This is a genomic window from Bradyrhizobium sp. T-12 (genome assembly GCF_058314695.1).
Genome location: NZ_CM177756.1, coordinates 5,740,796 through 5,797,914 on the forward strand (window position 1 = coordinate 5,740,796; position 57,119 = coordinate 5,797,914).

General features: G+C 65.5%; 48 protein-coding genes (2 of these 48 running past the window's edge). 23 read left to right on the top strand and 25 right to left on the bottom strand.

The genetic code is table 11. The annotated features are described in order from the left end of the window. The 3 genes from AC0WRY_RS27415 to AC0WRY_RS27425 form a co-directional block, all read right to left on the bottom strand. On the bottom strand, window positions 1-1,696 hold the 5' portion of the coding sequence (locus AC0WRY_RS27415) for an EAL domain-containing protein (RefSeq protein WP_194403881.1). 890 nt of this gene lie to the left of the window's left edge; only the first 1,696 of its 2,586 coding nucleotides appear in the window; its start codon is at window positions 1,694-1,696; its stop codon lies beyond the left edge, outside the window. Between the two features lie 155 nt (window positions 1,697-1,851). After that, window positions 1,852-3,150: an MFS transporter gene (locus tag AC0WRY_RS27420; RefSeq protein WP_194403882.1), complete on the bottom strand. Its 1,299-nt coding sequence runs from the start codon at window positions 3,148-3,150 to the stop codon at window positions 1,852-1,854. Between the two features lie 248 nt (window positions 3,151-3,398). Next, the gene (locus AC0WRY_RS27425; protein ID WP_246776343.1) at window positions 3,399-5,789 is read right to left on the bottom strand and encodes a bifunctional diguanylate cyclase/phosphodiesterase; all 2,391 of its coding nucleotides are present in this window, start codon (window positions 5,787-5,789) and stop codon (window positions 3,399-3,401) included. 328 nt (window positions 5,790-6,117) lie between these two features. On the opposite strand from AC0WRY_RS27425, the gene AC0WRY_RS27430 reads away from it, so the two are divergent. Continuing rightward, window positions 6,118-7,284, top strand: coding sequence for an ABC transporter substrate-binding protein (locus AC0WRY_RS27430; RefSeq protein WP_491121735.1), 1,167 nt, complete (start codon window positions 6,118-6,120; stop codon window positions 7,282-7,284). A 7-nt stretch (window positions 7,285-7,291) separates the two neighbouring features. On the opposite strand, the gene AC0WRY_RS27435 is transcribed toward AC0WRY_RS27430, so the two are convergent. From AC0WRY_RS27435 to AC0WRY_RS27445, 3 genes are read right to left on the bottom strand one after another with little or no spacing between them, the layout of a single operon-like run. Further along, window positions 7,292-8,269 (bottom strand): hydroxyacid dehydrogenase, encoded by a 978-nt coding sequence (locus AC0WRY_RS27435; RefSeq protein WP_491121737.1) that lies wholly within the window; start codon window positions 8,267-8,269, stop codon window positions 7,292-7,294. A gap of 12 nt (window positions 8,270-8,281) precedes the next feature. Beyond that, complete coding sequence (locus tag AC0WRY_RS27440) at window positions 8,282-10,135, bottom strand: TRAP transporter large permease (protein ID WP_194408427.1); 1,854 nt, start codon at window positions 10,133-10,135, stop codon at window positions 8,282-8,284. Between the two features lie 5 nt (window positions 10,136-10,140). Next, complete coding sequence (locus AC0WRY_RS27445) at window positions 10,141-11,172, bottom strand: TRAP transporter substrate-binding protein (RefSeq protein WP_491121739.1); 1,032 nt, start codon at window positions 11,170-11,172, stop codon at window positions 10,141-10,143. A gap of 424 nt (window positions 11,173-11,596) precedes the next feature. Here AC0WRY_RS27445 and AC0WRY_RS27450 point away from each other — a divergent pair, with 424 nt between their 5' ends. Further along, window positions 11,597-13,069: a caspase family protein gene (locus AC0WRY_RS27450; RefSeq protein WP_491121741.1), complete on the top strand. Its 1,473-nt coding sequence runs from the start codon at window positions 11,597-11,599 to the stop codon at window positions 13,067-13,069. A 58-nt stretch (window positions 13,070-13,127) separates the two neighbouring features. Here the strand turns inward: AC0WRY_RS27450 and AC0WRY_RS27455 are convergent, their stop codons facing one another. From AC0WRY_RS27455 to AC0WRY_RS27465, 3 genes are all read right to left on the bottom strand, one after another. Further along, window positions 13,128-13,496, bottom strand: coding sequence for a hypothetical protein (locus AC0WRY_RS27455; protein ID WP_491121743.1), 369 nt, complete (start codon window positions 13,494-13,496; stop codon window positions 13,128-13,130). A gap of 34 nt (window positions 13,497-13,530) precedes the next feature. Next, on the bottom strand, window positions 13,531-14,841 hold the full coding sequence (locus AC0WRY_RS27460) for a Spy/CpxP family protein refolding chaperone (protein WP_491121745.1): 1,311 nt from the start codon (window positions 14,839-14,841) through the stop codon (window positions 13,531-13,533). A gap of 83 nt (window positions 14,842-14,924) precedes the next feature. Further along, entirely contained in the window at window positions 14,925-16,349 is a 1,425-nt protein-coding gene (locus AC0WRY_RS27465; RefSeq protein WP_194403890.1) for an FAD-binding oxidoreductase, read from the bottom strand. Window positions 16,350-16,434: 85 nt separating this feature from the next. On the opposite strand from AC0WRY_RS27465, the gene AC0WRY_RS27470 reads away from it, so the two are divergent. Further along, window positions 16,435-16,941 (top strand): thioesterase family protein, encoded by a 507-nt coding sequence (locus tag AC0WRY_RS27470; protein WP_194403891.1) that lies wholly within the window; start codon window positions 16,435-16,437, stop codon window positions 16,939-16,941. A 3-nt stretch (window positions 16,942-16,944) separates the two neighbouring features. On the opposite strand, the gene AC0WRY_RS27475 is transcribed toward AC0WRY_RS27470, so the two are convergent. After that, a complete protein-coding gene (locus AC0WRY_RS27475; RefSeq protein ID WP_028138034.1) occupies window positions 16,945-17,118 on the bottom strand; it encodes a DUF1328 domain-containing protein in 174 nt (57 codons plus the stop codon). Between the two features lie 235 nt (window positions 17,119-17,353). Here AC0WRY_RS27475 and AC0WRY_RS27480 point away from each other — a divergent pair, with 235 nt between their 5' ends. The 9 genes from AC0WRY_RS27480 to AC0WRY_RS27520 all read left to right on the top strand — a co-directional run bounded on the left by AC0WRY_RS27480 (window position 17,354) and on the right by AC0WRY_RS27520 (window position 25,635). After that, window positions 17,354-19,948 (top strand): ATP-dependent helicase, encoded by a 2,595-nt coding sequence (locus tag AC0WRY_RS27480; protein WP_491121748.1) that lies wholly within the window; start codon window positions 17,354-17,356, stop codon window positions 19,946-19,948. Between the two features lie 10 nt (window positions 19,949-19,958). Next, window positions 19,959-20,243: a type II toxin-antitoxin system HicB family antitoxin gene (locus AC0WRY_RS27485; protein WP_194403893.1), complete on the top strand. Its 285-nt coding sequence runs from the start codon at window positions 19,959-19,961 to the stop codon at window positions 20,241-20,243. An 88-nt stretch (window positions 20,244-20,331) separates the two neighbouring features. Next, entirely contained in the window at window positions 20,332-20,748 is a 417-nt protein-coding gene (locus AC0WRY_RS27490; RefSeq protein ID WP_194403894.1) for a hypothetical protein, read from the top strand. Then, window positions 20,748-21,419, top strand: coding sequence for an OmpA family protein (locus AC0WRY_RS27495; protein WP_491121751.1), 672 nt, complete (start codon window positions 20,748-20,750; stop codon window positions 21,417-21,419). Before AC0WRY_RS27490 ends, AC0WRY_RS27495 begins: the two co-directional genes overlap by 1 nt. 170 nt (window positions 21,420-21,589) lie before the next feature. Continuing rightward, window positions 21,590-22,108 (top strand): Mpo1 family 2-hydroxy fatty acid dioxygenase, encoded by a 519-nt coding sequence (locus AC0WRY_RS27500; RefSeq protein WP_491121753.1) that lies wholly within the window; start codon window positions 21,590-21,592, stop codon window positions 22,106-22,108. A gap of 28 nt (window positions 22,109-22,136) precedes the next feature. Then, complete coding sequence (locus AC0WRY_RS27505; RefSeq protein ID WP_491121754.1) at window positions 22,137-23,168, top strand: NAD-dependent epimerase/dehydratase family protein; 1,032 nt, start codon at window positions 22,137-22,139, stop codon at window positions 23,166-23,168. A gap of 27 nt (window positions 23,169-23,195) precedes the next feature. Beyond that, window positions 23,196-23,822: a methyltransferase family protein gene (locus tag AC0WRY_RS27510; RefSeq protein WP_018319663.1), complete on the top strand. Its 627-nt coding sequence runs from the start codon at window positions 23,196-23,198 to the stop codon at window positions 23,820-23,822. A 156-nt stretch (window positions 23,823-23,978) separates the two neighbouring features. Continuing rightward, window positions 23,979-24,188 carry a hypothetical protein gene (locus tag AC0WRY_RS27515; protein WP_194403898.1) on the top strand — a complete coding sequence of 70 codons (210 nt, stop codon included), beginning with the start codon at window positions 23,979-23,981 and terminating at the stop codon, window positions 24,186-24,188. Window positions 24,189-24,330: 142 nt separating this feature from the next. After that, entirely contained in the window at window positions 24,331-25,635 is a 1,305-nt protein-coding gene (locus tag AC0WRY_RS27520; protein ID WP_491121757.1) for a PQQ-dependent sugar dehydrogenase, read from the top strand. 4 nt (window positions 25,636-25,639) lie between these two features. Here AC0WRY_RS27520 and AC0WRY_RS27525 read toward each other — a convergent pair whose 3' ends face one another. Together AC0WRY_RS27525 and AC0WRY_RS27530 are read right to left on the bottom strand one after the other, a co-directional pair. Next, on the bottom strand, window positions 25,640-26,464 hold the full coding sequence (locus AC0WRY_RS27525) for an aspartate dehydrogenase (RefSeq protein ID WP_491121759.1): 825 nt from the start codon (window positions 26,462-26,464) through the stop codon (window positions 25,640-25,642). A gap of 38 nt (window positions 26,465-26,502) precedes the next feature. Then, window positions 26,503-27,420 (bottom strand): LysR substrate-binding domain-containing protein, encoded by a 918-nt coding sequence (locus tag AC0WRY_RS27530; RefSeq protein ID WP_491121761.1) that lies wholly within the window; start codon window positions 27,418-27,420, stop codon window positions 26,503-26,505. A gap of 153 nt (window positions 27,421-27,573) precedes the next feature. Between AC0WRY_RS27530 and AC0WRY_RS27535 the strand changes: the two genes are divergently transcribed. Beyond that, the gene (locus AC0WRY_RS27535) at window positions 27,574-28,647 is read left to right on the top strand and encodes a tartrate dehydrogenase (protein WP_194403902.1); all 1,074 of its coding nucleotides are present in this window, start codon (window positions 27,574-27,576) and stop codon (window positions 28,645-28,647) included. A gap of 27 nt (window positions 28,648-28,674) precedes the next feature. On the opposite strand, the gene AC0WRY_RS27540 is transcribed toward AC0WRY_RS27535, so the two are convergent. Both AC0WRY_RS27540 and AC0WRY_RS27545 read right to left on the bottom strand, forming a co-directional pair. Next, window positions 28,675-29,619, bottom strand: coding sequence for a LysM peptidoglycan-binding domain-containing protein (locus AC0WRY_RS27540; protein WP_491121763.1), 945 nt, complete (start codon window positions 29,617-29,619; stop codon window positions 28,675-28,677). A gap of 143 nt (window positions 29,620-29,762) precedes the next feature. Further along, on the bottom strand, window positions 29,763-30,380 hold the full coding sequence (locus AC0WRY_RS27545; RefSeq protein WP_491121765.1) for a CGNR zinc finger domain-containing protein: 618 nt from the start codon (window positions 30,378-30,380) through the stop codon (window positions 29,763-29,765). 118 nt (window positions 30,381-30,498) lie between these two features. Here AC0WRY_RS27545 and AC0WRY_RS27550 point away from each other — a divergent pair, with 118 nt between their 5' ends. Next, on the top strand, window positions 30,499-31,350 hold the full coding sequence (locus AC0WRY_RS27550; protein WP_491121767.1) for an alpha/beta fold hydrolase: 852 nt from the start codon (window positions 30,499-30,501) through the stop codon (window positions 31,348-31,350). Between the two features lie 88 nt (window positions 31,351-31,438). Here the strand turns inward: AC0WRY_RS27550 and AC0WRY_RS27555 are convergent, their stop codons facing one another. Then, window positions 31,439-32,158 carry a hypothetical protein gene (locus AC0WRY_RS27555; protein WP_491121769.1) on the bottom strand — a complete coding sequence of 240 codons (720 nt, stop codon included), beginning with the start codon at window positions 32,156-32,158 and terminating at the stop codon, window positions 31,439-31,441. Window positions 32,159-32,446: 288 nt separating this feature from the next. Here AC0WRY_RS27555 and AC0WRY_RS27560 point away from each other — a divergent pair, with 288 nt between their 5' ends. Continuing rightward, entirely contained in the window at window positions 32,447-33,370 is a 924-nt protein-coding gene (locus tag AC0WRY_RS27560) for an ABC transporter ATP-binding protein (RefSeq protein ID WP_211416313.1), read from the top strand. Continuing rightward, a complete protein-coding gene (locus AC0WRY_RS27565) occupies window positions 33,367-34,128 on the top strand; it encodes an ABC transporter permease (RefSeq protein ID WP_194403908.1) in 762 nt (253 codons plus the stop codon). The genes AC0WRY_RS27560 and AC0WRY_RS27565 overlap by 4 nt, the downstream gene beginning before the upstream one ends. A gap of 53 nt (window positions 34,129-34,181) precedes the next feature. Here the strand turns inward: AC0WRY_RS27565 and AC0WRY_RS27570 are convergent, their stop codons facing one another. Beyond that, entirely contained in the window at window positions 34,182-34,505 is a 324-nt protein-coding gene (locus AC0WRY_RS27570) for a hypothetical protein (protein ID WP_194403909.1), read from the bottom strand. Window positions 34,506-34,819: 314 nt separating this feature from the next. Between AC0WRY_RS27570 and AC0WRY_RS27575 the strand changes: the two genes are divergently transcribed. Both AC0WRY_RS27575 and AC0WRY_RS27580 read left to right on the top strand, forming a co-directional pair. Then, window positions 34,820-35,617, top strand: coding sequence for a L,D-transpeptidase (locus AC0WRY_RS27575; RefSeq protein WP_194403910.1), 798 nt, complete (start codon window positions 34,820-34,822; stop codon window positions 35,615-35,617). 62 nt (window positions 35,618-35,679) lie between these two features. After that, window positions 35,680-36,663 carry a glycerophosphodiester phosphodiesterase gene (locus AC0WRY_RS27580; RefSeq protein ID WP_194403911.1) on the top strand — a complete coding sequence of 328 codons (984 nt, stop codon included), beginning with the start codon at window positions 35,680-35,682 and terminating at the stop codon, window positions 36,661-36,663. 119 nt (window positions 36,664-36,782) lie between these two features. Here the strand turns inward: AC0WRY_RS27580 and AC0WRY_RS27585 are convergent, their stop codons facing one another. Further along, entirely contained in the window at window positions 36,783-39,062 is a 2,280-nt protein-coding gene (locus AC0WRY_RS27585) for a fused MFS/spermidine synthase (protein ID WP_491121773.1), read from the bottom strand. A 178-nt stretch (window positions 39,063-39,240) separates the two neighbouring features. Here AC0WRY_RS27585 and AC0WRY_RS27590 point away from each other — a divergent pair, with 178 nt between their 5' ends. Beyond that, a complete protein-coding gene (locus tag AC0WRY_RS27590; RefSeq protein WP_491121775.1) occupies window positions 39,241-40,851 on the top strand; it encodes a phytoene desaturase family protein in 1,611 nt (536 codons plus the stop codon). Window positions 40,852-41,137: 286 nt separating this feature from the next. Here AC0WRY_RS27590 and AC0WRY_RS27595 read toward each other — a convergent pair whose 3' ends face one another. Beyond that, entirely contained in the window at window positions 41,138-41,293 is a 156-nt protein-coding gene (locus tag AC0WRY_RS27595) for a Flp family type IVb pilin (RefSeq protein ID WP_491123504.1), read from the bottom strand. A 163-nt stretch (window positions 41,294-41,456) separates the two neighbouring features. Here AC0WRY_RS27595 and AC0WRY_RS27600 point away from each other — a divergent pair, with 163 nt between their 5' ends. Together AC0WRY_RS27600 and AC0WRY_RS27605 are read left to right on the top strand one after the other, a co-directional pair. After that, window positions 41,457-42,350, top strand: a complete 894-nt coding sequence (locus AC0WRY_RS27600; protein ID WP_491121777.1) for a 50S ribosomal protein L11 methyltransferase — start codon at window positions 41,457-41,459, stop codon at window positions 42,348-42,350. A 102-nt stretch (window positions 42,351-42,452) separates the two neighbouring features. Next, complete coding sequence (locus tag AC0WRY_RS27605) at window positions 42,453-43,634, top strand: hypothetical protein (RefSeq protein ID WP_194403916.1); 1,182 nt, start codon at window positions 42,453-42,455, stop codon at window positions 43,632-43,634. A 17-nt stretch (window positions 43,635-43,651) separates the two neighbouring features. Here AC0WRY_RS27605 and AC0WRY_RS27610 read toward each other — a convergent pair whose 3' ends face one another. Then, the gene (locus tag AC0WRY_RS27610) at window positions 43,652-43,834 is read right to left on the bottom strand and encodes a hypothetical protein (RefSeq protein WP_194403917.1); all 183 of its coding nucleotides are present in this window, start codon (window positions 43,832-43,834) and stop codon (window positions 43,652-43,654) included. Between the two features lie 185 nt (window positions 43,835-44,019). On the opposite strand from AC0WRY_RS27610, the gene AC0WRY_RS27615 reads away from it, so the two are divergent. Both AC0WRY_RS27615 and AC0WRY_RS27620 read left to right on the top strand, forming a co-directional pair. Then, window positions 44,020-45,849, top strand: a complete 1,830-nt coding sequence (locus AC0WRY_RS27615) for an aminopeptidase P family protein (protein WP_194403918.1) — start codon at window positions 44,020-44,022, stop codon at window positions 45,847-45,849. A gap of 301 nt (window positions 45,850-46,150) precedes the next feature. Continuing rightward, window positions 46,151-47,425, top strand: coding sequence for a multidrug effflux MFS transporter (locus AC0WRY_RS27620; protein ID WP_491121780.1), 1,275 nt, complete (start codon window positions 46,151-46,153; stop codon window positions 47,423-47,425). Window positions 47,426-47,466: 41 nt separating this feature from the next. Here the strand turns inward: AC0WRY_RS27620 and ligA are convergent, their stop codons facing one another. The 6 genes from ligA to ftsA form a co-directional block, all read right to left on the bottom strand. Next, the gene (ligA, locus tag AC0WRY_RS27625) at window positions 47,467-49,620 is read right to left on the bottom strand and encodes an NAD-dependent DNA ligase LigA (RefSeq protein WP_194403920.1); all 2,154 of its coding nucleotides are present in this window, start codon (window positions 49,618-49,620) and stop codon (window positions 47,467-47,469) included. Window positions 49,621-49,816: 196 nt separating this feature from the next. Then, entirely contained in the window at window positions 49,817-51,487 is a 1,671-nt protein-coding gene (gene recN / locus AC0WRY_RS27630; RefSeq protein ID WP_491121783.1) for a DNA repair protein RecN, read from the bottom strand. A gap of 13 nt (window positions 51,488-51,500) precedes the next feature. Next, window positions 51,501-52,391, bottom strand: coding sequence for an outer membrane protein assembly factor BamD (locus tag AC0WRY_RS27635; protein WP_491121785.1), 891 nt, complete (start codon window positions 52,389-52,391; stop codon window positions 51,501-51,503). Between the two features lie 245 nt (window positions 52,392-52,636). Next, window positions 52,637-53,599: a UDP-3-O-acyl-N-acetylglucosamine deacetylase gene (gene lpxC, locus AC0WRY_RS27640; protein WP_211416301.1), complete on the bottom strand. Its 963-nt coding sequence runs from the start codon at window positions 53,597-53,599 to the stop codon at window positions 52,637-52,639. Between the two features lie 364 nt (window positions 53,600-53,963). Continuing rightward, the gene (gene ftsZ / locus AC0WRY_RS27645; RefSeq protein ID WP_491121787.1) at window positions 53,964-55,766 is read right to left on the bottom strand and encodes a cell division protein FtsZ; all 1,803 of its coding nucleotides are present in this window, start codon (window positions 55,764-55,766) and stop codon (window positions 53,964-53,966) included. Between the two features lie 90 nt (window positions 55,767-55,856). Beyond that, window positions 55,857-57,119: the 3' portion of a cell division protein FtsA gene (ftsA, locus tag AC0WRY_RS27650; protein ID WP_491121789.1), read on the bottom strand. The gene runs 60 nt beyond the window's last position; 1,263 of the gene's 1,323 nt are visible here — the last part of the coding sequence; the start codon falls outside the window, past its right edge; the stop codon is at window positions 55,857-55,859.

Genomic DNA, 57,119 nt, shown 5'->3' on the forward strand with positions numbered 1-57,119 from the left:
AGCGCCCGGCCTGTTTGGCCATGTACATGGCGGCGTCGGCCTGCTGCATCAGCGTGTCGATGTCGGTCGCATGGTCGGGATAGAGGCTGATGCCGATGCTGGCCGACATCGGCATCAGCTTCGATCCCAGCCTCAAGGGCGCGGCGAGCGCCTCGGTGATCCCGGCCGCGACGCGCTCGGCGTCTTGCGCGTTGCGCTGCGGCAGCAGGATGACGAATTCGTCGCCGCCGAGCCGTCCCAGCATGTCTTCGGGGCCGATCTGCTCGCGCAGACGCTGGGCCAGCTGGATCAGCAGCTCGTCACCGGCGGCGTGACCAAGCGTGTCGTTGACGTCCTTGAAATGATCGACGTCGAGGAAGGCCAGCGCGATATGGCTGCCGGTCGGGCAGGCATCGATCGCGGTGGTGATCAGATTCCGCAGCTGCGCGCGGTTCGGCAGGCCGGTGAGGATGTCGTGATAGGCGAGCCGCGCGATCTCGGCGCGTGCCTCCTTGCGCTCGATCGCGAAGGCTCCGAGATTGACGCAAGCCTCGACGATGCGCCGGTGCCAGTTGCTCGGCGCGCGAGGCTCCCGATAGTAGAAGGCGAAGGTCGCGATGACTCGGCCGTCCTTGGCCTTGACCGGGGTCGACCAGCAGGCGCGCAGGCCGATCGCAAGCGGCATCGCCTTGTAGGGTTGCCAGCGGTGATCGGTCTCGAGGTCGGTCGCCAGCACCGGCTTGCCGTAGAAGGCGGCAGTGCCGCAGGAGCCGACATTCGGGCCGATCGCAATCCCGTCCAGCGCGCGTGAATAATCCTCCGGCAGCGAGGGACCGCCGAGCGGGTGGATCAGGCCGGCGGCATCGACGTGGAGCAGCGAACAGACGACGTCCGGCGCGATCTCCTCGACGCGGCGGCATAGCCGGTCGGCGATGTCGGTAATCGGAACTTCGTCCGCGAGCGAGCCCATGATGAGCTGCTGCAGCGAGCGCAACTGCTTGGTCTCGGTGATGTCCTCGAGCAGCGCGAAGATGTGCCTGACCTGGCCCTTCTTGTCGCGGAAAGCATCGATCCGGGCGCAGACCCAGATCTCCTCGCCATCCTTGTCGTAGGCGAGCACTTCGGCTTCGCCGCGGCGACCGCCATGCATCAGTCGCTTGACGAGCCTCTCGACCGCCCTGCGGTCGGTGTGACAGCCGGCGATCAGCTCGCCTGCGCGGCGGCCCTCGGCCTCATCGCTGGCGTAGCCGAACAGCGCCGTGAAAGCCGAGTTGACGTAGACGATGTTCTGCTCGGTATCGGTGATGATCACCGCCCGGTTGGTCTGATCGGAGACGGCGTGGAGAAGTCCGATCCTGACGCGGCGCTCGGCATCCGCGGTGACGTCGCGCGCGAACACGACGCGATGGGTCGCGCCGTCATGCGCAATCGACGACAGCGATATCGCGGCACGGATCCGGCTGCCATCGTTCCGCACGAGGCTGATCTCGTCGCGGAATTCCGCGACCGGATCGGCCTGAAGGCATTTCAGGGTGAGAATTCCGGCATCGCGGCCGAGCGCGTCGGTGCGCGCGAGCTTCCAGATCCGCTCCGCACTGGCGTTGAAATGCGTGATGCGATGCGCGCTGTCGACGATGACGACGCCATCGTCGGCGCGCTCCAGCGCAGCAAGCAGCACGTCCGAAGTTTCTGTCACAACACCATCGCAAGCAGACATCGGTGGACCGGGCATAGGGAAGAAGCGGCAATCGGCCCGAGGCTAACGCTCCGATGGTGTCCAAGACGTTTTTGCAATCCTCCCTCGCATTTGCCAAGCCGCGACATGCTTAACATTCCGCGAAGGAAGCGCAGGTAATGCGGTGTGCCCGGAACTCACTCCGCGGTTCGGCCCTGGAGTTCGTGCAGCCGGCCGGCGACGGCCCGCACCTTTCCCGGCGATGCCCGCCAGATCGACAGCGCCGACAATCCACTCACGATCATCGCGATGCCGAAGGCGAGCGTGTAGTCGCCGGCGCGATCATAGAGCAGGCCGGTCACCCACGGTCCGGCCGCACCGCCCGCCAGCGCCGCCAGCATGATCGTACCGAAGATGCTGCCCTGGTGCTTGCCCTGGAATATCTCGAACACCACCGCGCCCATGATCGAGGTGAGGCCGTAGCCGAGCGCACCTTGCGCGAACACCATGACGTAAACAAGCCAGAGCGAGGGTTGATACTTCAAGGCGATCAGCGCGGCGAAGCAGATCACGAAGCCCGCACAGCTGATCGCCCAGACCCACTCCCGTCCGATGCGATCGGAGACATGGCCCAGCACGATCTGGCCGGGAATGCCGAGCACGCTGACGATACCGAGCGCCCACACCGCGACACCGGGACTGAAGCCGATGTCGAGCAGGAATTTTGTCTGATGCACCTGCACCGCGTACCAGATGTACAGGCCGGAGAAATAGCCGATCGCGATCCACCAGAAGCGCGCGGTCGCAACGGCGCGTTTCAGCGTCCAGTCGGTGTTGACCCAAACGGGATCGACGATGTTGGAGATCGGTTGGGCATCGCCCGCAGCCGGGGCGGCATCGCCGTCCGGCTCGAGGCCGATGTCCTGCGGGCGCTTGTGCAGCAGCAAGTTGACCGGCGCCAGCACCACCAGGATGAGCAGGCCCATCGCGGTGCAGGCGGTGCGCCAGCCGGTCTGTTCGATCATGTGCTGCACCCATGGCAGCAGCGTCACCGAGCCGATGCCGACGCCGGCGAAGGCGATGCCGATGGCAAACCCGCGCTTGCGGATGAACCAGTTCGGCAGGAACAGCGACTGGCCGGAATAACCGAGACACACCGAGCCGGCGCCGACCATGACGCCGATGGTGACATAGAGATGCCAGGGCGCGCTGGTGAGCGGCGCGAGCAGCAAGCCGCCCCCCATCAGCACGACCCCGAGTTCCATCACCGCGCGCGGGCCGGCGCGGTCCATCAAGCGGCCGATCAGCGGGCTGACCACGCCCGACACGACGAAGCCGAAAGAGAACGCGCCGGCGGTCACGCCACGCTCCCAGCCGAATTCGGAGATGATCGGCGGAAAGAACAATGAGAAGGCGGTACGCGCGTTGACGCCGATGGCCATGGTGACGAAGGTCACGGCGACCACGACCCAGCCGTAGAAGAACGGAAGCCGCATGATGTGATTGTTTCACCCCTAGATGGTGCTACCGACCATCCGGAGCGGTCCGGGTCAAGCGCTTTTCGCTTGTACGCTCGAGCCGCGGGGCTCGCATGATGCCAGAGCCTGGGCATGATGCTTCCGCATCGTCATGGCCGGGCGTGTCCCGGCCATGCACGCCCTTGTCAACGAGACATAGAACGTGGATGCCCGGGACAAGGCCCGGCATGGCGGCTTCTTGTTCAAGGACCTTAGAGGCGGTGCGCTCAGGCGGCGTCGCGGCGCGACGGTTTGGCGGGGGCGTCGAACAGGATCCGCTCGATCGGCTGCGGGCGGCCGAACAGATAGCCTTGCGCGAAATTGACGCCGAGCGCCTTCAGCCGCTCGTACTCCTCGCGGGTCTCGACGCCCTCGGCCGTCACCGACATGTCGAGCCCGCGCGCCAGCGTCACGATCGAGGAGATGATGGCGGAGCTGCGCGGCTGCTGCGTGAGATTGCGGATGAACGACTTGTCGATCTTGATCTTGTCGAACGGGAACGCGGTCAGGTAGCTCAGCGAGGAATAGCCGGTCCCGAAATCGTCGAGCGCGAGCTCGATGCCGAGCTGCTTGAGCCGCTGCATGAAGGCGTGGTTCTCGCCGCCGCGTTCCAGCAGGACGGATTCGGTGATCTCGATCTCCAGTCGGTGCGGCGGCAGGCCGGAATCCGCGAGCGCCGCGCAGATCACCTCGAACAGCTCGGCTTCCTTGAACTGGATCGGCGACAAATTGACGGCGACCGCGAGATTGGAAGGCCAGCCGGCCGCATCAGCGCAGGCGCGCCGCAGCACGAATTCGCCGAGCGGCACGATCAGCCCGGTCTCCTCCGCAAGCTGGATGAACTGGTCCGGCGGGATCAGGCCGCGGGTCGGATGCCGCCAGCGCACCAGCGCCTCGAAGCCGCGCCGCGCGCCGCTGAGGGCGTCGATGAACGGCTGGTAATGCACCTCCAACTGGCACCGCGCGATGGCGTCGCGCAGGTCCCCCTCCAGCGTATTGCGGGCCTCCAGCTCGGCCGACATCGCCTCGTCGTAGATGGTGAAGCAGTTGCGGCCCGCCGATTTCGACCGATAGAGCGCAAGGTCCGCCTTCTTCAGCAATTGCTCCTGATCGCTGCCGTGATCCGGCGCGATGGCAATGCCGATGCTGGTGCCGATCTCGACGCGGTGGCCGGGCAGGAGGAACGGTTCGGTCAAGAGCTTGGCGATCCGCGCCGCCAGCTCGGTCGAGCAGGCGCGCTGATCCGCGCCGGCTTCCTGGATGACGGCGAACTCGTCGCCGCCGAGCCGCGCCAGCACGTCGTTGGCGCGCACGGCGGATTTCAGCCGCTGTGCCACCTGGCGCAGCAGCGCATCGCCGGCGCCGTGACCGAGGGAATCGTTGACGTTCTTGAAGCGATCGAGGTCGAGCATCAGGATCGAGAACGGCAGGCCGCGCACGCCCAGTTGGCTGTTCATCTCGTCGAGCCGGGTCAGGAAGAAGGCGCGGTTCGGCAATCCGGTCAGGATGTCGGTCTGAGCGAGCTCGAGCACCCGCCGGTTGGCCAATGACAGCCGCCGTGAATTGCGGCTCGCGAGCATGAGATAGGTCGACAACGACAGCGTCAGCAGCAAGCCGACGATCAGCACCGCGCCCGCGCGATCATAGGTCGTCTCCAGCGCACCGCCGGCGGTCGGAACCGCACGCACCTGCCAATCGGTATCCCCGATCTTCAGGCTGCCCGACCAGTGCAGCGCCCGCGCGACGTCGCGCATGGACTGCGGCGCCGTGGCCGCCGACGAATAGTCCGGCAGCATCTGCTCCAGGCCGACGATCTGCGCCGTGAACGGCGGATAGACGTTCATGCTGACCGCGGGGCTTGCGCCTGTGGTCACGCGAATGGTCTGAATCAACAGCGGCAGGTCGAAGATGCCGACCACGAAGCCGGCGAGATTGCGACGCCGGTCCGCAACCGTCTCGCGCGACGTCCCCTTGGCATAGACGGGAACGGCAACGAGGACGTCGGGCAGCCGGCCCCCCTCCTTCGGTTCGAACAGGCGCGTGCGGATGGCCGCGACCTTGTCGTTGTCGCGCGCGCGCTCCAGAACCGCGCGGCGCTCCGGAACGGTGGCGTAGTCCATGCCGTAGACCAACGAGGTCTTCGGCTGGGTCGAGTAGAACACCGGAAAGTACTCGTCGCCCTGCGGCGCAGTCACGAATTTCTCGCCTTGAAGCGCCTTGATGCGATAGCCGGACACACCGTCCGTGATCGCCGCAGTCTCGTACTCGACGCGTTCCTTGCGGTTGACGCGCGGCAGCCAGGCAATGCGCAGCATGCCGGGATGGCGCTCGAACAGGCGGGCGCTGAAGGTCTCGAACTCGCTGCGGGTGACTTCGTCGTTGGTCGATTCGAACAGCGTGCGCAGCGCGACCAGCCTCGAGATGTACTCGCCCATGCCGTTCTGCATGACGATCGCTTCGGTCTCGGCCGCGTTCTCGAACTCGATCCTGTTGACGCGATCTTCCCACCGCGCCACGGCGGCCGCACCCACGACCGAGAACAGAAGGCCGACGCCGACCGCGACGAGCGCAGGGCGATAGAGCCCGAGCAGCGGCGCAGCACGCCACCATCCGGTCATCCGCCTTCGATCCTGATCGTTCTGATCGCGATCGCCCATCTTGAAAGCCGCCGTCCCCTATCCCGCGACAGCCGGAACCTCTGGTTGAGGCTGCGGCCCGGCTATCGGAACAAGACCGCGGTTAAGAACTGCACAATTTCGGAACCGGATCGTTCCGCACTGCATGGATTAGTTAACGAAGTGCGCGAATGACTGGGCATAGTGGAAACAACTTGCCGGTTTTGCCCGGAGTACTACGGCCCTTCGATACCGTGCCGCTTAGCGAGCTATTCAGGCTCGCAGGGATATGTTGCGGAAGGTTTCTTCCAGCATCCGGCAAGACCTTCCGATGTATCGATTTCGATCAACGAGATCCGTTGTCCTGACCTTCCTGCTCCTGTCAGCGACCGCGCTCGCCGCCAGAGGCGATGAGACCGGCGTCAGCGAGGATGCGATCCTGTTCGGCCAGGCCGCCGCGCTGGAAGGCCCCTCCTCCGCGCTTGGACAGCGCATGCGGCAAGGCATCGTCGCAGCCTTCACCGAGATCAACGCCAAAGGCGGCGTGCACGGCCGCAAGCTCCAGCTCGTCAGCCGCGACGACGGCTACGACCCCGATCGTTCTGTGGCCGAGACGTTGCACCTGATCGAGGACGACAAGGTGTTCGCGCTGATCGGCGCGGTGGGCACGCCGACCGCGATGGCGACAATTCCGATCACCAGCGCCAGGAACGTTCCCTTCATCGGCCCGTTCAGCGGCGCCGAATTCCTGCGCGACCTCGAGCTCACGAATGTCGTCAACATCCGCGCGAGCTATGGTGCGGAAGCCGAAGCCTGGGTCAAGCACCTCACCGAGGATCGCCACTTCACCCGCATCGGCATCTTCTACCAGGACGATTCCTTCGGCCGCGACGGGCTGAGCGGTGTGAAGCGCGCACTCGCCAAGCGCGGCCTCGAGCTTGCCGCCGAAGGCACCTTCGAGCGCAACACCCGGGCGGTGACGGCCGCCTGGCGAACGATCAAGCGTGCCGAGCCCGAGGCCATCGTGATGGTCGGGACCTATGGGCCCTGCGCGGAGTTCATCAAGCTCGCACACCGCAGCGGTTTCTATCCGACCTTCGTCAACATCTCCTTCGTCGGCGCCACCGCGCTTGCCAGGGAGCTTGGCCCCGAGGGCGAAGGCGTCATCGTCTCGCAGGTCGTGCCGTTTCCGTGGGACCGCTCGCTCGAGCTCGTCGCCGACTACCAGGCGGCGCAGAAGGCGTTCGATCCGACGCTGACGCCGGACTTCGTGTCGCTGGAAGGCTATCTCTCCGGCCGCCTCGCGGCCGCGGCGCTGGAAATCGCCGGGCCGAAACCGACCCGCGCGAGCCTGCTCCGCGCCATCAACAATGTCGGCTGTTTCGACATCAGCGGCAGCACCGTCACCGTCGGCGTGCGCACATTCGACACACCGCCGAAGGTGTTTCTGACGGTGATCCAGAAGGACGGGACGTTCAAGGCTGTGGACCGGCTGTAGGGCCGCTTCACGGCCGCCGCGTCCAGCGGTCGGCGTTCACCGCGCCCGGCGGCACTTCGCCCTTCACAATCGCTTCCACCTGCCGCACGGTTTCCAGCGACTGATATTCGATCGCCTGCGGCGTCAGCCCGCCGACATGGGGCGTCGCGATGACGTTCGGCAATCTCGCCAGCTCCGGCGTCGGCATCTGGTCCGGCGCGCGGCCGACGTCCAGCGCGGCGCCGGCGATGCGGCCCTCGCGCAACGCCCGCGCCAGCGCCGGCTCGTCGGCGAGATTCCCGCGCGAGAGGTTGATGAAGACGGCATGCCTCTGCATGCGCGCCAGCGCCGCTTCGCCGATCAGATTTTCGGTCTGCTCGTTGGCGATCGCGAGGCAGACGACATAGTCCGACGCGGCGAGCAGCTCGTCGAGGCCGAGTTGCCGGATCGCGGCATCGCTGACGTCAGCGAACGGATCGCAGACCAGCACCTCCATGCGCAGTACCTTTGCCACTTCGGCAAGGTATCGCCCGATGCTGCCATAGCCGATGATGCCGAGCCTGCTGCCGGCGAGCTGGCGGCCCATCCGCGCCTCCGGCTTGCGGCCGGCCTGGTAGTCCGCCGTCGTCCGCGAGACGCCGCGGGAGAGATCGACCATGAAGCCGAGCGCGAGCTCGGCGACCGCCTGCACGAAGCCGGGGCCAGCGCGGGTGACGAGCACGCCGGCCGCCGAGGCCGCCTCCACATCGACGTTGCGGATATCGACGGCGCAGCGGACGAAGGCCCGCAGACGCGGCAATTGCGCAAAGATTTCGCCGCGCCCTTCCGTCATGCGGTCGGCGACGATGATGTCGGCGTCCTTCGCGGCACGCACGAGGCCGGCGGCGTCCAGGATTTCGTCGCTCTCGTGCAGGATAACCTCGGCAGCCGCCCGCAGCCCGTTGAGGCTACGGTCGCCGTAATAGTTGCGCCGCATCTCCGGCGTGTGCGCGAGCAGGACCTTCACGACATCTCTCCTTCAGTAACCGAACGCCCGCGGCAGCGCGGTGCTCAGCCACGGCACGAAGGCGATGACGAGCAGGCAGAGGAACAACAGGCCGAGATAGCCCATGATCGGCTTCACCGTCTGCTCGATCGGCACGTTGCCGATCAGGCAGGCGCCGTAAAGGCCGAGCCCGAGCGGCGGCGCGAACAGGCCGATGCCCATGGCGATGACCAGCACGACGCCGAAATGCAGGGGGTCGACGCCGAGCTGCACCGCGACCGGCAACAGCAGCGGCCCGAAGATGATCAGCGCGGCTGCGCCCTCCAGCACCGAGCCCATCACGATCAGCACGGCGATCGCCAGCAGGATGAACAGCCAGACGCCCGAGGTCTTGGAGAGCCCGAGCATGAAATCGCCGACCGCATGCGGCACCTGCTGCAGGGTCAGCGTGAACGCCAGCGATTGCGCGGCGGCGACGATGAACAGGACGAGACCCGCGCGCGTCGCGGCCTGCACGAAGCTGTGCGCGGCCGATTTGAAGCTGAGCTCCCGGAACACCACGCTGCCGACGACCAGCGCATAAGCCACCGCGAAGGCCGAGATTTCGGTCGCGGTGGCAAAGCCGCTCTTGAAGCCGAAGAAGATCATGAAGATCAGGCCGAACGAGGCGATCGCACCGCTCCACAGCCCCGACACCGGCATCTGCGGCTCGACCTCCTCGATCCGCTCCGGCCGCTTGCCGAAGATGATGGAGACCGCAATCAGCACAGAAGCCATCAGCGCCGACGGCAGCAGGCCGGCGACGAACAGGCCACCGATCGACAGATTGGCCACGAAGCCCAGAATGATCAGATTGATGCAGGGTGGAATGGTCTCCGCCATCACGGCGGAGGCCGCGAGCAGCGCCACCGCGCCGCCCGGATTTTGCCTGGAACGACGCGCGGCCGGGATCAGCACGGAGCCGACCGCTGCGACATCGGCCATCTTCGAGCCCGAGATGCCCGAGAATAGCACCATGGAAGCGACCATGACGACGTTGAGGCCGCCGCGCATGCGCCCGACCGCGCGCTGCAACAGCTCGATCAGCCGCACCGACATGCCGTTGGCTTCCATGAGATAGCCGACGAGGATGAAGAAGGGGATCGCCAGCAGCACGAAATTGTCGATGCCGCGCGCCATCTGCTGGGCGAAGATCACGCCGGGCAACGCGCCTTCGACCCAGATGAAGATCAGCGCGGCGAGCGCCAGCGCAAAACCGATCGGCAGGCCGCCGAACAGGGTTGCGAAGAAGCCGATCAGCATCAAGGTGCCTGCCGACGGCACCGAGGACGGCGACAGATAGTCCCAGACCAGATAAAGGCCGGTGACGACGATGATCGCGATGAGCCCCCTGACGATCTCTGGCAGCGGCCTTGCGCAGAGATGGTCGATCGCGAACACCGTCATGAACAGCGCGCCGACCCCCATGGGATAGAAGGTCAATTCCAGCGGCAGGCCTGAGCCGGTGGTCTGGCCTGCGGTCAGCGAACCCAGCTTGATCGCGTTGTAGGCGACGTAGCCGGAAATCAGCACGATCAACAGCGCGCTGGCGGCATCGACCAGCGCGCGCAGCCGCACCGGCAAGAGGTCGCGGAAGAAGGAAACACCGACATTCTCGCCGCGCGCGAGCGCGCTCGCCGCGCCGAAAAAGGCCGAGCCGACCATCAGCCCGCGCGCAACATCGTCGGACCATTCAACCGGCGCGTTGAAGAAGAACCGCAGCAGGACGGAGACGCAGACCACCACGAGATCGGCGGCGAGCAGGATCGCCGCGATCGCATCGCTGACGCGGAGCAGCAGGGCGATGCTGCCGCGGCGGCCGCCCGAAACGGACACGGCGGCTGTCATCGTCATCAGGCTTGCGTCGCGCGGATGATGTCGATGACGGCCTTGGACTCCGGCCGCGCCTTCATGAAGTTCTCGGTCTGCGGCGCGACGCGCTTCTTGAACGCCTCGCGGTCGCATTCGGCCACCGTCACGCCCTTCTCGGTCAGGGCCGCAAGCGCCTCCTTCTCGACGGCGAGCCCATGGGCCCGGGTGTCGGCCGCGGCCTTCTTCGCAGCATCGAGGAAGCCTTCGCGCAGCTTCGGGTCCATGCGGTTATAGGTCATGTCGCTGAAATAGATCGCAAGCGGCGAGAAATTATGCTGGGTCAGCGCGTAGAATTTCGACGTTTCGAAGAATTTGCTGGCCAGGATCGTCGGCGGATCGTGCTCCAGACCGTCAAGCACGCCGGCCTGCAGGGCCGTGTAGATTTCGCCGAACGCCAGGGGCGTCGCAGCGGCGCCCATCAGGCGCAGGCATTCGGTGATGACGGGGTTGGGCAGCGTCCTGATCTTGAGGCCGGCGAGGTCCTCCGGCGTCTTCACCGGCTTCTTCGCCAGCACGCTGCGCGAGCCGAAATTATAGGCCCAGGCGATGATGCGGATGTTGCCGCCCTTGAGCAGCGCGTCCTCGATCGGCTTGGCCGCGCCGGCGTCGAACGCCTTGGTCTGCTGCGGGAAGCTCGAGAACAGGAAACCGAGATCGTACGTGCCGACCAGCGGCACCAGATTGGCCGAGATCGACGAGCCCGACACCATGAGGTCGATGACACCGAGCTTCACCGAATTGATGACGTCGATCTCCTGGCCGAGCTGGTTGTCGGGGAAAAAGGCGACCTCGACCTGCTCGCCGAGGCCATTCCCTTTCAGGTTCTTGACGAGATTGTCGTAGTAGACCCGGCCGTTGGCGAATTTGGGATCGTTCGGCAGCGAGGAGGAGCATTTCAGCTTCAGCGTCGCAGCTTCGGCGCGGCCGATGATGGCGGGAGAGAGCACGAGGCCGGCGGTGACCGCCGCCGATGACTTGATGAACGCGCGACGGTTCACGGGCACGATGGTCATGGTGCGGCTTCTCCCACATTGTTTTTGTTCGCCGCAGTCGTCGCTGGCGGCCTGTTGCGTGAACTCTATGGCCAAAGCGACGGCACAGGCAAGCGGGCGGCCGGCAAGCGCAGAGCGGCAGGGAGCGCGTACGGCAGGCGACCAGCGCGGCTGAGCGACCACAATTCCCCGGGATTCGCGACGTGGATCGGCCTGCAGCCACATCCGCGCAGCGGGCGCGGTCGCGCCGGGCCGGCATCGATCCAATTGGAGCATGGATCAATGCGCAACTGACATGGATGGGCCGAGAACGATGCCCTCCGGCCCGGCAGGCGCCCTGCCCCATTTTGCCGCACGCCGAACGTGATCCAGTGCACAGACGGACGCATGGCGGCACCTTAGAAAAAGTGACATCATCGCGCGCATTGCCGATGGAGGTGACACCATGCGCCGTCCAGTCTTTTCCAATTTGCTTCTTGCATCCGGCCTTCTTGCGCTCGCTCAGTTGATGATTCCGACGGAGGCCGCGGCCGAAGCGCGGCTCGCGCTGGTGATCGGCCAATCCGCCTATCGCACCGTGCCCGAGCTGCCCAACGCCGCCAACGACGCCAAGGGCATGACAGAACTGCTCGGCAATGCCGGCTTCACCGTCACCACCGCGGCCAATCTGGCGCAGAACGAGATGCGCGCCGCGATCTCGGATTTCGCCGGCAAGGTCAGCGCCAGCGGCGCCGACACCGTCGCGCTGGTGTTCTATGCCGGCCACGGTCTGCAGATCGACGGCGAGAACTATCTCGTTCCTGTCGATCTCGATCCCAAGCGCGAGGCCGACATCCCGCTCCAGGGCGTCCGCCTCAACGACCTGCTCAACACGCTCGGCGCCCTGCCGACGCGGGCACGCATCTTCATGCTCGATGCCTGCCGCAACAATCCGTTCCCGGCGCTGAGCGGCGCCGGCCACGGCCTTGCGATCGTCGACACCAAGGCCGGCGCGCCCGGCTCGTTCATTTCCTATTCGACCTCGCCCGGCGCGGAGGCCGAGGACGGCAGTGGCATCGACAGCCCCTACACCACGGCGGCGCTGACCATCGCCAAGCAGCCCAACCTGCCGATCGAGGAAGTGTTCAAGCGCATCCGTGTCGCCGTCGCACAATCGACCGACGGCCGGCAGATTCCCTGGGAAAGCTCCTCGCTGACCACCGACTTCAAGTTCTTCGGCGAGAGCAGCGGTCAACCGTCCCTTCCGGGCGCAAATTCGATGGCGCTTGCCAGTGGCACGCGTAGCCTCGAGGACTGGCGCAAGGAATTGCAGGGCAAGCCTGCCATGGTCGCCTATGAACTCGTCATCACCGACGACACGGTGCCGGCGTATCAGGCCTATATCGAGCTGTACGCGCAGGATACCCGCACGCCGCGCGTGCGCACCGTGCTGGAACGGCGGCGCCAGATGCTGGCCTGGGAGCGCGCGACCGCGATCAACACCCGCGCTTCGTTCGAGGCTTATCTGGCCAATTGGGACAACAGCGACCTCGCCGCGACCGCGCGCCGGCTGCTGCTGCGCGTGCAGAACCGCAATTACGGCGTGCCCGTCGCCGCCGCGGCGACCCCGGTCGCCGTCGCAATGGCTCCGACCTGCCCGTGCTCGGCGCCGACACCGCCGGCAACGCCCGCCAATCCGAGCGTCGCGCCCATCATCAAGAAGCGCGTCGACGTCACTCCGCCCAAGCGCAAGGTGGTCGAGACGCCGCCGAAGCGCCGGCCGCCGCCCGACGAAGTGGTCTACGAGCGCGCGCCGCCTCCCGGACCGCCGCCCGGCGCCGTGATGCAGGGCATCGGCGTCGGGATAGGCATCGGCATCGGAATGGGCGGTCGCGGCGGCGGCGGCGACCATTACCGCGGCGACTACCGCAGATACTGAGACGGTCCAGCTTCGACATCGCCCCGGCTCGCGCCCAATCGCGCGCGAGCCGGATTTATTACGTCAGCGCCGGATAATCGCGCTGGATGCCCTCCCGGATCCATCCGGCCTGGATCGCGCGAAACAGGATCTGGGCCGTCTTGAGATCATTGGCCTTCATGCAGAGGTCGACGATGCGGCGGACCGCATCGTCGCGCATCAGATCGTCTGCAATCTTCATCGCGATTTCCATCGCGACGCGGGCCGCACGCTCATAGCGCTCACGTTCGCGCGTGGCAGTCTGCGCGGAGCCTCCGACGGCCTCCGCGCCCGCTCTCGCGGCATCGCAGATGTTGCGGATTCGCTCCGCCGCGTCGATATCGCCGAGCGGCCCCGGGATCGGCTCATCCCAGATGTCGGCCGGCTGCCGCCTTGCGAACCACTTCATTGCCCCCACCAATGGTCGTCGTTGCTTGCACCTTTCAGGACATGCGGCGCGGCCCGATCGCCTCGAACTGCGCCTTCTGCTCGTCGTTGAGCGTGGCGTAGAAATCATCGAGCGCCGCGCGCACCGACTTGATGCCGTCCAGCATCGCATCCAGCCGCTTGCGGATCGTGGCCATGCGGGCCGGCGGTGTCATGACCTCATTGGGCTCGCAGGTCGCTTTCAGCGATGCGCTGGCCTTGACGCTGGTGTCCTGCAGCACCTGAAGCGCCGCGCGCTGGGTGTCGCTCGGACGAAGTCTTTCCTCGATCGTGGCGCCGGGCCAATCGAACGCGGCGGGCACGCTGCAAGTCTGCACCGGCGATCCGCCCGCATTGTTCGATGCGCTGGCGCGCCGCTGATCGTCAGCGAGGGCATTGAAGCGCGCCTTCTGTTCGTCGTTGAGCGAACCATAGAACTGGTCGAGGGCGGGCTGGACCAGATCGACGGCCTTCTGCATCGCCTCGATGCGTTGCTGCATGGCCGCGAGCCGGCCGGGGGCCGTCGCTGCGGCCTGCGTCGGACAGGATGTGCGGATCAGTGCTGCCGCGTCGACCGAGGCGTTGCCGAGCGCATCGAGAGCTGAGCCCTGCGCATCCGTCGGCTGCACCGCGGATGCGATCTGATCGATGGGCAGCCCGGCGATGGCGCGGTGGTCACTGCCGCAGAGCTGATCGAGCGGTGCGCTGCGCGCCCGCCGTCGTCCCTGCGGTTGCTGCGGCAGATAGGCCGACAGGCGATCAAAACCGTAGGGGCCGAATATTCCGGCATAGATGTCCGGGTAGCCATAACCCCAGAAGCCGAGCCCGTCGCCCCAGATCGTGTAGTCGTAGAGGTCGTTATAGGCGAACGGCCAGAACAGCGGACCAACCCAGCCATAGCCGCCACCCGCATGTTGCCACCAGCCGCTGCTCGCGCCGCTCCAGCCGGCGAGTGCGGCCGCGGCGGCGAGCTGCGCACGCGCCGCCGGATTGCTGATCAGCCGGCCGTTGCGGAATGCGCTGGAGTTGAGGGCATTGCGGAAGCTCGCGGGACGGATCGCCGCGTTGCGGATCTGACCAAAATTGGGCCCGCCGCGCCGGGCACCCGTGGTGAACCGCATGCCGCGATGATGTCCGCCGCCATGCACATGCCCGCCGCCATGACCGCGGAAATGTCCGGCGCCGTGATGGCCACCGCCGTGTCCGCCTCCGTGGCCGCCGCCATGACCCCCGCCATGACCCCCGCCATGTCCGCCCTTCGCCAGGGCCGCGCCCGCCAGCATGCAGGCAAACGCCATTGCGGCAATTCCAATGACCGGTCGCACCATCGCATCCTCCCGCAGAGCCGCGCCATTGAGGCACCGGAACTTGGCGGGAATTGGAACCGGCAGGATTGCCGAAAGTTCCCGGTCTACGCCTCGGGCACAATCTTGCCGGGATTGAAGATGTTGAGCGGATCGAGGGCCTTCTTCAGGGCCCGCATCGCATCCAGTGCCTCGGGGCCGAGCTCCGCCTTCAGATATTTCTGCTTGCCCTGGCCGATGCCGTGCTCGCCGGTGCAGGTGCCGTCCATGGCCTGCGCGCGCTCGACCAGGCGATGCATGAACTCTTCGCCGCGCGCCATCTCGGCGGCGTCGTTGGTGTCGCAGACCAGGGAGCAATGGAAATTGCCATCGCCGACATGGCCGACGATCGGCGACAGCAGGTTGAGCCGCTTGAGATCCTCCTCGGTCTCGCTGACGCACTCGGCAAGGCGAGAGATCGGCACGCAGACGTCGGTCGCGACCACGCCGATGCTGTCGCCGGGCCGCAGCGCCTTCACGGACCAATAGGCGTCGTGCCGCGCCTGCCACAGTTTGGTGCGGTCCTCCGGCTTGGTGGTCCAGGAGAAATCGCCGCCGCCGCAATCTTTCGCGATCTCGCCGAAGGCCTTGGACTGTTCGGCGACCTCGATCTCGCTACCGTGGAATTCCATCAGAAGCAGCGGCGTCTCCGGCAGCGTCAGCTTCGAATAGGCGTTGCAGGCTTGCACCTGCGCGGCGTTGAGCAGCTCGATACGCGCCACGGGAATGCCGGTCTGGATCGCCAGGATGACGGCCTGACAGGCCCCGTGCACAGTCTCGAACGACACCGCGCCGGCCGCGATCGTCTCGGGAATGCCGCGCAGGCGGATGGTCAATTCCGAGATGATGCCGAGCGTGCCTTCCGCACCGACGAACAGATGGGTGAGGTCGTAGCCCGCCGATGACTTCTTGGCGCGCGTGCCCGTGGTGATGATCTCGCCGTCGCCGCGTACCACCTTCAACGCCAGCACGCTGTCGCGCATGGTGCCGTAGCGCACCGCATTGGTGCCGGAGGCGCGGGTCGAGGCCATGCCGCCGAGCGAGGCATCCGCGCCGGGATCGATCGGGAAGAACAGGCCCTGGTCGCGCAGGTGCTCGTTGAGCGCCTTGCGGGTCACGCCGGGCTGGATCACGCAGTCGAGGTCCTCGGCATGCACCGCGAGCACCTTGTTCATGTCGCGCAGGTCGATCGAGATACCGCCGGCGGGCGCGTTGACCTGGCCCTCCAGCGAGGTGCCGGTGCCGAAGGGAATGACCGGGACGCCGTTCTTGGCGCAGATCCGCACCACGTCCTGGATGTCGGCGGTCTCCTGCGCCATCACCACGCCATCCGGCGGCTGGTTGGGGATCCAGGTGGTGGTATGGCCGTGCTGCTCGCGCACGGCCTGCGAGGTGATGAGGCGGTTGCCAAAGCGTGCGGCGAGTTGCTCCAGCGCGCTCGCGAGGGCTTTCGGCTCCGGCCGCGGCGGATTATTGGTGATGGTCGTACCCACGGAATTCCTCCCGACAGAAGAACCGTGGCAAAGGACATAAAGCCGGTCAAGTCAAGCGACCGGACGCATAGCTTGGGAAGGAAACATGCCGGAGACTGCCGCCTCGACGCCCAAAGCAGAGCCGTTCCGCGCCGCGATCATGCAGATCGAGCCGCAATGGATCGACTACAACGGCCATCTCAACATGGCCTATTACAACGTGATGTTCGACCGCGCGATCGACCAGCTCTGGAGCGAGCTCGGGATCGGGCCCACCTATATGAAGGAGCGCGGCGGCTCGACCTTCACGGCCGAATGCCATGTGCGCTATCTGCGCGAAATCCACCTCGGCGATCCCGTGCAGATCCTGGTGTGGTTGCTGGAGGCTGACGACAAGCGGCTGCATACATTCGAGGAGATGCGGCACGCGACCGAGGGCTGGCTGTCGGCGACGTCCGAGAACATGTCGCTGCACATGGACATGAATGCGCGGCGCGTTGCGCCGTTTCCGCCCGATATCAGCGAGCGCATCGCTGCGGTCACGAAGGCCCACAGCGCGGTCCCGCGCCCCGAGGGCATCGGCCGGAACGTGGCGATGCCCTCGAAGCGCTAAGCGCTATACCCTGTTGCGGCCGCGGGCCAGGCCGACCACGGCCGAGACCAGGAACAGAACGACCGCGATGAAGAAGATGATCTTGGCGATCTCGATCGAAGCGCCGGCGACGCCGCCGAAGCCCAGGATGCCGGCGATCAGTGCGATAACCAGAAACGTCACAACCCAGCCTAGCATGGTCAAACCCTCGTCTTGATGTTGTCTGCGTCGACGCGGCTCGCCGCGCCACTTGCCCAGACAATCTCGAGGCGGGAACGATGGTTCCGGGTCCTGCAACAGCGAAATTCGCGGCTCGCGAAGGAACAAATTGACCTGCCGCGCACGTGGAAAACCTGTTTTCGCCGCCCCATATAGCCACCATCCCTGTTAGAAGGCTCCCTCCCGTCACCCCGCGGTGTCATCGTGGGGCCAAATGATTCGCATGACCGAGCCGAGCAAGATCACTGGCGTACCCGACCACCAGCCCGCAGCCGGCGGCATCGCCGCGCGTGCGCGCGCCTCGGTGGGCCCGAAATACCTGTCCGGGCTCAATCCGGAGCAGCGCGAAGCGGTGGAGACGCTGGACGGCCCGGTCCTGGTGCTGGCCGGCGCCGGCACCGGCAAGACCCGCGTGCTGACGACGCGTATCGCCCATATCCTGAGCCAGGGCCGCGCCCGCCCCGCCGAGATCCTGTCGGTGACCTTCACCAACAAGGCCGCGCGCGAGATGAAGCACCGGCTCGGCCAGATGCTCGGCCATGCGGTGGAGGGCATGCCGTGGCTCGGCACCTTCCACTCCATCGGCGGCCGCATCCTGCGCGTCCATGCCGAGCTGGCGCAGCTCAAGTCGAACTTCACCGTGCTCGACGTCGACGATCAGGTCCGGCTCTTGAAGCAACTGCTTCAAGCCGAGAGCATCGACGACAAGCGCTGGCCGGCGCGCATGCTGGCCGGCCTGATCGACGGCTGGAAGAACCGCGGCCTGATGCCCTCGCAGGTGCCCTCGGGCGAAGCCGCCATGTTCGCCAACGGCAAGGGCGGCAAGCTCTATGCGAGCTATCAGGAGCGGCTGAAGATCCTGAACGCGGCCGATTTCGGCGATCTCCTGCTGGAGAATATCCGCATCTTCCGCGAGCACCCGGATATTTTGCGGCAGTACCAGCAGCGCTTCAAATTCATTCTGGTCGACGAGTACCAGGATACGAACGTCGCACAATATCTGTGGCTGCGGCTGCTGTCGCAGGCGCCGTCGGATTCGTCGTTCACCTCTCCCCGCGCGCGGGGAGAGGTCGCATCGCCCGGCAGCGCAATTGCGCGCCTGAGCGATGCGGGTGAGGAGGACTCTCCGCAAGCTGAACCCGTGAAGACAACCCCTCTCCCCGTGCAGGACGGGGAAAGAGAGCAGAAGCCTCACGTCAAGAACATCTGCTGCGTCGGCGACGACGACCAGTCGATCTATGGCTGGCGCGGCGCCGAGGTGGACAACATCCTGCGCTTCGACCACGATTTCCCGGGCGCAAAGGTCATTCGCCTGGAGCGCAACTACCGCTCGACCGGGCACATCCTCGCCGCCGCCTCGCATCTGATCGCGCACAACGAAGGCCGGCTCGGCAAGACGCTGCGCACCGAGGACCAGGACGGCGAGAAGGTCACGGTCACAGGCTCGTGGGATTCCGAAGAGGAAGCCCGCGGCATCGGCGAGGAGATCGAGCAGATCCAGCGCAAGGGCGAGAAGCTCAACGAGATCGCGATCCTGGTGCGCGCGTCCTACCAGATGCGCGAGTTCGAAGACCGCTTCGTCACGCTCGGCCTGCCCTATCGCGTCATCGGCGGCCCGCGCTTCTACGAGCGCGCCGAAATCCGCGACGCGCTGGCCTATTTGCGCGTCATCAACTCCCCGGCCGACGACCTCGCCTTCGAGCGTATCGTCAACGTCCCGAAGCGCGGCCTCGGCGATGCCACCGTGCAGATGCTGCACGACCACGCCCGCAAGCGCCGCATTCCCCTGTTCGAGGCGGCCCGCGCGGTGGTCGAGACCGACGAGCTGAAGCCCAAGGCGCGCGGCTCGCTTCGCGACGTCGTCGCGCAGTTCGACCGCTGGCGCGCCCAGCGCGAGGTCACCGCCCACACCGATCTCGCCCAGATCGTGCTCGACGAGAGCGGCTACACCGAGATGTGGCAGAAGGACCGTTCGGCCGACGCCGCGGGCCGGCTGGAGAATTTGAAAGAACTCGTGCGCTCGATGGAAGAGTTCGAGAACCTGCAAGGGTTCCTGGAGCACATCTCGCTGGTGATGGACCGCGACAGCGGTGCCGACGAGGACGCGGTGTCGCTGATGACGCTGCATTCGGCCAAAGGGCTCGAATTCGACAACGTGTTCCTGCCCGGCTGGGAGGAAGGCCTGTTCCCGAGCCAGCGCACGCTGGACGAACAGGGCCGCGCGGGCCTCGAAGAGGAGCGCCGGCTCGGCCATGTCGGCCTGACCCGCGCCCGCCGCCGCGCCATGATCTATTTCGCGACCAACCGGCGCATCCATGGCACCTGGTCGACCACGATCCCCTCGCGCTTCCTCGACGAATTGCCGGCGGCCAATGTCGAGATCACGGAGTCCAAAGGCGGTTCGGCCTGGGGCGGCACCGGCGGCTACGGCGCCTCGCGCTTCGACGACATGGAGGCGTTCGGCTCGACCTATTCGACGCCGGGCTGGCAGCGCGCCCAGGCCAACCGCAACCGCGGCGGCGGACGCAATGGCGGCGGCTTCGAGGAAGAAGCCGCGACGTTCTCCTCCTCGTCATCCGGACCGGATTTCGGCAGCTTCTCCTCCCGCCGTCGCGCTCCCCTGACGATCGAGGGCGAGCTGGTCGCCAAATCAACCGGCACGACGTCCGAATTCTCGCTGGCAGACCGCGTCTTCCACCAGAAATTCGGCTACGGTCGCGTCACCAAGATCGACGGCAACAAGCTCACCATCGCCTTCGACAAGGCCGGCGAGAAGAAGGTCGTGGACAGTTTTGTGCAGCGGGCGTGAGGCCTGCGATATGGCCCAATACGTTGCTGTCATTGAGGACACCGATCCCGAAGCCGTCAGCTTGTGGTTTCCGGACCTGCCCGGCTGCATTTCCGGCGGCGACGACGTCGACGAGGCCCTGGAGAATGCTCCAGAGGCCCTCGCATTCTATGCACAGGAGCTTGGCGCCGACGGCCGCCGGCTTCCTCCGCCGCGGACGCTGGACGAGCTCAGGGCCGATCCGGAGTTCGCCGACGACCTGGGAAACCACACCGTCGTCCTGATCGAATGGCCACCCCTCGACACCGCCGAGTGAGGACTGTTCGCCGCACTCCCCTGGGCTTCGACGGTTCTCCTCCGAACAGGTCTTGACCATCGCGAACTTCCCCGTATCAGATAAAGCCATGGTCCGGGGCTCCATCACACTGATCTTGCTGACATTGGGGATGCCGTCGCTCAGCGCGGCGGAGACCATGAGCTTTGGCGATTCGATCGGAAAGCTGGCGGCGAGCTGCGGCGCGGAAATCGTCGCCAATTGCCGTGGTGTCAACCCGGACTCGACCCGCCTGAAGGAGTGCCTGTCGCGCAACCGCGACGTGCTGTCCCCGCAGTGCCAGAGCGACTATCTCGGCGCCTTCGACGCCATCCAGAAGCGCGTTGCCGCGCGCGTCACCGTGGCGAATGCCTGCCAGCGCGAGATCGTCAAGGTCTGCGGCGGCTCGACCAAGGAGACCAGCAAGTCGATCCCCTGCCTGGTTTCGACCCCCAAGGGCATCAGCAACAACTGCCTGAAGGCCGTCGACGACGCGGGGTATCGCTGATGCGCGCGACGAGGCTCTACATTGCCGGACCGGCCCTCGCGTTTGGCCTCGCTTGGCTCGCGGGCACAGCCGTCGCGCAGACGGCGGCGCCGACCCGCGACGACATCGTCGGCAAGCTCAACCATCTCGAAGAGCCCGGCGAGGTCGATCTCCCCGCGCTGAAGACGCAGGTGATGGAGCGCGCCAAGGCCAGGATCAAGAATGATCCCGGTCCGGTGAACCGGCCGCCGATCGCGCCTGATCTCGCAAAGCTGCCCGCCTTCAACGCGCAGATCCAGTTCGATGCCGACACGCCGATCATCCAGCCGGCATCCTACCAGACCGTCGGCCGCATCGCGGACGCGCTGGTTCATTCCTCGCTGCTGCCTTACACGTTCCTGATCGTCGGCCACGTCGAATCCAATTCGAAGACGCGCGAGGCCAATGCGATCCTGAGCCAGCGCCGCGCGGACGCGATCCGCGACGTGCTGGTGAACACCTTCAAGATCTCGACCAAGCGGCTGCATCCGATCGGCCTCGGCGAGGAGCAGTTTCTCGACCGCGCCAAGCCGACGTCGGCCGTCAACGGCCAGTTGCAAATCCTGACCTATGCCAAGGTGCCCGAGGAGGCGCCTGCGCGTCCGGCCGCAGCGCCCGCGCCTGCGGCGAAAAAGCCCGCCAAGAAGCGCTGAGCACACGCGCTTCGCACCCGGTGGAACCCTTTGAAGTCCTGATCGTTTTGTAACCTGTCCGGGGCGCACCCATACGGCTTTGCGCGACAAAAGCGCCGGTTTGTGCACCGCCCTGTCCAGTGCTATAGCCACTGTTCGCCCTTCCCGATCCCGTGCTGCATGAGACCAAAATGGGTGGCATTTTTCAGCGCCAACTTGCCGTTTACGTCGAGTACCATCGCGATCCCCGGAATACGGCGATGCATGTGATCGGTATTCTTCTGTTGTTCACCGGCGCGGTGATGCCGCTGACGCTGGTCCGGCTTCCGCTGTTCGGTTTCGATGTCAGCCTGGCGGTGATCCTGGCCTTGCCGGTGCTGATCTATTGGCTGCTGCTGGATGTGGCGCTCGGGATCGGCATTCTGGCTGTTTCCATCGTGCTGTTTTCGGTGGCGACGACGATTGCGGCGCAGGTCAGCACTGCGACGATGTGGGCGATTTTCGCCGCGCTGGTGGCGCTCGGCCTCGCCGCGCAGACCATCGGTCACAAGGTTTTTGAGGGCCGCGAAGCCTCGCTGTTCACTTTTCCTTCGCATCTTTTGCTTGGACCGATGTTCGTCATGGCAAAATTATTCATTGCATTGGGCTTCCGTCGCGACCTTGCCGCGATTCTGGCGCCTCTTCCGGCGAATTCTCTTTCAACCCGATAGTTCTAGAAGCGAAATAGCAACCTTCTGCATGGCTCTCGTCCTGGTTACCGGTGGCAGTGGCTTCATCGGACATCATCTCGTCGAAGCGCTCCGCGCCTGTGGGCAGCGGGTGCGCGTGCTCGATGTCCGCGCGCCGGCCGCGGGGAACACTGACGTCGAACACGTGCAGGGTTCGGTGCTTGACGGCGCCGCGGTCGATGCTGCGATCGCCGGGGTCGATCAGGTCTATCACCTTGCCGGTCTGCCCGGCATGTGGGTCGCCAACAAGCAGGACTTTCACGAGGTCAATTGCCGCGGCACCGAGATCGTGCTTGCGGCCGCGATGAAGCGCGGCGTGTCGCGCTTCCTGCACTGTTCGACCGAATCGATCCTATTCCCCTATTCCGACCTGAACGGCGTCCCCGCGGAAGAAGCGTTGCAGCCAGCCGATGCCATGCCGGGCGCCTATACACGCTCGAAGTCGCTCGCCGAGCACTGCGCCGCAAAGGCCGCGGCCGATGGCTTTCCGCTCGTGATCGGCACGCCGACCATGCCGATCGGTGCCGCCGACCACAATCTTACGCCGCCGACCGCGATGCTCTGGTACTTCCTGCAGAAGAAGGTGCAGCCGCATCTCAACTTCCTGGTCAACCTCGTCGACGTTCGCGACGTTGCCATGGGCCTGGTGCTGACCATGGAGCGCGGCCGCCTCGGCCAGCGCTACATTCTCGGCGGGGACTGCGTCCCGCTCGGACGCATCCTGCGGATGATGTCGGCGATGAGCGGCCGCCGGCAGTTTCCGGTCGTCGTCCCCGGCAAGATCGCCGAGCTCTCCGCGATCATGCTGGAATACATCTCCGATCAATTCACGCGCCGGCCACCCAACGGCACCGCTGAGGGCGTGCGCATCGCGCTCGCCGCGAGCGATCTTTCGATCGGCAAAGCCCGTAACGAGCTCGGCTATTCGCCGCGTCCGATCGAGCCGGTGCTGCGCGAAACCATCACCCATCTGCTTGCCCGCAACGGCCAGCAGCCCACCGGCGCCATCGAGCATCGCGCGCTCTCCTCGCGCGCTGGCTGAAGCCGCCGCCCAACGCAAAGAACCTTCATGTCCTTCGATTTCAGCAAGCTTCTCTCCGTCGCCTGGGGTGGCTGGACCACGGCCTGGCCGACCGAACTCCTGGCCCTGGTCTGGCTCGCCTTTCTCGCCAGCTGGGTTGGTGCCTCGTTCTGGCAGGGGCGGACCAAGAAGCAGGTCATGACGCTTGAGTCGCAGCGCTATCGCCTGCCGATCCTGGTCGGCGGCATCCTGTACACGCCATGGGTTGCACAGCTCCTGGGCTGGAAGCCGCTTTGGGTGCTCGGCAATACCGGCATCTACATCGCTGCGGTCCTCTCCGCGGCCGGCATCGCCTTCGCCTGGTGGGGCCGGCTGCATCTCGGAAAATTCTGGTCGAACACCATCACCCACAAGGAAGATCACCGCGTGATCGACACCGGCCCCTACGGCATCGTGCGTCACCCGATCTACACCGGCTTGATCTTCGGCATGCTCGTCACCGGCATCGCAATCGGCCTCGTAACGACGATCCTTGGCGCGATCCTGATCTCGCTCGGCATGTGGCAGAAGGGCCGGATGGAAGAGGTGTTCCTCTCCAAGGAGCTCGGCGAAGACGCCTACGGCGCCTATTGCCGCCGCGTGCCGATGATCATTCCGTTCCTGTCGCCGCGTTAAGGGCGTAGCAACTGGCCCTCACTCTCGTGTCCCGGACGCGCTGCGCTGCGTCCGGGGCACGAGCGCACGCTTTTACGCACCAAGGAACTGCTCCTCCCCTTGCCCGTTAGCTCCGCGACATCTGCACCACGCAGAGCATCGAGCCGAGCCCAAGCCATGTCGGACGCCTACGATTATTTCCGCGAGCACGCGATCGCCGCCTTGCGCAAGGCGCGGGCGCTGCCGCCTGGGCGTACCAAGCAGAAGCAGCGTACGGTCGCGCGGGTCTATCATCTGCTATCCAGGGAAGCCGCGCTCGCACCCAACGTCCATCACCTCGACGATTTTCGCGCGGCACGGCAGCTCGAGCGGCAGATCGGCCGTTGATCTCCGGGCACCACCCGTCGGCGCTCGTCCCATGCAAATTCGATCGGCTGCCATTCCCAGGGAATAGGCCCCAGCGGCATGCCGCATAGGTTGACGCCGGCCCCGTCAGCCAGTTGGATGCGCGCGCAAACAGGGGCACCTCATGACCTTCTCCAGCATCTTCGCGCAGTTCGTCGCGATCCTCGGCGGCATCGCGCTGCAATGGCGCAAGATGACGGGCACCGAGCCAGCGCCGGCCTGGGGCCAGAGCCCCGCCATTCCCGAAGCGAAGCCGCAAGGCGCGATCCCGACCTTGAAGATGCCGACCGCGCGCGGCTGGAGCGAGGGCCAGAAACCGACGGTCGCGCCGGGCCTTGAGGTCAACGCGTTCGCCACCGGCCTCGACCATCCGCGCTGGATCGAGGTACTGCCGAATGGCGACGTGCTGATCGCGGAGGCGACGCAGATCGCGGGCGCGCCGAGGAGCGTGTTTCACTATGCGATGCAGGCGACGATGCGCCGCGCCGCCGCGCTCGGCGTGTCCGCCAACCGCATCACGCTGCTGCGCGACAGAGACGGCGACGGCGTCGCCGAAGTTCGCGGCGCCTTCATGGAGAACCTCAATCAGCCCTTCGGCATGGCGCTGGTCGGCGACACCTTCTATGTCGGCAACACCGACGGCGTGATGGCGTTTCCCTATGTCGCGGGGGCCGACCGCATCACCGCGCCGGGCAAGCGCCTCACGACTTTCAAGCCAGGCGGCCACTGGACGCGCAGCCTGCTCGCAAGCCCAGACGGCAAGAAGCTCTATGCCGGCGTCGGCTCGCTCAGCAACATCGCCGAGATGGGCATGGAGGTCGAGGAAGGCCGTGCCGCGGTGTACGAGCTCGACCTCGTCGCTGGCACGCATCGCATTTTCGGCGCCGGCTTGCGCAATCCCGTAGGCCTGGCCTGGGAGCCGAAAACGAACGTGCTCTGGACCGTCGTCAACGAGCGCGACGGGCTCGGCGACGAGACGCCGCCCGATTATCTCACCTCGGTGCGTGACGGCGGCTTCTACGGCTGGCCCTATTGCTATTGGGGCAAGACGGTTGACGACCGCGTGCCGCAGGATCCGGCGATGGTCGCCAAGGCGCTGCAGCCGGACTACGCGCTCGGCGGCCACACCGCTTCGCTCGGCCTGTGCTGGATGCCCGCGGGCACCCTGCCCGGCTTCGGCGACGGCATGGTGATCGGCCAGCACGGCTCGTGGAATCGCAGCAAGCTGTCCGGCTACAAGCTGGTGTTCATCCCGTTCGAGAACGGCAAGCCGTCCGGTCCGGGTCGCGACATCCTGTCGGGCTTCCTGTCCCCCGACGAGAAGGAATCCTACGGCCGCCCGGTGGGCGTGACGATCGGCCCCGACAAGAAATCGCTGCTGATGGCCGACGACGTCGGCAACGTGATCTGGCGCGTCACGGGAGCGTAGAGCCTCACGTCCCCACGCACAGGGTGGCGCGCTGCTTCTTGAGCAGCGCGATCACGGACAGTGCGGTGATCAACCCGGTCTTGGGATTCTCCGACGGGATGTTCTCGATGCCCATCGAGAACCTAGCCGAATCCGCGTCGACCTCGATGCGATGAACGTTGCGAGTCACGGTCGGGTCGGCCCAGACCTGGATCTGAGTGCGATCAGGCCCGATGCCCGCCAGCGACAGCGCAACGGCGACATTGACGTTCGCCGGAAAGCCTTTTGCGGCTTCGCGCGCGCTGCCCTCGAACAATTTCAGCGGCTCGCGCAGATTGTCGATATCGATGTTGTTCTGCACGATGAACGGCGCCCCCTTCAGCCCGTCGATCGGCTTGCGCGTCACCATCTTCACGGAATGAATGGTGCCGATGGCGGCGGCGTTGACGGCGTCGAGCCCGATCAGTGCGCCTGTCGGCACGATGATGCGGCCGCCATTGGCGCGGGCGAGATCGACGAGATCGAAATTATCGAGCAGGCCGCCGACGCTGACCACGACCGCGGCCTTGCCGCGCCTCACCGCGGGCTCGACGATGGAGCGCAGATGATGGCTCGGCGCGCATTCGACCACGATGTCGGCGGCCTCGCCGAGCTGCTCGAGCGGCAGGATTCGCGGCGGGCGGCGCAGGCTATCGAGGAATGCCTGATGCTTTGCGGGATCGCGCACCGCGACGGCGGACAGGGCCAGCCCCTCGATGCCCTGATCGAGCGCGGTCGCGATCTTGCTGCCGATCGAGCCCAGCCCGGCAATGGCAACGCGCAATTCACCCGGCGTCTTTTGTTCGCTCATCGCATCCACCTTCTCACCCTAGCCTACGTCATAGCCCCTCACGCCTCCCGCGCATAGCTGCGCAGGCGCGCCTCCAGCACCGCCAGCATGGCATCGCGAGCCGGATCGCGCGTGCCGCGCAGCCAGGCGGCGGCAAGCGGCAGCCGGCCGACCGGACCGCTCTGCCTCAGCCGGAGCGGCACGAAGCGCACGCCCGACACCGCCATCCGCGTGGTCCAGCGCGGCACGATCGCGACGCCGAGCCTGGTGGCCACCAGATGGATGATGGTCTGCTTCTCGTCGGCGACCTGCACGATGCGCGGTGTCAGCCCGGCCTGCTCGAACAGCTTGATCGTGAGATCGTGGCTGTGCGGCCGCGAGCGGCGATCCGGCACCAGCATCGCCTCGTCGGCGATGTCGGCCAGCGTGATCGACTTGCGCCTCGCCAGTGCATGCCGCTGCGGGAACGCCACGATCGCGGTCTCCTGGAGCAGATTGCGGAATTCGAGCCGCTTGTCCGCGCGGCCCGGCGGGCGGACGAAGGCAAGATCGAGCGCGCCGGTCAGCACCTTCGGCAGCAGCCGGACCGTCTTGTCCTCGAGAAGCTGCACCGCGATGTCAGGATGGCTCGCGCGAAAGTCGCGCAAGAGCGGCGGCAGCAGCCCGGCCGCCGCACTGTCGATGGCACCGATCCGCAGCCGCCGCGCGGCTCCCGCACGCGAGCGATTGCGAAGGCTGTTCTCGACGGCCTCGACCTTGGCGAGGATGGCACGGGCATCGCGCAGCAGCGTCGTGCCGTCCTCGGTGAGCGACACCGCGCGCGTGGTCCGCGCAAACAGCCGCGTGCCGAGATCCTCCTCCAGCAACCTGATCTGCCGGCCCAGCGCCGAGGGCAGCATGTGGAGCTGCTGCGCAGCGCGGCCGAAATGCAGCTGCTCGGCTGCCGCCACGAAGCACCGACGCTGATGCAATTCCATTCCCGGCCCTCTCACCTCAGACGGCGATGATTATATCATTTTTTTGTATAAACCAGCGTCGCTTGAGACGGTTTGGGCCACCGTCTAGATTCGGCGCCGACGCAGCCCGCCGGATCCGGCGCGGCACCACTGACATCCCAAACGGAGCCTCCCATGCGCACCCATTCGATCGCGGCCATTCCCGCCGACGGCATCGGCCCCGAGGTGATCTCGGCCGGCATTCGCGTGCTGGAGGCGCTGGCACAGCGCAGCGGCGATCTCGCCTTCGACGTCAAGACGTTCGACTGGGGCTCGGACTATTACAAGAAGCACGGCGTGATGATGCCGGCCGACGGTCTCGCTGAGCTCAAGAAGTTCGACGCGATCTATTTCGGCGCAGTCGGTGCCCCCGACGTGCCCGATCACATCACGCTGTGGGGCCTGCGCCTGCCGATCTGCCAGGGCTTTGACCAATACGCCAATGTGCGGCCGACAAAGATCCTGCCCGGCGTCGCCTCGCCGCTGCGCAATGTCGGCGTCGGCGATCTCGACTGGGTGATCGTGCGCGAGAACTCGGAAGGCGAATATGCCGGCATGGGCGGCCGCGCGCACAAGGGCCTGCCGGAAGAGGTCGGCACCGAAGTCGCGGTGTTCACCCGCGTCGGCGTCACCCGCATCATGCGCTATGCGTTCCAGCTCGCGCAGTCGCGCCCGCGTAAATTCCTGACCGTGGTGACCAAGTCCAACGCCCAGCGCCACGGCATGGTGATGTGGGACGAGATTGCCGCCGAGGTCGCGACCGAATTCCCCGACGTGACCTGGGACAAGATGCTGGTCGATGCCATGACGGTGCGCATGACGCTGCATCCGAAGAGCCTCGACACCATCGTCGCGACCAATCTGCACGCCGACATCCTCTCCGATCTCGCCGGCGCGTTGGCGGGAAGCCTCGGCGTGGCGCCGACCGGCAATATCGATCCGCAGCGCCGCTTCCCCTCGATGTTCGAGCCGATCCACGGCTCGGCCTTCGATATCACCGGCAAGGGCATCGCCAATCCGGTCGCAACCTTCTGGACCGGCGCGCAGATGCTGGAGCATCTCGGCGAGAAGGATGCGGCGTTACGGCTGATGGCCGCCGTCGAGCGTGTCTGCGCCGCCGGCGTGCTGACGCCCGATGTCGGCGGCAAGGCGACGACGAAAGAAGTGACGGACGCCGTGATCGACGCGATCCACGGGTCGAACGTGTAGAGTCCAGCTTGGAGAGGCGAAGACGCCCTACTTCCGCTTCGTCGGAGCCGGCGGCGGCGTCGCCATCGCGGCGGTGGGCTCGGGCGGTGTCAGGTGGCGCGGGACGATGATGGTTTGCCCTGGGGTGAGCGGCGCATTCTCCGCCAGCGAGTTGCTCTGCGCCAGCGTCCACAGTGGCACGCGATTCGCGGCGGCGATGCTCTCCATGGTATCGCCCTTGCGCACCGGCACCCGCACGCCGGAGTCCCACAATTCAACCAGCGTATCCGCAGGCACGAGATAACGCAGCGGCACGGCATCGGCCTGGGTCTGCGGCGGAATGCGCGGCAACTGCTTCACCATCTCGACGATCTGGCGATGGATGTCGTCGGACTTCTCGATGTTGATGTGCGAGACGCGGCTATTCTCCTTGAGATCGTAGCTCGCGTAATGGCCGCGAAAGCCGGAGACCGCGACGACGTCACCGCCGCCGAGCACGCTGTCGGACAGGAAGATGTTGATGAAGCGCTCGACATTGAGCGGCACGTCGCCGGTCGCATGCGCGGGATCGATGGCGATGACGAGGCTGATCGGGATGTTCTCCTTGGCCGCCATCTCTGAGATGACGACCGAGCACAGCCCGCCCATGGAATGGCCGATCAGCACGATCGGCGCCGGGCTTTCCTTGTAGCTGGCGATGACACGATTGCCGATGAACCGGCACAGGGTGAACTCATAGACATTGGCCGAGAAGCCGGCCTTCGTCAGCTTCTCCTCGAGCCGATCCATACCGGTCGAGAAGATAGGCCCCATGGCACCGCGGAACAGGTAGATCTTCGGCGGCGGCAGCGGCTCGAACGGCGGGGGCGGCGGCGCGGCAGGGACGGCGGCCGCCGCGGGCTTCGACTTAGCGGGTGAAGCGGCTGCTACGCCGGGATCCAGGGCGAGCAGCGCAATGGCTGCCAGCACGACAAGGCGCCTCAGATCAATCATCAGTCCAGCAGTCCCACCACGGAAGGCAGAGGCCTCCCCTTGGGGCTTAGTGACCACCGATTTGGTGAATTTTGGGGCGCAGGAACTGGGGCACGCGCCTATCAAAGACCCGTGATCTCATAACGGGGACTTTCTCGGCGCGGTCACTGTCTGTTCCTGAGCCGGCTGCGATGCGCGGCCTGCTTGGCGCGATTGCCGCAGACCGACATGATGCACCATCGCCGTGCCCGCCTGCGGGTGTGGTCGGCGAACAGCATCATGCAGTTATGGCCCTCGCATGCCTTCACGTCGGAAAAATCCTCGTCGCAGACGAACTTTGCCATTGCCTCGCCGATAGGCAGCAGCAGGGAGTCCGGCGACCGCCAGCGGCGCTTCATTCGTAGCGCGAGAACGCTGTCATCGCCCGGCCCAGGCTCGATCCGCCTGAACATGTCGTCGCGCTCAAGCAAGCTGTTGAGCGGGCCGAGCTCGCGCAGTGCATTCGCAGTCAACGGCCGACCGGCATGCTTGCGCACGAAGCCGCGAAACCACTCGCGCAGGGCACGGGCCTGATCAGCGACCTTGTCGAGCTCGCCCGGCTTCGCGCGCACCCTCAGTTCGTCCAGCTCCTCCGCCGGCACCAGCTTCGCCTGGGCCAGCCAGTCGATCAGGCCATCGCCGTCCCCGAGCCAGTCGACGGGCGTATCGACCGGCGTCGCCACCGAATTGAGGAAATCGAGGCCGAGCGAGTCGGCGATGAACATCGCGGGCGGTCTGTCCATGAGCGGTCCCAGAAACAAGGTTCACAAATATGTAACCTGTTAAGGCACGATTGACAAGTTACTCGAGAGTACGTAACCCTCAATACAGAACTCAACAGGTTATTCAATGGAGATGGCTATGACCCCGACCACCTATCGCACCGCCGATGTCGATGGTTTCAAGGTGTTCTATCGCGAGGCCGGGCCCAAGGGCGCGCCGAAGCTGCTGCTCCTGCACGGCTTCCCAAGCGCCGGCCACATGTTCCGCGACTTGATCCCGCTGCTGGCGGACAGGTTTCACATCGTGGCGCCGGACCTTCCCGGCTTCGGCCAATCGGACATGCCGCCGCGCGAAAACTTCGTCTACAATTTCGACAACGTCGCCCATGTGATCGAGCGCTTCACCGAGGTGATCGGCTTCGATCGCTTTGCCGTCTACGTGTTCGACTATGGCGCGCCGACGGGCTTTCGGCTGGCGCTCAGCCATCCCGAGCGGATCAGGGCGATCATCTCGCAGAACGGCAACGCCTATGAGGACGGCCTCAGCGATGGCTGGACCCCGATCAAGGCCTATTGGCAGGATCCCTCCGCTGCAAACCGCGAGGCGCTACGCGCCTTCCTCACGCCGGAGGCGACGCGCTGGCAATATACGCACGGCGTCCCTGACGCGACCCTGGTGTCGCCGGACGGCCAGAACCTCGACAATTTCTACCTGGCGCGCCCGGGCTCGGATGACGTGCAGCTCGACTTGTTCGGCGACTACAAGAGCAACGTCGCGCTCTACCCGCTCTTCCAGAGCTACTTCCGCACGCATAAGCCGCCGTTCCTGGCGGTGTGGGGCAGAAACGATCCCTTCTTCATTCCGCCCGGCGCCGAGGCGTTCAAGCGCGACAATCCCAACGCGGTGGTGCAGTTCTTCGACACCGGCCATTTTGCGCTGGAGACGCATGCGAAGGAGATCGCGGAGAGCATCCGTGCATTCTTGAAATGACGGCGGTAGGCACGACCGCGCGATAGCTTCGCGCGTGTCGGCATTATCGAGATAGTCATGCGCGACGAAATCCGTCGCGCAGAACCGCTCAGTTCCTTGCCGGGGCCGTCGCCGCCGCCGAACGGGCCTGCCGCGGTGCGCCGCGTTCGGCGATCGGGGCTGCCGGAGCGCGCGAGCGCATGATGGCGGCGTCGATCTCGGCGATGACGCGGCGCTGGATCGCTTCGTTCTTGTCGATCGAGATGTGGCCGACGCCGGTGCCGCGCACGTCGACATTGTCGAGCTTGCCGCGCAGGCCCTGCGCGGCCCGCACCGGCTCACCGGGACCGTCGCCGATATAGATGTTGATGTAGCGCTCCGCGCCGGTCGAGAGCCTGGTCTTGAACACGGAGTCGAGACCGATCGCGAGCTTCACGGGCACGCCGAGCTGGTTGAGCTTGGCGATCATGTCGGGCAGCGCCGTGGCGCCGGAGGAATGGCCGACCAGGATGATGGTCTTGAGGCGGCCGGCCTTGTAGGCGGTCGCGGCTTCGTCGGCGAGCGAGGACCAGGACACGAAGTTGGCGACGGTGACCGGGACGCCTTGTGCCTGCAGCCGGGCGCCGATCGTGTCGAGCCCGAGCGAGAAGATGTTGAGCACGCCGCGGAGCAGGTAGACATGCGTGGTCGCGGCCTGGGCCTGGCTCGGTGCCGCGTTGGCGGGGACCGGACTCATGGCAACAGCTGACAGCAGGAGCAGGCCCATCGCCCAGACGCGGAGGGCGGACAATTGGCTGGCGCCGGCGGTGTGACGGCCGTTCGGTCTCATCGATGTTTTCCCTGGGGACATACGCTTTGCGATTGGCCGGAATCGTAGCCATGGCCTGCTCGCAGACGCAACAAAGAGCCGCGTGAACGGCAATCTTAGCCACAGCCCGTGACCATCGCGCAACACTTGCCTGGAACCTGCCACCGAAGAGCCTGTTTTGAGACCATTTTTCTCCAGCCGATTGCGGCCGGGCAATGGCATTCCTATCTCAGGGCTCCGCTGACCCGCCCTCCCGGCAGAGGCCAGCCTCCCCCTCCCCAGCCCTTGCCCCTCATCCTCGCGGCCATCATGTCCTCCATCATTTCCGTCGCCAATTTGTCGAAGACCTATGGGTCCGGCTTCAAGGCGCTCAAGAACGTCAATCTCGATATCAAGCGTGGCGAAATCTTCGCGCTGCTCGGCCCGAACGGCGCGGGCAAGACCACGCTGATCTCCATCATCTGCGGCATCGCCAATCCGAGCGAGGGACGCGTCCTGGTCGGTGGCGAGGACATCCAGACCTCCTACCGCAAGGCACGCTCGCTGATCGGCCTTGTGCCGCAGGAATTGCACACCGATGCTTTCGAGAGCGTGTGGGCGACGGTGAGCTTCTCCCGCGGACTGTTCGGCAAGCCGAAGAACCCTGCGCATATCGAGAAGGTGCTGAAGGACCTCTCGCTGTGGGACAAGAAGGACAACAAGATCATCACGCTCTCCGGCGGCATGAAGCGCCGCGTGATGATCGCCAAGGCGCTATCGCACGAGCCGCAGATCCTGTTCCTGGACGAGCCCACCGCCGGCGTCGACGTCGAGCTGCGCAAGGGCATGTGGGAGGTCGTGCGCACGCTTCAGCAATCCGGCGTCACCATCATCCTCACCACGCATTACATCGAGGAAGCCGAGGAGATGGCCGACCGCATCGGCGTCATCAACAAGGGCGAGATCGTGCTGGTCGAGGACAAGGCGACCTTGATGCAGAAGCTCGGCAAGAAGCGGCTGACGCTGCATCTGCAGGGCAAGATCGCCGCACTCCCGGAAAGCCTTCATCATTACGAGCTCGAGCTCTGCGACAACGGCGCAACGCTGGTCTACGACTACGACACCAAGGGCGAGCGCACCGGCATCACCAGCCTGCTCGGCGATCTCCGCACCGCCGGCATCCGCTTCAACGATCTCGACACGACGCAATCGTCGCTCGAGGACATCTTCGTCGACCTCGTGAGGACGTCATGAATCACCGCGCCATCCGCGCCATCTATCTGTTCGAAATGGCACGCACCTGGCGCACGCTGCTGCAAAGCATCGTCTCGCCGGTGGTTTCCACCTCGCTGTATTTCGTGGTGTTCGGCGCCGCGATCGGCTCGCGCATCAGCCAGGTCGAGGGCGTCAGCTACGGCACCTTCATCGTGCCGGGCCTGATCATGCTCTCCGTGCTGACGCAGAGCATCGCCAACGCCTCGTTCGGCATCTACTTCCCGAAGTTCACCGGCACGATCTACGAGATCCTGTCGGCACCGATTTCCTACTTCGAGATCGTGCTGGGCTATGTCGGCGCCGCCGCGACCAAGTCGATCATTCTGGGCCTGATCATCCTGGCCACAGCCGGGCTGTTCGTGCCGCTGCATATCCATCATCCCATCTGGATGCTGGCCTTCCTGGTGCTGACGGCGGTGACGTTCAGCCTGTTCGGCTTCATCATCGGCATCTGGGCCGACGGCTTCGAGAAGCTGCAGATGATCCCGATGCTGGTGGTGACGCCGCTGACCTTCCTCGGCGGCAGCTTCTATTCCATCGACATGCTGCCGCCCACCTGGCGCACGGTGGCGCTGCTCAACCCGGTCGTCTATCTGATCTCCGGCTTCCGCTGGAGCTTTTACGAGATCGCGGACGTCAGCATCTCCGTCAGCATCGGCATGACGCTGGCGTTCCTGGTGATCTGCCTGGTCGTGATCTGGTGGATCTTCCGCACGGGTTATCGGCTGAAGAATTGATTTGTCGTTCCGGGGCACGCGATGCGTGCGCCCCGGAATGACGTCGGCGGCAGTCACCTGTAACAGTGGAAGTGGTGATACCCGTCGTAATATCCGCGGCAGCGGTGGCGGTAATGACGGTGGGGAATGCCGAACACGCCCTCCACCGCGCCCACGGCGCCTCCAACACCGGCCCCGACTGCGCCACCAACCACGCCTCCAACGGGACCGGCAATCCGGTTGCCTTCATAGGAGCCTTCCTGCGCACCGCGCACGATGCCCTGAGCGTGGCCGGCGTGCGGCAAGGCCAGCAGCGCAAGCAGGCTGGCTGCGGCGAACAGCAGGCGGACGGGCAAGCCGGCCGGGAGCGCTGCGGCGGAGATACGGGCTTTGTTCATGTTCGACCCCAGGGGAAATAAAAGAGGTAGCGGCGGCGGACGCCGCCTGTCGAGGGTGGTGGTGCTCAACGCCCGGGGCAGCCGGATGGTTGCGCCTTTGTGACGAATTGTCGGCGTTGTGAACGCGCGTCAGCTCGCGAAAATGTCAGCAGCGCCGGCAGCCGCGCGGCACAAAGCGGCCTTGCTTACGCCCGACGTCACGTTAACGATGGCTGAGCAGGCCGCTGGAACGAAAGCCGGATTGCAGGCATATTGCACGCCGGGGACGGAGAGCCGCGGCGGCTAGCGAGAAGAGGCCGGAGGCCAGGATTCAAATGCGTTTCCAGATGCGTTCATTTTTCATTGCTTTCACCTCCCTGATGCTTTTGAGCGCGGGCACCGCGCAGGCCAAGGTCGAGATCACCGTCGACAAGGACAATCAGCAGATGACCGTCGCGGTCGACGGCGTCGCGCGCTATCACTGGCCGGTGTCGACCGGCATCCCCTCGCGCGAGACGCCGAACGGCGCGTTCCGCACCTTCCGCATGGAAGAGGATCACTACTCCAAGGAGTTCGACGACGCGCCGATGCCGCACGCGATCTTCTTCACCAAGGTCGGTCACGCCATCCACGGCACGGATTCCGTCGGCCGTCTCGGCTCGCCCGCCTCCCATGGTTGCGTCCGGCTGTCGCGCCAGAACGCCTCGACGCTCTATGCGCTGGTGCAGCAGCAGGGCGTGCTCAACACCACGGTGACGCTGACCGGCTCGGCCCAGGTGGCGCTGGCGCGCAATCCGCGCGGCCGCGCCAATGCTGCGGTGGCCCGCGCTCCCCAGCAGCCCGTCGAAGAGCAAGTCGCTACCACAGGCGATCCCGTGAACCTGACGCCGCCGGCGCAGCCCGCGCGCCGCTACATGCCGCAGGACGACAACTACATCTATCCCGCGGACGGCAGCGACACCGGCGCGCGCTATCCGGCGCCGCGTTCGGCCACCCGCCCGCTCTATGACGCGCAGGTCTATCAGCAGCAGCCGCAGCAATATTACAATCAGGGCTACGGCCAGCAGGGCTATTATTATCAGCCGCAACCCCGGCAGGTTTATCAGCCGCGCGGCTATTACTACCAGAATTGAAGCGGTCGCTTCTCACCGCCGTCGGTGGTCAGCGCTAACAAGCGATAGCTATTCGAGGCACCATGCCGTCACGTGCCACGACGATTCTGACCGTGCTCTCAGTTCTGATCATGGGGCGGGCCATGGCGTTTGATCTCGAGGCGCATCGCGGCGGGCGGGCGCTGTTGCCGGAAAACACCCTGCCGGCCTTCGCCAACGCGTTGTCGATGGGCGTCGACACGCTGGAGCTCGACGCCGGGGTGACCGCGGACGGCGAGATCATCGTGTCGCATGAGCGCGGGCTCAATCCTGATCTCACGCGCAACGCCGACGGCGCGTATATTCCCGCGCCCGGCACGCCTTTCGTGAAGCTGCGGCTGGAGGAGGTCAAGACCTACGACGTCGGCCAGATCCGGCCGGACAGCAACTATGCGAAGCAATTCCCCGACCAGCGCGCCATGCCGGGGACGCGCATTCCGACGCTGGGCGAGCTGTTCGCGCTGGTGCGGAAATCCGGCAACGCGCGGGTGCGATTCAACATCGAGACCAAGATCGACCCGAACCATCCGGACGACACGCTCGATCCGCAAGCCTTTGTCACGAAGCTGCTTGGGCTGATCCGGTCCGAGGCGTTTTCCGACAGGGTCATGATCCAGTCCTTCGACTGGAGGACCTTGCAGCTCGTCCAGCAGCAGGCACCGAAGATCCCGACGGTGTACCTGACGCTCCAGCGCGGCTCGGGGCAGACGGTGGCGCTGGACAAGGCGACGAACTGGACCGCTGGCTTCAGCCCGGCCGATCACGGCGGCTCGCTGCCGCGGACGATCAAGGCAGCAGGCGGCGCGATCTGGTCGCCCTATTTCGGCGATGTCACCGCTGCGCTCGTTTCCGAAGCTCGAGCGCTCGGATTGCGCGTGGTGGTGTGGACGGTCAACAAGCGTGAGGACATGGCGCGGATGATCGAGCTCGGCGTCGACGGGATCATCTCGGATCGCCCGGATCTGCTGCGACAGGTGGCGGGCGAGAAGGGAATTGCGCTGCCGGCGGGGACGCCGGTCGAGCCGTAGAAGCCTCTCGCCTTGTAGCCCGGATGAAGCGAAGCGCAATCCGGGAGAAGTGCCCACCACGCACGAGCGGCCCCGGATTACGCTTCGCTCCATCCGGGCTACGAAGTTACGAAGTGGCCCTACTCCCCGTCCCGCAAGCGCCGGTACAGCGCGCCCAGGATGTTGGAATAGTCGTCCGTCCAGACCCGCACCCTGTCGTCGGCTTCGGTCTGCTCCCAGGACTTGGATGAGGCAAGCCGGCCGATATCTGCTTCCTCCCGCGCGGAGATGACGACGTCGGTGGAGAAGATGTAGTCACCATCCCGCCCGGAATCCTCGTTGAAGACCCAGCTCTTGAGATCGTTGGCATCCGCAATGCCGACCACGACGGTCTCGAGATCGAGATGCCGGTTGGAGACGTGCATCACCACGGCGCCATGCGGCGCGAGCTTGTCCTTATAGATCTTCATCGCCTCTTCGGTGGCGAGATGAATCGGGATCGCATCCGACGAATAGGCATCGACGATGATGAGGTCGTAGGCGCCGTCGGGCTCCTTGGCAAAGGTGAGCCGCGCATCGCCGATCACCGGCTTCATGTCCGGCATGCAGCTCGAGATGTAGCGGAAATTCTTGGGGTCACGCGCCGCATCCACCATCGACTGGTCGATCTCGAAGAATTTCCAGTCCTCGCCAGGCACTGCGGCACACGCGAGCGTGCCGGAGCCGACGCCGATCGCGGCGACCTTGAGCGGCGTGCCCTTGCGTTCGCGGATCGCGCTGACGGCCTGACCGATGCCGCCGTCCTTGTGGTAATAGGTGATCGGCTCGGGGCGGCCCGCGACCGGCGTGCCGTCATTATTGCGGAAGCGCTCGGCGCCATGGATGGTGGTGCCGTGCATCAGCACATGGAAATAGCCGCCGGGCGTCACCACGATCTTGTGCACGCCGAAGAAGCTGCGCACCGTCGTGACGCGGCCCTCGTCCGCGGGATAGACGCGGATCAACGCCAGCGCGAGCACGACGGTGGCAAAGATCTTCCAGCGTCCGGCATTGAGCGCCAGCGCAAGCAGCGCGGCAAGCACGCCGACGCCGCCAGCGACCCAGACGCGGTGATCCTCGAACCAGGTCGAGAGATTCCCGCTGGCGTACGACGGCGCGACGAGCGCGATCGCAAGCGCGGCGAGCCCCAGCCAATACCATTTGACGACACCGGCAAACCGCTCGTTTGCGGCCGGCCGGCACAGCGCAGCAAGCGCGACCAGGATCGGATATTCGGCGATCCAGGAGAAGGTGAAGGGCGCGACGAGGCCGGCAAAGAGCCCGCCGACCATGCCGCCGAACGACAGCGCGACATAGAAGCCGGTGAGATATTTGGCTGCGGGGCGGGTCCGTGCCAGCTCGCCGTGGCAGGCCATGGCGATGACGAAGAAGCACAATTGATGGCCGCCGAGCGTCAGCAGCAGATTCTGCTCGCCGCCGAAGGCGAGCAGGACGACGACGCCTGCGATCGCGACCGGCTGCAGCATCAGCATCCATTTGTGCGGCAGCAGCGGCCGCGACTGGAACACCACGACCCAGGTGAGCAGATACAGCGACAGCGGCAGCACCCACAGCAGCGGCGCCGCCGCAACGTCGGTCGAGATGTGCGCGGTGACGGCGATGAGCAGACCCGACGGCACCGCGGCCAGGAAGATCCAGCGCAGCCGCGTCAGGAACGCCGGCGCTGGCGCATTGATGTCCTCGGTTTTCGGGTCGACCACCGCCAGCTTCGGCGAGCGCAACAACAGCGCACCGCAGGCGGCGATCAGGAGAATCAGGACGCCATAACCGGCGGTCCAGAGCCGGTTCTGCGTGTGCAGTGTGAACGCCGGCTCCAGCAGGAACGGGTAGGACAGCAGCGCGAGGAAGCTGCCGATGTTGGAGGAGGCATAGAGGAAATAGGGGTCATGTCCGGCCGGATGGCCGGTGCGGACGAACCAGGCCTGCAACAGCGGATTGTTGGCGGCGAGCGCAAAGAACGGCAGGCCGATCGAGACCACGAACAGGCCGAGCAGCCAGAACGCATAACCGGACGCCGGCGGCTCGCCATAGGCCGAGGCGATACCGAGAGGCAGCGTGGCAAAGGCCGCGATCAGCAGCACCAAATGCACGGCCACCGGAACGACGCGGCTCCTCGCCTGCATCAACAGATGCGCATAGGCATAGCCCGCCAGCAGCAGCGACTGAAAGAACACCATCGCCACCGACCACACCGCCGGCGAGCCGCCGAGCCGCGGCAGCACCATCTTCGTGAACAGCGGCTGCACCGAGAACAGCAGCAGCGCGCTGACGAAGATCGCAGCGGTGTAGACCGTCAGCAGCAGCCGGTTGCGCGAGGCGGACGGCTGCTCCGTGGCGGCGGGTTGCACGATCGAATCCATGGAAGCTCCGGCTCAAGACCCGGCGGGCGCCGGACGCGCGCAATGGAGCACAAGGCGCCTGAACGGGCAATAAAGGGGCGCGTGATGTTGCAGCGAGGATTGCTTGATATAGAGATGTCATTCCGGGTCTGGTCCTTCGGACCATCCCGGAATGACGGTGGAACAATTTGAATCTCTCATGACCGAAACCGACGTCGTCATCATCGGCGCTGGCCATAACGGCCTCACCTGCGCGGCCTATCTCGCAATGGCGGGCCTGCGCGTGCGCGTGGTCGAGCGCCGCAAGGTCGTCGGGGGTGCCGCGGTCACGGAGGAGTTTCACCCGGGATTCCGCAATTCGGTCGCGGCCTATACCGTGAGCCTGCTCAATCCGCAGGTGATCCGCGATCTCAAGCTCACTGAACAGGGCCTGCGCATCGTCGAACGGCGTGCCCAGAACTTCCTGCCCGCGCCCGACGGCAGCTATCTCCTCACCGGCGAGGGCCGGACGAAGGCATCGGTCGAGCGGTTGAGTGCGCATGACGCAGGCGCGCTCGACGGGTTTTCACGCGAGCTGGAAGACATCGCCGACGTGCTCAGGCAGTTCGTGCTGCGGGCGCCGCCGAACCTCGTCGACGGCTTTGGCACCGCGGCCATCCGCGAAGGCGTCAACGCCTGGAAGACTGCCAATATCCTGCGCGGCCTCACGCTGGAGCAGAGCCGCAGCCTGCTCGATCTCTTCACCCGCTCGGCCGGCGAGATGCTGGACGAGCGCTTCGAGCATGATCTGGTCAAGGCGCTGTTCGGCTTCGATGCCATCGTCGGCAACTATGCCAGCCCCTACGCCGCCGGCTCGGCCTATGTGATGCTGCATCACGCCTTCGGCGAGGTGAACGGCAAGAAGGGTGTCTGGGGTCATGCCATCGGCGGCATGGGCGCGATCACGCAGGCGATGGCGCGCGCGGCGCGCGAGCGCGGCGTCGTGATCGACACGGATGCCCGCGTGCGCGAGGTGATCGTCGAGCGCGACCGCGCGGTCGGCATCGTGCTGGAGAACGGCGAGACGATCCGCGCGAAATATGTCGCGGCCAACGTCAATCCAAAGCTGCTCTACACGCGCCTGATCGCGGCCGAGGCGCTGCCTGCGGACTTCCTCGCCCGCATCCGGCACTGGAAGAACGGCTCCGGCACCTTCCGCATGAACGTGGCGCTGGACCGCCTGCCCTCCTTCACGGCGCTGCCGGGCGAAGGCGACCATCTCTCGTCCGGCATCATCCTGGCGCCGAGCCTCGACTATATGGACCGCGCCTATCTCGACGCGCGGGCGGAAGGCTGGAGCCGCTCGCCCGTCGTCGAGATGCTGATCCCCTCCACGCTCGACGACACGCTGGCGCCCGCGGGACGGCACGTCGCGAGCCTGTTCTGCCAGCACGTCGCGCCGGAGCTTCCGGATGGAAAATCGTGGGATGACCATCGCGACGAGGTCGCCGATCTCATGATCGCGACGGTGGACAGCTACGCGCCGGGTTTTGCGGCGAGCGTGCTGGGCCGCCAGGTCCTGTCCCCGCTCGACCTCGAACGGCAGTTCGGACTTCTCGGCGGCGACATCTTCCACGGCGCGCTGACCTTGAATCAGCTGTTCTCGGCACGGCCGATGCTGGGCCATGCCGATTATCGTGGACCGTTGAAGGGCCTCTACCATTGCGGCTCCGGCGCCCATCCCGGCGGCGGCGTCACCGGAGCGCCCGGCCACAATGCGGCGCAGGCGATCCTGAGGGATCACCGGTCGCTGTTCGGAAGCCGTGGATAGGCCTGTGGATTGCCTGTGGACAGCCTGTTGGCAGGGCTGTGGAGAGGCTGCGGATGCGTGGGCCAGAACCTCGTGACGAGCCCGGGGAAAACACGGTGGAAGAGCGCAGGAACAATTGCGGGAAAAGCGGGTGGATAGCGTCCCGGATAAGCAGCGGACAACCTGTGAGTCATCGAAAGCGCTGGCCAAAAACGACATCGCCCGCAAGGGGGAATTCCCCTCGCGGGCGGTGATCAGGAATAGCCTTAGAAGAAAAACAGCCCCCGCTGGGAAATGGAGGCGGAATTTACTTCAAGGAGGTGTTAATCGACGTGAACTTGTCGTTCATGGTGCTACCCAGGCTGTTCACCACGGTGATGATCGCCAGGGCGATGCCCGCGGCAATCAGACCGTATTCGATCGCCGTCGCACCGGACTCATCCGACCAGAACTTCAAAATCATGCTCTTCAAGACTCGCCTCCGTTTCAATTTCAAATTGCGCTGTCTGAATTCGACATCCGAAAATGTACGGGGCGCGACCTTCGACCCGGTTAACCCGGGAACCGCAACTTTCGCGGAAAATCGCCGACAAAAGTTCCAAAAATTGAACCCAATGGAACCCTGAATGCAGCCTTCTCCAACCCATCGCGCCAGCTTTTCGATCGGCAGCGAGGCCGACGCGAGGCGCGTCGTCGACGTGCTCACCGAGGTGTTTTTCGAGGGCGACGCGGCGGTCGCGGCGTTCGAGCGGCCGGACGGACAATGGGACGTCACGCTTCATTTCGCCGAGGCGCCCGATCAGGCTTGGCTGCGCGAACTCATTGTGAATTCAGCAGGAAATGAGATTGCCGCGACGCTTGTCTTCGACACGATCGAGGCCAAGGACTGGGTCAAGGCCAGCCTGGAAGACCTGGTCCCGGTGCCGGCCGGCCGCTTCGTCGTGCACGGCAGCCACGACCGCGACCGGGTGGCGCCGAACAAGCTCGCCATCGAGATCGAGGCGGCGCTCGCCTTCGGCACCGGCCACCACGGCACGACGCGCGGCTGTTTACTGCTGCTTGACCATGTCCTGAAAAGTTCCCGTCCGAGGAACCTGCTCGACCTCGGCACCGGGACCGGCGTGCTGGCCATTGCCGCGGCGAAAGCGCTGCATCGCCACGTGCTCGCCTCCGACATCGACCCGCCGTCGGTGCGGGTGGCAGCCGAAAATGCGATGCTGAATGAAGCCGGCACCCATGTGCGGGTGATCCGCGCCACCGGATTCGCCGCGCCGGATTTCGGACGGGCCGGTCCGTTCGACCTGGTGCTGGCCAACATCCTTGCCAACCCCTTGCGGCAATTGGCGGGCCCGATGGCGCGGCATCTCGCGCCCGGCGGACGCGTCATCCTCTCCGGCCTGCTGACGCACCAGGCCCCCGCCGTGATCGCCGCCTACCGCGCGCGCGGGCTCGTGCCGCTGAAGCATCTGCGAATCGAGGGGTGGAGCAGTCTGTTGTTGCGACGCACTTACAGAACCTAGTCGTACCGCGCCCACCTTCTAGCTCTAGTTGCGCAAGCCGAATGATGAGGTACATTACGCTTCAAATTGATTTGAATTCTGCCATTTTCAGGGTGATCGCGGATGACCCAGAGCATCATATTGCTGGCGATTGGAGCGGTAGTCGTTGCATCGCTTTTCATTTGGTCGAGACGCTCTCCGACGCCGAGCGGAGCAGATACCAGCGCCAACAACAAGAAGTACGATGAGATCGTAAGGCTTGCCATCGACGATGCCGCGCAACTATTGGCGTATGCCTCACGGACCGGCACTTCGTTGAACAGCGCCGACGTACAGGCCATCATTCTGGCGCATAGCGCGGGAAATTCAATCACGCCTGAGCAAGAAGCCACTTTCTGGACCGCGGCGTCTGCGATTTCCAAGGCTATCTCTCCAGTCACCTTGGAAACGATCAAGTCAACGAATTCCGCCGACGGAAAGAGCGCCGCCGCACGAGCGGCGAGCAGCTATCGAATTCGAACGATGGTCACGCTCGTTGCACTCCTTGTATTTCAAATCTATTGGCTCGTGGGCGCCACGATCTGCACAGATCTGAAGGAAATCAGGGGACGACTCGAAACCCTCGCCGAGCAGGGCAGCAAAGAGGGGGCAGCGGCGAGAGCTCTGAACGACAAGGATCCAGACTATGCCGCAAAGAAGGTTCTAGCGGATCAAGTATTTGACCGCTGGGACAGCCTGCTATGGCAGGAAAAGATAAGCGCTTGGGCAGACTTCGAGGTATTGAGGAACTGGAACGTCCTGAAATTGGTGCTCATTCCAAAGAGCGAAAGCGCACCCCTTCCAGAGTCGAGCTTGGCAACCACAAAGGACGGAGAACGTCGCGCGGACGAAATCAAAGAGACTGATCACTTTCTTTGGGTCTTTACCCCAGGAAATGCGGAGCAAATTCAAACGGCTCAAATCGTTCTTACTGCCCTGCTGAAGTACGTCTTGCCGATCTTATACGGCGCGCTCGGCGCAAGCGCCTACATCGTGCGAATGATCGCGGACGAAGTCAGGAGCTACACCTTCTCACGCGACTCGATTGTGCGTTACGAGCTTCGATATTACTTGGGCGCGGTGGCGGGCTTTTCCATCGCCTGGTTCACTTCAGAATCGAAATCCACTGAAACAGCCGGAATATTGCAATCTCTTTCGCCCTTAGCGCTGGCGTTTTTGGCGGGCTATAGTGTCGATCTTCTCTTTTCATTCCTGGACAGGTTGGCTTCTGCCTTCTCATCTCCGGCGCCTAAGCAAAGCGGTTGACGCGCGCCGGCACAACCTCAACCACCAGATGAAGAACCGATCGGCTGACTTTTCTTGGATTTCACGGCAGCGCGCTTGGCGCGGCGCTCGGCGATCCGGTCGATCATCTGGTTGATGACGCTGCGCGGCTTCTGCGGTGCCGCCGCGGCAACGCCGCGGCGCGCCGGCGGCGATATCTTTTCAAACGAGAACGCTGGCATCACGTGTCCCCTCGTCGTTGAGATGAACCACCTGCTAGAATGTCCCTGTCATCCGGACGAAGCGCGGCAGCCGCATCCTTTACTCCACTCATTCGAATGGAACCATTCAAGCACAGTCCATGCCAGATGCGACGCAAATGCGACGAGATTGCGGACTGATCCCCATGATCCTAAAGTGATCCACCATGTTCGAAGCACACTTCCAGACATTCGAGGAGCCGGAGGCCGGCGTCGCATTGGCGGCGCGGCTGGCGGCACTTCGCGAAGAACTCGCCCGTCGCAAGCTCGCCGGCTTCGTCGTTCCGCGCGCCGATCAGCAGCAGAACGAATATGTGCCGCCGTCGGAAGAACGGCTGGCCTGGCTGACCGGATTTACAGGGTCGGCGGGATTCGCGGTGGTTCTGGCCCAGGAGGCCGCGCTGTTCGTCGACGGCCGCTACACGCTGCAGGCGGCCAAGCAGGTCGATGCAAAGGCCTGGGCCGTGGAATCGCTGATCGATCCGCCACCGGAGAGCTGGGTGTCGGCGCATCTGAAAGCCGGGGACCGCCTCGGATTCGATCCGTGGCTGCACACTTTTGCGGCAGCCGAGCGCCTGTCCGCCGCCTGCGCCAAGGCCGGTGCCGAGCTGGTCGCGGTCGACAGCAATCCGATCGACGCGATCTGGCAGGACCGCCCGCAGCCACCGCTCGCCCCCGTCGCCGTGCACGGACCCCAGCATGCCGGCGTCACGGAAGCCGAGAAGCTGACGCAGATCAGAAGCGAGATCGGCAAACTCGGCGTCGACGCGCTGGTGCTGTCCGACAGCCACGCGGTCGCCTGGACCTTCAACATCCGCGGCGCCGACGTCGCCCATACGCCGCTGCCGCTGTCCTACGCGCTGGTACCGAAAGACGGACGTCCCACCATCTTCATCGATAGCCGCAAGCTCTCAAACCTCACGCGCGACCATCTCGAGCAGTCCGCCGACGTGCGCGAGCCCGATGCGATGGCGCCGACGCTGATGGCGCTCGCCAAGGGCGGCGGGTCGATCGCGCTCGACGGCGCCACCGCGGCCGACGCGCTCAGCCGGCTGATCGCGGCCGCGGGCGGCAAACCGCTGCGCGGCAGCGATCCGATTGCGCTGCTCAAGGCCGTCAAGAACCCGATCGAGATCAAGGGCACAAAGACGGCCCACGTGCGCGACGCCGTGGCGCTGGCGCGTTTCCTGGCTTGGGTCGACCGAGAAGCGCCAGGCGGCAAGCTCACCGAGATCGACGCGGTCGAGGCGCTGGAGACGTTCCGCCGCGACACCGGCGCACTGAAGGACGTGTCGTTTCCGACCATCTCCGGCACCGGCCCGAACGGCGCCATCGTGCATTACCGCGTCACGCGCAAGAGCAACCGGCGGATCGCGTCCGGCGATCTCCTGCTGATCGATTCCGGCGCGCAGTACGAGGACGGCACCACGGACGTCACGCGTACCATGGCCGTCGGCGAGCCGACCTACGAGATGCGCGACCGCTTCACACGCGTGCTGCGGGGCCATATCGCGATCGCACGTGCGATCTTCCCCGACGGCACCACGGGCGCGCAGCTCGACACGCTGGCACGGCAATATCTCTGGGCTGCCGGCGTCGATTTCGAGCACGGCACCGGCCACGGCGTCGGCAGCTATCTCTCGGTGCACGAAGGACCGGCACGGATTTCGAAGCTCGGCACCACGCCGCTGAAGCGCGGCATGATCCTCTCCAACGAGCCCGGCTATTACAAGACCGACGGTTTCGGCATCCGCATCGAGAACCTCGAACTCGTCGTCGCCGCCGACATCAAGGGCGCCGAAAAGCCGATGAACGCGTTCGAGACGCTGACGCTCGCACCGATCGACCGCCGGCTGATCGATGTCGCGATGCTGAGCAAGGACGAGCTCGACTGGCTCAACGCCTATCACGCGCGCGTCCGAGCCGAGGTGCGGCCGGCGCTGGACGAGGCGACCCGGGGCTGGCTCGATCAGGCGACGGCGGAGCTGAAGGCGTAGCGCATACCGCCACGCGATGAGCGCAACGCTCTCCCCAAACGATAGCTGTCATGCCCCGCGAAGGTGGGGCATCCAGTATTCCAGAGACAGCAAACGTATCCGGATAAGCCGCAGCGCACTGGATTCCCCGCTTTCGCGGGGAATGACACCGAACTTTTGGCACTAGCAATGCGCCCAATCGGTCGCCATCACGCTGCAATTACAACCCTCCCGGAATCCGTATAGCCGCATTCCGAAACGCCGATATCGGTCTTGCGCGAGCGCGCTACAGTCGATTCGAATTGCAACGAGATGGGCCCGCATGCACGGCATGATCAGCAAGCCGCCGAAAGCGGCAACCAACCTTGCGACCTCGCGCGGGGTGCTGCTGTTGCTGGTCGTGATGACCGGGATTGCGCCGATCTCGCTCTACATCCTGGTTCCGGCGCTGCCGGTGCTGGCGGCGAATTTCGGCAGCGACATCTCCATCGCACAGATGACGGTGTCGCTCTACATGGTCGGCATCGCGCTGTCGCAGCTGATCATGGGGCCGCTGTCCGACCGGTTCGGCCGGCGCCCGGTGCTGCTCGGAGGGCTGGCGCTGATGGTCGTGGCGAGCGTCGCCTGCATCTTTGCTGAAACCCTGCCGCAGCTGATCGCAGCCCGCTTCTTTCAGGCCTTGGGCGGCGCCGCCGGCATGGTGGTGAGCCGCGCCATCATCCGCGACATCTATGAGCGCGACCGCGTCGCCTCGATGATCAGCCTCGTGGTCGCGGCGCTGATGATCGGACAGATGGTCTCTCCGCTCACCGGCGGCCTGATCGAGACCGCGTTCGGCTGGCGCGCGATCTTCTACGCCATCACCATCGCCGCGATCATCGTCGCCGTCGGGATCGCAATCGCGCTGCCCGAGACGCGCCGCAGCCGCGCGGCCGGCAGCGGCTTCCGCGGCGACGTCGGCATTCTGATCAAAAACCGCGCCTTCGTCGGCTATGTGATGTGCCAGGTGCTGGCCTCGCAGATCATCTTCACCTTCGCGGGCGGCGGCCCCTACATCGTGGTGACGCAGATGGGCCGAACCAGCGCCGAATACGGCGCCTGGTTCGCGACAACAGGATTTGCATTTCTCGTCGGCAATCTGCTCTGCGTGCGCTTTGCGCCGCGGCATTCGCTGGAAAAGCTGATCTGGTTCGGGCTCGCGCTCCAGCTCGCCGGCAGCCTGCTGAACCTGGTGTGGAGCTTCACCGGCTGGAACGAGGCGCCAAGCTGGCTGTTCGGCACGCAGATGATCGTGATGGTCGGCAATGCCTTCGTGATGTCGAATTCCGCCGCCGGCGCCATCAGCATCCGCCCCGAAGCCGCCGGCGCCGCGTCGGGCGCCATGGGCTTTCTGCAACAGGGGATCGGCGCGCTGATGTCGCAATTCGGCGCCTATCTCGGCGGCCATTCAGCCACGACGCTGCCACTGACCGCGGCCGTCCTCGCCGTCTCGCTGCTCTGTGCCTGCATGATGATCTTCATCGTCCCCCGCCGCGAGGTGGTGGTGAGCGAGACGATGATCGAGCAGGCGGAGGAGGAAGAGAGCGGGATCATGTGACTCTTTCTTCCTTCTCCCCTTGGGGGAGAAGGGAAGAAACCTCACTCCCCGATCAACTTCAGCCACTCGTCCTCGGTCAGCACCTTGACGCCGTGCTTGTTGGCCTCCGCGAGCTTCGAGCCCGCGCCGGGGCCGGCGACGACGAGATCGGTCTTCTTCGACACCGAGCCCGACACCTTTGCGCCTAGCCGCTCAGCGGTGGCCTTGGCCTCGTCGCGGGTCATCTTCTCCAGCGATCCCGTGAACACCACGGTCTTGCCGGCGACGGGCGAATTGCTCTTCGGCTTCTCGGCGTCGACGATCTCGACCTCCTTGGTCAGCCGTTCGACGATGCCGCGATTGTGGCTTTCGCCGAAATAATCGGCGATGCTCTTGATCACGGTGTCGCCGATCTGGTCCAGCGCGTCCATGTCGGCCATCGCCTCCTCGTCGCCGTCGGCGACCTTCAGGCAGGCGTCGTGGAAGGCATCCCAGGAGCCGTAGCCGCGCGCCAGCGCCAGCGCGGTGGTCTCGCCGACATGGCGCATGCCGAGCGCATAGACAAAACGCTCCAGCGCGATCTTGCGCCGGCTCTCGATGGCTGCGAACAGATTGCGTACCGAAGTCGCACCGTAGCCCTCGATCTCCTCGAGCTTGAGCTTGGAATTGCGCTTCTCCAGCGTGAAGATGTCGGCGGGCTCCTTGACCCAGCCTTCATCGAAGAAATACTGCAGCTGCTTTTCGCCGAGACCGTCGATGTCGAAGGCACGGCGCGACACGAACAGCTTCAAGTGCTCGATCTTCTGATAGGGACAGGCGAACTCGCCGCTGCACCGGGCGCGGGATTCCTCTTCGCCGGCGGCCGTCTCTCCGCGCACGACGTCGGTGTGCAGCGGGCATGGGCATTTCTTCGGGAAGGAAAACTCCTTGGCACTCTTCGGCCGCTTGTCGAGCACGACGTCGACGATCTGCGGAATGACGTCGCCGGCGCGCTGGATCACGACGGTGTCGCCGATCCTGATATCGCGACCCTCGCGCAGCACTTCGCCCTTGTTGCCGATGCCCTTGATGTAGTCCTCGTTGTGAAGCGTGACGTTCTGCACGATCACGCCGCCGACACCGACCGGTTCGAGCTTGCCGACCGGCGTGAACGAGCCGGTGCGTCCGACCTGGATCTCGATGTCGCGCAGCACCGTCATGGCGCGCTCGGCCGGGAATTTGTGCGCGATGCCCCAGCGCGGCGTGCGCGAGACGAAGCCCAGCCGCTCCTGCCAGTCGATGCGGTCGACCTTGTAGACGACACCATCGATATCGTAGTCGAGCTCGGCGCGCTCTTCCTCGATGCTCTGGTGGAACGCGACCAACTCCTCGACCGAGTGACAGAGCTTGGTCAGCGGATTGGTCTTGAAGCCACAGCGCTCGAACCAATGGATCATGCCGGTCTGCGTCTCTTCCGGCATCGCGCTCATCTCGCCCCAGGCATAGGCGAAAAAGCCGAGGGGACGCGAGGCCGTGATCGTCGGGTCCTTCTGCCGGAGCGAGCCCGCGGCCGAATTGCGCGGATTGGCGAAGATGGTATCGCCCGCCGCCTTCTGCCGCTCATTGAGCGCCAGAAACGCCTTCTTGGTCATGTAGACCTCGCCGCGGACCTCGCAGATGTCGGGGACGTTGCGGCCCTTCAGCTTCTGCGGCACGTCTTCGAGAGTACGAATGTTGGCGGTAACATCCTCGCCCACCGCGCCGTCGCCGCGCGTCGCCGCGGTAACGAGCTCGCCGCCCTCGTAGCGCAGCGACATCGACAGGCCGTCGATCTTCGGCTCGGCGGAGAAATTGACCTCGTCGTCGCCGAGCTTGAGGAACCGCACGATGCGGCCGACGAAGTCGCGCACGTCCTCTTCGGCAAAGGCGTTGTCGAGCGACAGCATCGGAACGGAATGCCGGACCTTCTTGAAGCGGCCGGACGGCGCCGCGCCGACCTTCTGCGAGGGCGAGTCCGCCGTGACGAATTCCGGAAACCGCTTCTCGATGGCGTTGAAGCGCTGGCGCAACGCGTCGTATTCGGCGTCGGTGACGGAGGGCGCGTCCTCTTGATAGTAGCGCTCGTTGTGCCCCTCGATCTCGAGCGACAGCCGCATGTGCTCGACCTTGGCCTGGGCCTTGGTGAGATCGGCGACGTCGCGAAGCGGTTTTGCTTTGGATTTTGCTGCTCTGGCCATGATGCTTGGATACGACAGAGCGGGCGGCAGGGTAAAGGCGTGTGGAAATCTCGTGCTCCGCACGCAGCGCAACGTTCCCGGCGAAGCGCAGCATCGTCCGGTGCGGTGCGCTGCTGAGCCGAGGCCACCTTGCAGCGCTCTGGATCCCGGCTCTGCGGAGCGGCACTGCGCGCCGCACCGCGTCCGGGACACGAACCTAGCTCGCCGCCTTGAGCAGCCGTTCCGCGGCCGCCCGCGCCTCGGCCGTGATCTCGGCCCCCGCCAGCATGCGGGCGATTTCCTCGCGGCGGTGGTCGGCGGCCAGCGCGTTGACGCGGGTGGCAACGCGCTTGCCCTTGTCGAGGGCGTCCTTGGAGATGAGCAGGTGCTGGTCGGCCCGGGCGGCGACCTGCGGGGCGTGGGTTACGGCCATCACCTGGACCTTGCCGGCGAGCCGCGCCAGGCGCCCGCCGATGGCGTCGGCGACCGCGCCGCCAACACCCGTGTCGATCTCGTCGAACACCAGCGTCGGTGCCGAGCCGCGATCGGACAGCACGACCTTGAGCGCGAGCAGGAAGCGCGACAGCTCGCCGCCGGAGGCGACCTTCATCATCGGCCCGGGCTTGGTGCCCGGATTGGTCTGCACCCAGAACTCGACCCGATCGAAGCCCTGCGGGCCCGGCGCGGCCTCGTCGGTCGCGACCTGGGTCATGAACTTGGCGCGTTCGAGCTTGAGCGGCGCGAGCTCGGCATTGACGGCCTTGTTGAGCTTCTCGGCCGATTTCTGCCGCGCCGCCGACAGCTTCTTGGCGGCCGCTGCATAGTGTGCGTCGGCCTCGATCGCAGCCTGCTCCAGCTTCTTCAGGCGCGAGGCACCGGCATCGATCAGCACGACGTCGGCGGCATATTTGGCGGCGAGCGCTGCGAGCCCGTCGACCGGCGTCGAATATTTGCGCGAGGCAGCGCGCAACGCAAACAGCCGCTCCTCGATGCGCTCGAGCTCGGCCGGGTCGAAATCGGTTGCGGCCAGCGCGGCCTGGAGATGCTGGTCGGCCTCCTCCAGCGCGTTGATCGCGGCGTCGATCGCCCTTACGGCAGGCTCGACCAGGGCCGGCGAATTGACGCCTCGGCGCTCCAGCCGGCGTACCGCGGCCGACAAAGCCGCCACCGGCGAATGGTGGCCGCCGACCGCCTCCTGCGCCTCGCGCAGATCGGAGGCGATCTTCTCGCCCTGCATCATGGTGGTGCGGCGCTGGGCGAGCGAGGTCTCCTCGCCGTCCTTGGGCGCGAGCTGCTTCAGCTCGGCCGAGGCGTGGCGCAGATAGTCGGCCTCGCGCGCGGCGCGCTCCATGCCGGCGCGATGCTCCTCCAGCGCGGTGTTGGCGGTCCGGCGTGCGTCCCAGAGCGTCTCGACCGCGGCGACGTCCTTCTCCAGGCCCGCGAAGGCGTCGAGCAGGCGGCGATGGGTGGCGGCATCGACCAGCGCGCGCTCGTCGTGCTGGCCATGGATCTCGACCAGGGCGGCGCCGACCGCCTTCAGCGTCTGCACACTGATCGACTGGTCGTTGATGAAGGCGCGGGTGCGGCCGTCGGCGAGCTGCACGCGGCGCAGGATCATCTCGCCGGTATCGTCCAGACCGTTTTCGGCAAGGACCTTCGCCGCAGGGTGATTCTTGGGGACATCGAACACGGCGGTGACCTGCCCCTGCTCCGCGCCGTGACGCACGAGGCCGGCATCGCCGCGGCCGCCGAGCGCCAACGCGAACGCATCGAGCAGGATGGATTTGCCCGCACCGGTCTCGCCGGTCAAAACCGCAAGGCCCGTCGCGAATTCGATATCGAGCCGTTCGATCAGGACGATGTCACGGATCGATAGACGCGCCAGCATGGAACTAAATTTCCTAGCCGAGGCCCATCTTCTTGAAGGTCTTGCTGATCCAGGACCCCTGATTCTCGCTCGGCTCGAGACCGCCGGATTTTACAAGATTATAGGCGTCCTTGTACCAGCGGCTGTCAGGAAAATTGTGGCCAAGCACGGCCGCCGCGGTCTGTGCCTCGCCGACGATGCCGATCGCCATATAGGCTTCGGTCAGCCGGTACAGCGCCTCCTCGACATGGCGGGTGGTCTGGTACTGCGTGACGACCGTCTTGTAGCGGTTGATGGCGGCTGTGTAGTCGCGCTTCTGCGCGTAATAGCGGCCGGTATTCATTTCCTTGCCGGCGAGCTGGTCGCGCGCGCCCTCGATCTTGGCCTTGGCCGAGGTGGCATATTCCGAGTTCGGATATTTGCGCACTACTTCTTCCAGCGCGGCGATCGCCTTCTCGGTACGGGCCTGGTCGCGGCTGACGTCCGGGATCTGGTCGTAATGGGAGGCGGCGATCAGATATTGCGCGTAGGCCGCGTCCGGGCTGCCGGGATGCAGCGTGACGTAGCGGGTGGCCGCGCCGATGCAGCCGTCATAGTCTCCGCCCTGATAGGACGCATAGGCGGACATCAGCAGCGATTTGCGGGCCCACTCGGAATAAGGATGCTGGCGGTCGACCTCTTCGAACTTCTTGTTCGCCGCCTTCATGTCCTTCTTCTCGTTCATGAGGTACAGGCCCTCATTGTAGATCTTGTCGGCGGGCTCCTCGACGAAGGTGTCGTCCTTGGCGGTGAACTTGTCCCAGAGCGAGCCGGTGCCGCAGCCGGCGAGCGGCAGCGCGAGAAGGATGAAGGTGACAGCCTGAAGCGGCCCACGGGCTCGCAAAGAGACCGAGAAATATCCGCGCGTCGTACGCTGTGCCGACATGAGTTTAAGCCCTGACGCCCTGTGAGCGGTGCCCGCCAGCCCATGAACCCCGTCATGGGCGCGAAATGTGTTCGTGGTGCCTGCCATGCGACCACGCCGATGGATCCGAAAAGCGATCTTTAACCAACCGGATAGGCAGGCATTCCGCCCGGATTAAGGCGAACTTGCCGCAATGCTAGCTGATCATGGTTACCAGGAGTTTCCCGGGGTAAGCCGCTGCCAGAGGGCCGCGACACCAGCTCTGTTCAGGACACGTCCGGCCCGTAGGCCGCAGCGACCCGGCCGCCGACGATACCGCGACCGACTTCGCCCACGGGACGCGTGGTCCGGCGGGCCGCCTCGCCCTCGACCACCCGCCAGGCGGTACGGTCGGCCAGCAAGGCGGTCAGGACGGCGTGGTTCAGCTTGTGGCCGCCGCGCACAGAGCGGTAGGCGCCAAGCAGCGGAAGGCCGGCCAGCGCGAGATCGCCGATCACGTCCAGCACCTTGTGGCGGGCGCATTCGTCGGCGTAGCGCAGGCCTTCGGGATTGAGGAGGCGTTCCTCGTCGAATACCACGGTGTTGCCGAAGGAGGCACCGCGACCGTAGCCCGCGGCCCAGAGCCGCGCTTGATCGCACATCAGACCGAAGGTCCGGGCGCGAGCGACCTCGCGGCGGAACCGCTCCGGCACCAGCTCCAGCGTGTAGCTCTGCCGGCCAATCACGGGATTGGCGAAATCGATCTCAACTTCAGCGCGGAAGCCGTCGGCATAGGGTCGCAATTCGCCAAAGGAGTCGCCGATAGCGACCGAAATGGGTTTCAAAACCTGGATGAAGCGGCGTTGCGCGGGTTGGGTGACAATGCCGGCCTGATCGATCGCCGCAACGAAGGCCGCGGCGCTGCCGTCCATGATCGGCACTTCGGGACCGTCGACCTCGATGGTGGCGTTGTCCACGCCCATGCCCCGCAGTGCAGCAAGCACGTGCTCGGCGGTGGAAACGAGCGGACCCTCGCTGTCACCCAGCACGGTCGCGAGATCCGTCGCGACCACTTGTCCGGCGGTCGCCTGAACTTCGCGGTCACTTCCCTCAAGGCCCGTGCGGACAAAAATAAAACCCGCGTCGACAGGCGCAGGCCCAAGCGTGAGAGTGACGGGAAGACCGGAATGAACGCCCACGCCTGCCACCGAGGCTTGCGCACGAAGCGTTGTTTGCCGGCTAAATTTCATCAGGAACCCGCCCCACTACGACCCATTGCGACTTATACGAGACCCACTTGGCCGGCTAGTGCCGGCACCCCTGCGAATCCGTATCCCCAAGTCACGCCAAACCATAGTCACTGCCTCAAACAGCGCCAACTCACGCTTTTTTACCGATTGTTACCCCAAACCCGCCGTATTCGCGCCAAGGCTTAACCAAATTGCACCGAGCTTTTGGGCCGCTTCCGGCAATTCTACCGAACACCCGAACTCGTAATTAATGATTTAAAATCAGTTGTTTGACTGCGCAATCCGGGTATGCACGGGACAAAAGGAAAGGTCCCGGCAAGCTTGTTGCCGGGACCTTTTTTCGTCTGCCTTATTGTAACAATCCTCAGGTCGCCTGCCGCCGCAGGAAGGCCGGGATATCAAGATGGTCGTCACCCTGTGGCGCCGGCGCAACAGGCGCGGGACGGCCATGCATGTCCAGGCCCTGGGGCGCGGGACGGCGGGCATACTCCGATACCGGCTCGCTCGATGCGATCTGCTGCGCCACGGTCTTCTGCGGCCGGCGCTCAGGCAGCGGCGGCATTGCGGGACCGGCGGTGCGGGCTGCGACCGGCGGCTCGCTCTCTTCGTCACGACGGCCGAGGCCGACATTGGCGAGGCGCTGGAGCAGCGACAGGCGGCTCTTCGGCGGCGTCTCCTCCTCGACCTCACCGCGAGCCTGGCGAAGCTCGGCCTGGGCCGGCATCGGCAGCTCGTCGATGCGCGGCATCCTGGGCGCACGGACCGGGCGCTCGGCCTGCGGCGGGATGAAGGTCTCGGGCGTCATCGGCTCCTGCATCGCGAGCGGGGCCTGCTCGGGCTCCGGAAACAGGGTCGGCTTCTGGGCGATCGGGCGCACGGTGACGTCGCCGTAGGTCTGCATCGGCGCCGGCGCCTGCGGAACGTCCGCAACGGCAGCCGCGATGGCGGCGAGCGCGGCGCGCTCGACGTTCGGACGGGGCGCCATCGGCGCGGCAGCGACCGGAGCCTGGCTTGCAGCCGGCATCTGCCCTTCCAGCTTCTGGGCGCGCTCGGCCATGCGCTGATTGTCGGCGCGGAGGCGCGCGGTCAAATCGGCGAGACGGCTCTCGGCGGCTGCGGCCGGAGCCGCGGGCGCCTGCTGGGCCTGCGGCGCCGCGTTCGCGACGGGAGCGGAGGTGGCCTGGCTGTTGCGGGCGATCGCGGCCTGCTCGATGCCGGTGGCGACGACGGAGACGCGGATCAGGCCGTCGAGCGCTTCGTCGAAGGTCGCGCCGACGATGATGTTGGCGTCCTGGTCGACTTCCTCGCGGATGCGGGTCGCGGCTTCGTCGACCTCGAACAGAGTGAGGTCCTTGCCGCCGGTGATGGAGATGAGGAGGCCCTTGGCGCCCTTCATCGAAGAGTCGTCGATCAGCGGGTTGGCGATCGCGGCTTCAGCGGCGGTCAGCGCGCGCTTGTCGCCGGAGGCCTCGCCGGTGCCCATCATCGCCTTGCCCATCTCCTTCATCACCGCTCTCACGTCGGCGAAGTCGAGATTGATCAGGCCTTCCTTGACCATCAGATCGGTGATGCAGGCAACGCCGGAGTACAGCACCTGGTCGGCCATCGCGAAGGCGTCGGCGAAGGTGGTCTTCTCGTTGGCGACCCGGAACAGGTTCTGGTTCGGGATGATCAGCAGGGTATCGACCACTTTATGCAGCTCGGCGATACCGGCTTCCGCCGTGCGCATGCGGCGGGCGCCTTCGAAGTGGAACGGCTTGGTCACGACGCCGACGGTGAGGATGCCCATGTCGCGCGCGATCCTGGCGATCACGGGAGCAGCACCCGTGCCGGTGCCGCCGCCCATGCCGGCGGTGACGAACACCATGTTGGCGCCGGAGAGATGGTCGCGCAGCTCGTCGATCACCTCTTCCGCCGCGGTGGCGCCGACGTTCGGCTGCGAACCTGCGCCGAGGCCCTGCGTGACCACCGTGCCCATCTGCACGATGCGCTGCGCCTTCGACATCGTCAGCGCCTGCGCGTCGGTATTGGCGACCACGAAGTCGACGCCCTGAAGGCCGGCCGTGATCATGTTGTTGACGGCGTTGCCACCGGCGCCACCGACGCCGAACACGGTGATCCGGGGCTTCAGTTCGTGAATATCAGGAACGTTGATGCTGATGGTCATGGTTGCTGCCTCTCGATCACGCGCGCGTGGGTTCGCCCCGGCCGGTGGCCGCGGGAGTTGGTGAAAATCGATAATTGCGGACAGGAGTCATCAGAAGCCCTCGCGTAGCCATCGTCCGACCTTTCCGAAATAACCGCCGGCCCCTGTCTTGACCTGCTGCCGCGTATGCCGCGGTTCGACATGTTCGAGGTGAACATATTGCGGGTAGACGAGAAGTCCGGCCGGCACCGCGAACGCGGCGTTCTTCGCCTCGTTGGGCAGCCGGCCGAAGCCGAGCGGACGTCCGACCCGCACGGGCCGGCCGAGAATCTGGGTGCCGAGTTCGACGAGGCCGGTGAGCTGCGAGGCTCCGCCCGAGAGCACGACGCGGCCGTTGGGCTCCGAGGCGAAGGGCGAATCCTTCAGCTTGTCCCGAACCATTTCGAAGACTTCCTCGGCACGGTGCTTGACGATGTTGGCGATGGTGGCGCGGGAGACGATCTGCGGCAGATCCTGCTCGTCACCGGCCGTCGGCACAGACATCAGCTCACGCGAGTCCGATCCGCCGGTGATGACGGTGCCGTATAACGTCTTGATTCGCTCGGCATCGGCAATGGTCGCGGAAAGTCCGCGTGCGAGATCCATCGTGATGTGTTGCCCGCCGACCGCAAAACCCGCCGCATGCACGAAACGGCCGCCTGAATAAACGGCAATCGTGGTGGTGCCGGCGCCCATCTCGACGACGGCGGCGCCGAGATCGGCCTCGTCGTCGGTCAGCACCGACAACCCGGCGACATAGGGGCTCGCCGCCATGGCTTCGACATTGATGTGGCAGCGCTCGACCGCCAGCATCAGGTTCCGCGCCACGGTGGCGTCGCAGGTGACGACGTTCATGTCGACGCCGAATTGATGGGCGACCATGCCACGGGGGTCGCGGATGCCCTGGACGCCATCGAGCGTGTAGCCGACCGGCAGCGCGTGCAGCACGGTGCGGCCTTCGCCGGTGGCGTGGCGCATGCCGGTGGAGGTGACGCGGCTGACATCGGCCTGCGTCACGGCACCACCACGGATGTCGGCGGCAGCTTCCACCAGCTGGCCGGACAGCCGGCCGCCGGAGACCGAAAGCAGCACGGACTCGACCCGCACCTTGGCCATCTTCTCCGCGAGCGCGACGGCCTGGCGCACGGCCTGCTCGCATTCGCCGAGATCGATCACCGCGCCGGCCTTCATGCCACGCGACTGGATCTGGCTGTATCCGATCAATTCCACCGCATGGGTCCGGCCGCGCAGAGCCTCGCTCGGCGCCGACGGCTTCAGCCGCGCGATCATGCAGGCGATCTTGCTGGTGCCGATGTCGAGGCAGGCGACGAGGCC

Bases quoted from the DNA above. Each gene is read 5' to 3' on its own strand.
- AC0WRY_RS27610 (WP_194403917.1), bottom strand. From the start codon at position 43,834: ATGCCAGCGTTCTCGTTTGAAAAGATATCGCCGCCGGCGCGCCGCGGC.
- recN (WP_491121783.1), bottom strand. From the start codon at position 51,487: ATGCTGGCGCGTCTATCGATCCGTGACATCGTCCTGATCGAACGGCTC.
- AC0WRY_RS27440 (WP_194408427.1), bottom strand. From the start codon at position 10,135: ATGACAGCCGCCGTGTCCGTTTCGGGCGGCCGCCGCGGCAGCATCGCC.
- AC0WRY_RS27420 (WP_194403882.1), bottom strand. From the start codon at position 3,150: ATGCGGCTTCCGTTCTTCTACGGCTGGGTCGTGGTCGCCGTGACCTTC.
- AC0WRY_RS27580 (WP_194403911.1), top strand. From the start codon at position 35,680: ATGCCGTCACGTGCCACGACGATTCTGACCGTGCTCTCAGTTCTGATC.
- AC0WRY_RS27515 (WP_194403898.1), top strand. From the start codon at position 23,979: ATGTCGGACGCCTACGATTATTTCCGCGAGCACGCGATCGCCGCCTTG.
- ftsZ (WP_491121787.1), bottom strand. From the start codon at position 55,766: ATGACCATCAGCATCAACGTTCCTGATATTCACGAACTGAAGCCCCGG.
- AC0WRY_RS27455 (WP_491121743.1), bottom strand. From the start codon at position 13,496: ATGAAGTGGTTCGCAAGGCGGCAGCCGGCCGACATCTGGGATGAGCCG.
- AC0WRY_RS27555 (WP_491121769.1), bottom strand. From the start codon at position 32,158: ATGAGACCGAACGGCCGTCACACCGCCGGCGCCAGCCAATTGTCCGCC.
- AC0WRY_RS27545 (WP_491121765.1), bottom strand. From the start codon at position 30,380: ATGGACAGACCGCCCGCGATGTTCATCGCCGACTCGCTCGGCCTCGAT.
- AC0WRY_RS27520 (WP_491121757.1), top strand. From the start codon at position 24,331: ATGACCTTCTCCAGCATCTTCGCGCAGTTCGTCGCGATCCTCGGCGGC.
- AC0WRY_RS27530 (WP_491121761.1), bottom strand. From the start codon at position 27,420: ATGGAATTGCATCAGCGTCGGTGCTTCGTGGCGGCAGCCGAGCAGCTG.
- AC0WRY_RS27535 (WP_194403902.1), top strand. From the start codon at position 27,574: ATGCGCACCCATTCGATCGCGGCCATTCCCGCCGACGGCATCGGCCCC.
- AC0WRY_RS27470 (WP_194403891.1), top strand. From the start codon at position 16,435: ATGCCGGAGACTGCCGCCTCGACGCCCAAAGCAGAGCCGTTCCGCGCC.
- AC0WRY_RS27490 (WP_194403894.1), top strand. From the start codon at position 20,332: ATGGTCCGGGGCTCCATCACACTGATCTTGCTGACATTGGGGATGCCG.
- AC0WRY_RS27425 (WP_246776343.1), bottom strand. From the start codon at position 5,789: ATGACCGGATGGTGGCGTGCTGCGCCGCTGCTCGGGCTCTATCGCCCT.
- AC0WRY_RS27595 (WP_491123504.1), bottom strand. From the start codon at position 41,293: ATGATTTTGAAGTTCTGGTCGGATGAGTCCGGTGCGACGGCGATCGAA.
- AC0WRY_RS27540 (WP_491121763.1), bottom strand. From the start codon at position 29,619: ATGATTGATCTGAGGCGCCTTGTCGTGCTGGCAGCCATTGCGCTGCTC.
- AC0WRY_RS27635 (WP_491121785.1), bottom strand. From the start codon at position 52,391: ATGTCGGCACAGCGTACGACGCGCGGATATTTCTCGGTCTCTTTGCGA.
- AC0WRY_RS27485 (WP_194403893.1), top strand. From the start codon at position 19,959: ATGGCCCAATACGTTGCTGTCATTGAGGACACCGATCCCGAAGCCGTC.
- AC0WRY_RS27480 (WP_491121748.1), top strand. From the start codon at position 17,354: ATGATTCGCATGACCGAGCCGAGCAAGATCACTGGCGTACCCGACCAC.
- AC0WRY_RS27585 (WP_491121773.1), bottom strand. From the start codon at position 39,062: ATGGATTCGATCGTGCAACCCGCCGCCACGGAGCAGCCGTCCGCCTCG.
- AC0WRY_RS27600 (WP_491121777.1), top strand. From the start codon at position 41,457: ATGCAGCCTTCTCCAACCCATCGCGCCAGCTTTTCGATCGGCAGCGAG.
- lpxC (WP_211416301.1), bottom strand. From the start codon at position 53,599: ATGAAATTTAGCCGGCAAACAACGCTTCGTGCGCAAGCCTCGGTGGCA.
- AC0WRY_RS27575 (WP_194403910.1), top strand. From the start codon at position 34,820: ATGCGTTTCCAGATGCGTTCATTTTTCATTGCTTTCACCTCCCTGATG.
- AC0WRY_RS27445 (WP_491121739.1), bottom strand. From the start codon at position 11,172: ATGACCATCGTGCCCGTGAACCGTCGCGCGTTCATCAAGTCATCGGCG.
- AC0WRY_RS27500 (WP_491121753.1), top strand. From the start codon at position 21,590: ATGGGTGGCATTTTTCAGCGCCAACTTGCCGTTTACGTCGAGTACCAT.
- AC0WRY_RS27615 (WP_194403918.1), top strand. From the start codon at position 44,020: ATGTTCGAAGCACACTTCCAGACATTCGAGGAGCCGGAGGCCGGCGTC.
- ligA (WP_194403920.1), bottom strand. From the start codon at position 49,620: ATGGCCAGAGCAGCAAAATCCAAAGCAAAACCGCTTCGCGACGTCGCC.
- AC0WRY_RS27475 (WP_028138034.1), bottom strand. From the start codon at position 17,118: ATGCTAGGCTGGGTTGTGACGTTTCTGGTTATCGCACTGATCGCCGGC.
- AC0WRY_RS27430 (WP_491121735.1), top strand. From the start codon at position 6,118: ATGTATCGATTTCGATCAACGAGATCCGTTGTCCTGACCTTCCTGCTC.
- AC0WRY_RS27495 (WP_491121751.1), top strand. From the start codon at position 20,748: ATGCGCGCGACGAGGCTCTACATTGCCGGACCGGCCCTCGCGTTTGGC.
- AC0WRY_RS27565 (WP_194403908.1), top strand. From the start codon at position 33,367: ATGAATCACCGCGCCATCCGCGCCATCTATCTGTTCGAAATGGCACGC.
- AC0WRY_RS27620 (WP_491121780.1), top strand. From the start codon at position 46,151: ATGCACGGCATGATCAGCAAGCCGCCGAAAGCGGCAACCAACCTTGCG.
- AC0WRY_RS27450 (WP_491121741.1), top strand. From the start codon at position 11,597: ATGCGCCGTCCAGTCTTTTCCAATTTGCTTCTTGCATCCGGCCTTCTT.
- AC0WRY_RS27550 (WP_491121767.1), top strand. From the start codon at position 30,499: ATGACCCCGACCACCTATCGCACCGCCGATGTCGATGGTTTCAAGGTG.
- AC0WRY_RS27570 (WP_194403909.1), bottom strand. From the start codon at position 34,505: ATGAACAAAGCCCGTATCTCCGCCGCAGCGCTCCCGGCCGGCTTGCCC.
- AC0WRY_RS27560 (WP_211416313.1), top strand. From the start codon at position 32,447: ATGTCCTCCATCATTTCCGTCGCCAATTTGTCGAAGACCTATGGGTCC.
- AC0WRY_RS27525 (WP_491121759.1), bottom strand. From the start codon at position 26,464: ATGAGCGAACAAAAGACGCCGGGTGAATTGCGCGTTGCCATTGCCGGG.
- AC0WRY_RS27605 (WP_194403916.1), top strand. From the start codon at position 42,453: ATGACCCAGAGCATCATATTGCTGGCGATTGGAGCGGTAGTCGTTGCA.
- AC0WRY_RS27505 (WP_491121754.1), top strand. From the start codon at position 22,137: ATGGCTCTCGTCCTGGTTACCGGTGGCAGTGGCTTCATCGGACATCAT.
- AC0WRY_RS27510 (WP_018319663.1), top strand. From the start codon at position 23,196: ATGTCCTTCGATTTCAGCAAGCTTCTCTCCGTCGCCTGGGGTGGCTGG.
- AC0WRY_RS27460 (WP_491121745.1), bottom strand. From the start codon at position 14,841: ATGGTGCGACCGGTCATTGGAATTGCCGCAATGGCGTTTGCCTGCATG.
- AC0WRY_RS27590 (WP_491121775.1), top strand. From the start codon at position 39,241: ATGACCGAAACCGACGTCGTCATCATCGGCGCTGGCCATAACGGCCTC.